At 71.0% G+C, this 57,671-nt stretch carries 44 protein-coding genes (1 of these 44 running past the window's edge); 18 read left to right on the top strand and 26 right to left on the bottom strand.

What is annotated here, in order from left to right:
* The 4 genes from SLW56_RS19850 to SLW56_RS19835 all read left to right on the top strand — a co-directional run.
* On the top strand, nucleotides 1-994 hold the 3' portion of the coding sequence (locus SLW56_RS19850; RefSeq protein WP_267121559.1) for an isovaleryl-CoA dehydrogenase. 170 nt of this gene lie to the left of the window's left edge; 994 of the gene's 1,164 nt are visible here — the last part of the coding sequence; its start codon lies off the left edge, out of view; its stop codon occupies nucleotides 992-994.
* Between the two features lie 110 nt (nucleotides 995-1,104).
* Nucleotides 1,105-2,715: a carboxyl transferase domain-containing protein gene (locus SLW56_RS19845; RefSeq protein WP_295966226.1), complete on the top strand. Its 1,611-nt coding sequence runs from the start codon at nucleotides 1,105-1,107 to the stop codon at nucleotides 2,713-2,715.
* Nucleotides 2,716-3,705: 990 nt separating this feature from the next.
* Nucleotides 3,706-5,715, top strand: a complete 2,010-nt coding sequence (locus tag SLW56_RS19840; protein ID WP_295963827.1) for an acetyl/propionyl/methylcrotonyl-CoA carboxylase subunit alpha — start codon at nucleotides 3,706-3,708, stop codon at nucleotides 5,713-5,715.
* 82 nt (nucleotides 5,716-5,797) lie between these two features.
* On the top strand, nucleotides 5,798-6,538 hold the full coding sequence (locus SLW56_RS19835) for a DUF6065 family protein (protein WP_267098825.1): 741 nt from the start codon (nucleotides 5,798-5,800) through the stop codon (nucleotides 6,536-6,538).
* Nucleotides 6,539-6,545: 7 nt separating this feature from the next.
* Here SLW56_RS19835 and SLW56_RS19830 read toward each other — a convergent pair whose 3' ends face one another.
* The gene (locus SLW56_RS19830; RefSeq protein WP_320695357.1) at nucleotides 6,546-6,926 is read right to left on the bottom strand and encodes a hypothetical protein; all 381 of its coding nucleotides are present in this window, start codon (nucleotides 6,924-6,926) and stop codon (nucleotides 6,546-6,548) included.
* Between the two features lie 87 nt (nucleotides 6,927-7,013).
* Entirely contained in the window at nucleotides 7,014-7,562 is a 549-nt protein-coding gene (locus tag SLW56_RS19825; protein ID WP_267098826.1) for an excalibur calcium-binding domain-containing protein, read from the bottom strand.
* A gap of 728 nt (nucleotides 7,563-8,290) precedes the next feature.
* On the opposite strand from SLW56_RS19825, the gene SLW56_RS19820 reads away from it, so the two are divergent.
* The gene (locus SLW56_RS19820; RefSeq protein ID WP_267123927.1) at nucleotides 8,291-9,634 is read left to right on the top strand and encodes a hypothetical protein; all 1,344 of its coding nucleotides are present in this window, start codon (nucleotides 8,291-8,293) and stop codon (nucleotides 9,632-9,634) included.
* A gap of 119 nt (nucleotides 9,635-9,753) precedes the next feature.
* On the opposite strand, the gene SLW56_RS19815 is transcribed toward SLW56_RS19820, so the two are convergent.
* The 3 genes from SLW56_RS19815 to SLW56_RS19805 all read right to left on the bottom strand — a co-directional run bounded on the left by SLW56_RS19815 (nucleotide 9,754) and on the right by SLW56_RS19805 (nucleotide 13,369).
* Nucleotides 9,754-10,134, bottom strand: a complete 381-nt coding sequence (locus SLW56_RS19815) for a VOC family protein (protein WP_017915215.1) — start codon at nucleotides 10,132-10,134, stop codon at nucleotides 9,754-9,756.
* A 114-nt stretch (nucleotides 10,135-10,248) separates the two neighbouring features.
* Nucleotides 10,249-10,659 (bottom strand): hypothetical protein, encoded by a 411-nt coding sequence (locus SLW56_RS19810; protein WP_267123926.1) that lies wholly within the window; start codon nucleotides 10,657-10,659, stop codon nucleotides 10,249-10,251.
* Between the two features lie 13 nt (nucleotides 10,660-10,672).
* A complete protein-coding gene (locus tag SLW56_RS19805; protein ID WP_295963833.1) occupies nucleotides 10,673-13,369 on the bottom strand; it encodes a bifunctional acetate--CoA ligase family protein/GNAT family N-acetyltransferase in 2,697 nt (898 codons plus the stop codon).
* Between the two features lie 478 nt (nucleotides 13,370-13,847).
* Between SLW56_RS19805 and SLW56_RS19800 the strand changes: the two genes are divergently transcribed.
* Entirely contained in the window at nucleotides 13,848-15,683 is a 1,836-nt protein-coding gene (locus tag SLW56_RS19800; RefSeq protein WP_295963835.1) for a monovalent cation:proton antiporter-2 (CPA2) family protein, read from the top strand.
* A gap of 484 nt (nucleotides 15,684-16,167) precedes the next feature.
* Here SLW56_RS19800 and zwf read toward each other — a convergent pair whose 3' ends face one another.
* Complete coding sequence (gene zwf, locus SLW56_RS19795) at nucleotides 16,168-17,952, bottom strand: glucose-6-phosphate dehydrogenase (RefSeq protein WP_193312557.1); 1,785 nt, start codon at nucleotides 17,950-17,952, stop codon at nucleotides 16,168-16,170.
* Nucleotides 17,949-19,739 carry a glycoside hydrolase family 15 protein gene (locus SLW56_RS19790; RefSeq protein WP_295963844.1) on the bottom strand — a complete coding sequence of 597 codons (1,791 nt, stop codon included), beginning with the start codon at nucleotides 19,737-19,739 and terminating at the stop codon, nucleotides 17,949-17,951. Before SLW56_RS19790 ends, zwf begins: the two co-directional genes overlap by 4 nt.
* Nucleotides 19,740-19,860: 121 nt before the next feature.
* Here SLW56_RS19790 and SLW56_RS19785 point away from each other — a divergent pair, with 121 nt between their 5' ends.
* The gene (locus SLW56_RS19785; RefSeq protein ID WP_017908633.1) at nucleotides 19,861-20,571 is read left to right on the top strand and encodes a response regulator transcription factor; all 711 of its coding nucleotides are present in this window, start codon (nucleotides 19,861-19,863) and stop codon (nucleotides 20,569-20,571) included.
* A gap of 49 nt (nucleotides 20,572-20,620) precedes the next feature.
* On the opposite strand, the gene SLW56_RS19780 is transcribed toward SLW56_RS19785, so the two are convergent.
* A complete protein-coding gene (locus SLW56_RS19780; RefSeq protein WP_267083975.1) occupies nucleotides 20,621-21,979 on the bottom strand; it encodes a HAMP domain-containing sensor histidine kinase in 1,359 nt (452 codons plus the stop codon).
* A 213-nt stretch (nucleotides 21,980-22,192) separates the two neighbouring features.
* Here SLW56_RS19780 and SLW56_RS19775 point away from each other — a divergent pair, with 213 nt between their 5' ends.
* Both SLW56_RS19775 and SLW56_RS19770 read left to right on the top strand, forming a co-directional pair.
* A complete protein-coding gene (locus SLW56_RS19775; RefSeq protein WP_267107115.1) occupies nucleotides 22,193-24,544 on the top strand; it encodes a YadA-like family protein in 2,352 nt (783 codons plus the stop codon).
* Between the two features lie 63 nt (nucleotides 24,545-24,607).
* The gene (locus tag SLW56_RS19770) at nucleotides 24,608-26,494 is read left to right on the top strand and encodes a S8 family serine peptidase (RefSeq protein WP_295963847.1); all 1,887 of its coding nucleotides are present in this window, start codon (nucleotides 24,608-24,610) and stop codon (nucleotides 26,492-26,494) included.
* A gap of 301 nt (nucleotides 26,495-26,795) precedes the next feature.
* Here SLW56_RS19770 and SLW56_RS19765 read toward each other — a convergent pair whose 3' ends face one another.
* Together SLW56_RS19765 and SLW56_RS19760 are read right to left on the bottom strand one after the other, a co-directional pair.
* Nucleotides 26,796-30,113 (bottom strand): ankyrin repeat domain-containing protein, encoded by a 3,318-nt coding sequence (locus SLW56_RS19765; RefSeq protein WP_320695356.1) that lies wholly within the window; start codon nucleotides 30,111-30,113, stop codon nucleotides 26,796-26,798.
* Nucleotides 30,106-30,366 carry a YcgL domain-containing protein gene (locus SLW56_RS19760; protein WP_017909431.1) on the bottom strand — a complete coding sequence of 87 codons (261 nt, stop codon included), beginning with the start codon at nucleotides 30,364-30,366 and terminating at the stop codon, nucleotides 30,106-30,108. Before SLW56_RS19760 ends, SLW56_RS19765 begins: the two co-directional genes overlap by 8 nt.
* Nucleotides 30,367-30,583: 217 nt before the next feature.
* Between SLW56_RS19760 and SLW56_RS19755 the strand changes: the two genes are divergently transcribed.
* The 5 genes from SLW56_RS19755 to SLW56_RS19735 all read left to right on the top strand — a co-directional run bounded on the left by SLW56_RS19755 (nucleotide 30,584) and on the right by SLW56_RS19735 (nucleotide 36,894).
* Nucleotides 30,584-31,783 carry a beta-ketoacyl-[acyl-carrier-protein] synthase family protein gene (locus SLW56_RS19755; RefSeq protein WP_295932173.1) on the top strand — a complete coding sequence of 400 codons (1,200 nt, stop codon included), beginning with the start codon at nucleotides 30,584-30,586 and terminating at the stop codon, nucleotides 31,781-31,783.
* An 8-nt stretch (nucleotides 31,784-31,791) separates the two neighbouring features.
* On the top strand, nucleotides 31,792-32,568 hold the full coding sequence (locus SLW56_RS19750) for a beta-ketoacyl synthase chain length factor (protein ID WP_267084045.1): 777 nt from the start codon (nucleotides 31,792-31,794) through the stop codon (nucleotides 32,566-32,568).
* Nucleotides 32,565-33,386 (top strand): glycosyltransferase family 2 protein, encoded by an 822-nt coding sequence (locus SLW56_RS19745; protein WP_295963849.1) that lies wholly within the window; start codon nucleotides 32,565-32,567, stop codon nucleotides 33,384-33,386. Before SLW56_RS19750 ends, SLW56_RS19745 begins: the two co-directional genes overlap by 4 nt.
* Entirely contained in the window at nucleotides 33,383-35,008 is a 1,626-nt protein-coding gene (locus tag SLW56_RS19740; protein WP_295963852.1) for a tryptophan 7-halogenase, read from the top strand. Before SLW56_RS19745 ends, SLW56_RS19740 begins: the two co-directional genes overlap by 4 nt.
* 209 nt (nucleotides 35,009-35,217) lie before the next feature.
* On the top strand, nucleotides 35,218-36,894 hold the full coding sequence (locus tag SLW56_RS19735) for a tannase/feruloyl esterase family alpha/beta hydrolase (protein WP_295963855.1): 1,677 nt from the start codon (nucleotides 35,218-35,220) through the stop codon (nucleotides 36,892-36,894).
* A gap of 61 nt (nucleotides 36,895-36,955) precedes the next feature.
* Here the strand turns inward: SLW56_RS19735 and fabG are convergent, their stop codons facing one another.
* From fabG to xanC, 10 genes are all read right to left on the bottom strand, one after another.
* Nucleotides 36,956-37,693: a 3-oxoacyl-ACP reductase FabG gene (gene fabG, locus SLW56_RS19730; RefSeq protein WP_043093709.1), complete on the bottom strand. Its 738-nt coding sequence runs from the start codon at nucleotides 37,691-37,693 to the stop codon at nucleotides 36,956-36,958.
* Nucleotides 37,694-37,957: 264 nt separating this feature from the next.
* Entirely contained in the window at nucleotides 37,958-38,389 is a 432-nt protein-coding gene (locus SLW56_RS19725) for a phosphotransferase (RefSeq protein WP_320695359.1), read from the bottom strand.
* Nucleotides 38,390-38,393: 4 nt separating this feature from the next.
* Nucleotides 38,394-40,751 (bottom strand): MMPL family transporter, encoded by a 2,358-nt coding sequence (locus tag SLW56_RS19720; protein WP_320695355.1) that lies wholly within the window; start codon nucleotides 40,749-40,751, stop codon nucleotides 38,394-38,396.
* Complete coding sequence (locus SLW56_RS19715; protein WP_267083982.1) at nucleotides 40,748-40,969, bottom strand: hypothetical protein; 222 nt, start codon at nucleotides 40,967-40,969, stop codon at nucleotides 40,748-40,750. The genes SLW56_RS19720 and SLW56_RS19715 overlap by 4 nt, the downstream gene beginning before the upstream one ends.
* A 97-nt stretch (nucleotides 40,970-41,066) precedes the next feature.
* On the bottom strand, nucleotides 41,067-41,714 hold the full coding sequence (locus SLW56_RS19710) for a LolA-related protein (RefSeq protein WP_320695354.1): 648 nt from the start codon (nucleotides 41,712-41,714) through the stop codon (nucleotides 41,067-41,069).
* Nucleotides 41,638-42,612 carry an acyltransferase gene (locus SLW56_RS19705; protein WP_017908318.1) on the bottom strand — a complete coding sequence of 325 codons (975 nt, stop codon included), beginning with the start codon at nucleotides 42,610-42,612 and terminating at the stop codon, nucleotides 41,638-41,640. The genes SLW56_RS19710 and SLW56_RS19705 overlap by 77 nt, the downstream gene beginning before the upstream one ends.
* Nucleotides 42,609-42,896, bottom strand: a complete 288-nt coding sequence (locus SLW56_RS19700; RefSeq protein ID WP_320695353.1) for a hypothetical protein — start codon at nucleotides 42,894-42,896, stop codon at nucleotides 42,609-42,611. The genes SLW56_RS19705 and SLW56_RS19700 overlap by 4 nt, the downstream gene beginning before the upstream one ends.
* A gap of 9 nt (nucleotides 42,897-42,905) precedes the next feature.
* The gene (locus tag SLW56_RS19695; protein ID WP_267084047.1) at nucleotides 42,906-43,655 is read right to left on the bottom strand and encodes a lysophospholipid acyltransferase family protein; all 750 of its coding nucleotides are present in this window, start codon (nucleotides 43,653-43,655) and stop codon (nucleotides 42,906-42,908) included.
* A gap of 55 nt (nucleotides 43,656-43,710) precedes the next feature.
* Nucleotides 43,711-44,442 carry a hypothetical protein gene (locus SLW56_RS19690; RefSeq protein ID WP_039726353.1) on the bottom strand — a complete coding sequence of 244 codons (732 nt, stop codon included), beginning with the start codon at nucleotides 44,440-44,442 and terminating at the stop codon, nucleotides 43,711-43,713.
* Nucleotides 44,417-44,686, bottom strand: coding sequence for a xanthomonadin biosynthesis acyl carrier protein XanC (gene xanC / locus SLW56_RS19685; protein WP_003470209.1), 270 nt, complete (start codon nucleotides 44,684-44,686; stop codon nucleotides 44,417-44,419). Before xanC ends, SLW56_RS19690 begins: the two co-directional genes overlap by 26 nt.
* Nucleotides 44,687-44,817: 131 nt before the next feature.
* On the opposite strand from xanC, the gene SLW56_RS19680 reads away from it, so the two are divergent.
* The 3 genes from SLW56_RS19680 to SLW56_RS19670 are packed head-to-tail and all read left to right on the top strand — an operon-like array spanning nucleotide 44,818 to nucleotide 47,715.
* On the top strand, nucleotides 44,818-46,176 hold the full coding sequence (locus SLW56_RS19680) for an NAD(P)/FAD-dependent oxidoreductase (protein WP_267083985.1): 1,359 nt from the start codon (nucleotides 44,818-44,820) through the stop codon (nucleotides 46,174-46,176).
* Nucleotides 46,173-47,189: a pteridine-dependent deoxygenase gene (locus SLW56_RS19675; RefSeq protein ID WP_152247232.1), complete on the top strand. Its 1,017-nt coding sequence runs from the start codon at nucleotides 46,173-46,175 to the stop codon at nucleotides 47,187-47,189. The genes SLW56_RS19680 and SLW56_RS19675 overlap by 4 nt, the downstream gene beginning before the upstream one ends.
* A gap of 22 nt (nucleotides 47,190-47,211) precedes the next feature.
* A complete protein-coding gene (locus SLW56_RS19670) occupies nucleotides 47,212-47,715 on the top strand; it encodes an AAA family ATPase (RefSeq protein ID WP_320695352.1) in 504 nt (167 codons plus the stop codon).
* Between the two features lie 246 nt (nucleotides 47,716-47,961).
* On the opposite strand, the gene SLW56_RS19665 is transcribed toward SLW56_RS19670, so the two are convergent.
* The 6 genes from SLW56_RS19665 to SLW56_RS19640 form a co-directional block, all read right to left on the bottom strand.
* Nucleotides 47,962-49,458, bottom strand: a complete 1,497-nt coding sequence (locus SLW56_RS19665) for an XVIPCD domain-containing protein (RefSeq protein ID WP_320695351.1) — start codon at nucleotides 49,456-49,458, stop codon at nucleotides 47,962-47,964.
* Nucleotides 49,459-49,473: 15 nt separating this feature from the next.
* The gene (locus SLW56_RS19660) at nucleotides 49,474-50,043 is read right to left on the bottom strand and encodes a hypothetical protein (protein WP_157835182.1); all 570 of its coding nucleotides are present in this window, start codon (nucleotides 50,041-50,043) and stop codon (nucleotides 49,474-49,476) included.
* 289 nt (nucleotides 50,044-50,332) lie between these two features.
* Nucleotides 50,333-51,694 (bottom strand): AMP-binding protein, encoded by a 1,362-nt coding sequence (locus SLW56_RS19655; RefSeq protein WP_267093118.1) that lies wholly within the window; start codon nucleotides 51,692-51,694, stop codon nucleotides 50,333-50,335.
* 103 nt (nucleotides 51,695-51,797) lie between these two features.
* Entirely contained in the window at nucleotides 51,798-52,814 is a 1,017-nt protein-coding gene (gene cydB, locus SLW56_RS19650) for a cytochrome d ubiquinol oxidase subunit II (protein WP_152181435.1), read from the bottom strand.
* Entirely contained in the window at nucleotides 52,814-54,217 is a 1,404-nt protein-coding gene (locus tag SLW56_RS19645) for a cytochrome ubiquinol oxidase subunit I (RefSeq protein WP_320695350.1), read from the bottom strand. The genes cydB and SLW56_RS19645 overlap by 1 nt, the downstream gene beginning before the upstream one ends.
* Nucleotides 54,218-54,394: 177 nt before the next feature.
* Nucleotides 54,395-54,754: a hypothetical protein gene (locus SLW56_RS19640; RefSeq protein ID WP_043090522.1), complete on the bottom strand. Its 360-nt coding sequence runs from the start codon at nucleotides 54,752-54,754 to the stop codon at nucleotides 54,395-54,397.
* 267 nt (nucleotides 54,755-55,021) lie between these two features.
* On the opposite strand from SLW56_RS19640, the gene SLW56_RS19635 reads away from it, so the two are divergent.
* Nucleotides 55,022-57,406 (top strand): S9 family peptidase, encoded by a 2,385-nt coding sequence (locus tag SLW56_RS19635; protein WP_320695349.1) that lies wholly within the window; start codon nucleotides 55,022-55,024, stop codon nucleotides 57,404-57,406.
* Nucleotides 57,407-57,671: the final 265 nt, after the last annotated feature.

Raw genomic sequence — 57,671 nt, 5'->3', positions numbered from 1 at the left:
CCTCACCGTCGAGGAAGAGTACGGCGGCAGCGCGATGGGCTACCTGGCGCACGTGGTGGCGATGGAGGAGATCTCCCGCGCCTGCGGCGCGATCGGCCTGTCCTACGGCGCGCACTCGAACCTGTGCGTGAACCAGTTGCGCAAGAACGCCAGCCCGGCGCAGAAGGCGCGCTACCTGCCGAAGCTGTGCAGCGGCGAGCACGTCGGCGCGCTGGCGATGAGCGAGCCCGGCGCCGGCTCGGACGTGGTGTCGATGAAGCTGCGCGCCGAGGCGCGCGGCGACCGCTACGTGCTCAACGGCAACAAGATGTGGATCACCAACGGCCCGGACGCCGACGTGCTGGTGGTCTATGCCAAGACCGACCCGAGCGGCGGCGCGCGCGGCATCACCGCATTCGTGGTCGAGAAGGGCATGCCCGGCTTCAGCACCGCGCAGAAGCTGGACAAGCTCGGCATGCGCGGCTCCAACACCTGCGAACTGGTGTTCCAGGATTGCGAGGTGCCGGCCGAGAACGTGCTGGGCGAGGTCGGCGGCGGCGTGCGCGTGCTGATGTCCGGCCTGGATTACGAGCGCGTGGTGCTGTCCGGCGGCCCGCTGGGGCTGATGGCCTCGGCGCTGGACGTGGTGCTGCCCTACGTGCACGAGCGCCGCCAGTTCGGCGAGCCGATCGGCAGCTTCCAGCTGATGCAGGGCAAGCTGGCCGACATGTACGTGGGCCTCAACGCCTGCCGTGCCTACGTGTATGCGGTGGCGCGCGCCTGCGACGCCGGCCGCACCACCCGCCAGGACGCCGCCGGCGCGATCCTCTACGCCGCCGAGAAGGCCACCTGGCTGACCGGCCAGGCGATCCAGGTGCTGGGCGGCAACGGCTACATCAACGACTATCCGACCGGGCGCCTGTGGCGCGACGCCAAGCTCTACGAGATCGGCGCGGGCACCTCGGAGATCCGCCGCATGCTGATCGGCCGCGAGTTGTTCGAGCGGACCAAGTGATGCGCTGCGAAAGAGAAATCGGCCGAAAGGCCGTTTCGACGCCATCGCGTCGGGGCTGAAGCCCCTCCCACATCGGCCGCCTGCCCTTTCCTTCTTTCCACGGTTCTGCCATGAGCGCGATCCAGACCCAGTTGCAACCCGGCAGCGACGCCTTCGCCGCCAATGCCGCCGCGCTGCGCGCGGTGGTCGACGACCTGCAGGCCACCCAGGCGCGCATCGCCCTGGGCGGCAGCGAAGCCGCCCGCACCAAGCACCAGGCCCGCGGCAAGCTGCTGGTACGCGAACGCATCGACGCCCTGCTCGACCCGGGCAGCGCGTTCCTGGAGATCGCGCCGCTGGCCGCGCTGGGCCTGTACGACGACGAGGTGCCGTGCGCCGGCGTGGTTGCCGGCATCGGCCGCGTCTCCGGCGTGGAATGCGTGATCGTCGCCAACGACGCCACGGTCAAGGGCGGCACCTACTACCCGATCACGGTGAAGAAACACCTGCGCGCGCAGGAGATCGCCCAGCAGAACCGGTTGCCGTGCATCTACCTGGTCGATTCCGGCGGCGCGTTCCTGCCGCTGCAGGACGAGGTGTTTCCCGACCGCGACCACTTCGGCCGGATCTTCTACAACCAGGCCAACCTGTCGGCGCAGGGCATCGCCCAGATCGCCTGCGTGATGGGCTCGTGCACCGCCGGCGGCGCCTACGTGCCGGCGATGAGCGACGAGACGGTGATCGTGCGCGAACAGGGCACCATCTTCCTCGGCGGCCCGCCGCTGGTGAAGGCCGCCACCGGCGAGGACGTCAGCGCCGAGGACCTGGGCGGTGCCGACGTGCACACGCGCATCTCCGGCGTGGCCGACCACTTCGCCGACAACGACCTGCAGGCGCTGGCGCGGGTGCGCGCGATCGTCGCCCAGCTCAACTGGCGCAAGCCGCCCCCAGCGTTGGCGCTGCGCACGCCGGAGCCGCCGCTGTATCCGGCCGAGGAGCTGTACGGGGTGATCCCGGCCGACCCACGCAAGCCGTTCGACGTGCGCGAGGTGATCGCGCGGGTGGTGGACGGCTCGCGCCTGGACGAATTCAAGGCGCGCTACGGCACCACGTTGGTCACCGGCTTCGCGCACATCCACGGCTATCCGGTGGGCATCGTCGCCAACAACGGTATCCTGTTCTCCGAGTCGGCGCTGAAGGGCGCGCACTTCATCGAGCTGTGCGCGCAGCGCGGCATCCCGCTGGCGTTCCTGCAGAACATCACCGGCTTCATGGTCGGCCGCAAGTACGAGCACGGCGGCATCGCCAAGGACGGCGCCAAGCTGGTGATGGCGGTGGCCTGCGCCAAGGTGCCCAAGTTCACGGTGGTGATCGGCGGTTCGTTCGGCGCCGGCAACTACGGCATGTGCGGCCGCGCGTACTCGCCGAACTTCCTGTGGATGTGGCCGAACGCGCGCATCGGGGTGATGGGCGGCGAGCAAGCGGCGAGCGTGCTGGCGACGGTGCGCCGCGACGGCATCGCGGCCAAGGGCGGGCAGTGGTCGGACGCCGAGGAGACGGCGTTCAAGGCGCCGATCCGCGAGCAGTTCGAGCGCCAGGGCCATCCGTACTACGCCAGTGCGCGGTTGTGGGACGACGGGGTGATCGATCCGGCGCAGACGCGGCGGGTATTGGGGCTGGGCTTGTCGGCGGCGCTGAACGCGCCGGCGGAGTCGAGCCGGTTCGGGGTGTTCCGGATGTGAGTGGGCGCATGCGCTCCCGGTGGCAGGCGCGTTCGCGCGGGGATCGGCGGTGGTCACGCAGGTGGTCGCTGGCGATGCCGGCAGCAGTGTGTCCGGCGGTGGACGCCACGACCGGCTCCGCGGACGCGCTCGCTGCGACGGCCTCTGCTTTTGCTGCTGCTTTTGCTCCCGCTTTTGCTTTTGCTCCTGCATTTGCTCTTGCTCTGCCTTTGACTTACCGGGTCCCCTCGGCGCGGCAGCCGCGGCGGGGAAAAACCCGAAGGGCGGCGCACATGGATGTGCGCCGTTCGTGGCAGGGGCAGGATGCCCCTTCCGCGAATCCCCGTCGTGGCTGCGGACCCGGAGCGCGCAGCGCGGAGGGCGCGCTGCGGGGTGTGCTTTCTTTTGGTTACTTTTCTTTGCACAAGCAAAGAAAAGTGACTCGCCGCCAGGCGAAAGCTTTGCTCTTGCGTTTGCTGCCAGGGTGGCGGCCGCTGAATCGTAGGAGCGGCTTTAGCCGCGACAGACAGAACGGACTCTCGCTGTCGCGGCTGAAGCCGCTCCTACAGATCTTCTCGTCCGACGAAAAAGCTTCAATCAACAGCAGTAGCGACAGCAAAAGCTTTAAAGGCTTTCGCCCTTGCGGGCGAGTTACTTTTCTTTGCTCGCGCAAAGAAAAGGTAACCAAAAGAAAGCGCGCCCTGCCTTCGCGCCCTCCGCGCTGCGCGCTCCGGGTCCGCGTCCATCACGGGGATCCGCGGAAGGGGCATCCTGCCCCTGCCGCGGACGGCGTACATCCATGTACGCCGCCCTTCGGGTGTTTCCCCGCGATGGCCGCCGCTTCGGAAGGGAACCCGGTAAATCAAAAGCCAAAGCGACAGCCAAGGCCAGAGCCAAGCAACGGCAACGGCAACGGCAACGGCCGGAGCATCCCGCACAACTGCGTGCGTTTCGCGCAACTGCTCGCTCAGCGACCGCAGCATCCCTGACCTCATTTCCAGGCACACGATCATGGCCACCCCCGACCTGCCGACCTTCGACAAGATCCTCATCGCCAATCGCGGCGAGATCGCCTGCCGGGTGATCGCCACCTGCCGCAAGCTCGGCATCGCCACCGTGGCCGTGTATTCCGATGCCGATCGCGACGCGCGCCACGTGCGCCTGGCCGACGAGGCCGTGTACATCGGCGCCGCGCCGGCGCGCGAGAGCTACCTGCGCGGCGAGCGCATCCTCGAGGCCGCGCAACGCAGCGGCGCGCAGGCCATCCATCCCGGGTACGGCTTCCTGTCCGAGAACGCCGAGTTCGCCGAAGCCTGCGCCGCGCGCGGGCTGGTGTTCATCGGACCGCCGCCAGCGGCGATCCGCGCGATGGGCGACAAGAGCGCGGCCAAGGCGCTGATGCAGGCGGCAGGGGTGCCGCTGACGCCAGGCTACCACGGCGAGCAGCAAGAGCCGGACTTCCTGCGCGCGCAGGCCGCGGCCATCGGCTACCCGGTGCTGATCAAGGCCAGCGCCGGTGGTGGCGGCAAGGGCATGCGTCGGGTCGATCGCGATGAGGACTTTGCCGCCGCGCTCGCCGCCTGCCAGCGCGAGGCGCAGGCCGCGTTCGGCAATGCGCACGTGCTGGTGGAGAAGTACGTGCTGCGGCCGCGGCACATCGAGATCCAGGTGTTCGGCGACACGCACGGCGAACTGGTCTACCTGTTCGAACGCGACTGCTCGGTGCAACGCCGCCACCAGAAGGTGCTGGAAGAGGCGCCCGCACCGGGCATGGACGCGGAACGGCGTGCGGCGATGGGCCAGACCGCGGTGGAGGCCGCGCGCGCGGTCAGTTACGTCGGCGCCGGCACCGTCGAGTTCATCGTGGCGCCCGATGGCGCGTTCTACTTCATGGAAATGAATACCCGCCTGCAGGTGGAGCATCCGGTCACCGAGTGCATCACCGGCACCGACCTGGTGGAGTGGCAGTTGCGCGTGGCCGCCGGGCAGCCGCTGCCGCAGCGCCAGCACGAACTGGCGATCCACGGCCACGCGCTGGAAGCGCGGCTGTACGCCGAAGACCCGGCGCGCGGTTTCCTGCCGTCGATCGGCACGCTGCAGCATCTGCGCCTGCCCGCCGCCGACGCGCATACGCGGGTCGATGCCGGCGTCGAGCAGGGCGATGTGATCGGTCCGCACTACGATCCGATGATCTCCAAGCTGATCGTCTGGGACGTGACCCGCGAGCGCGCGCTGCGGCGCATGCAGGCGGCGCTGGCGGCGTGCCAGGTGGTCGGCGTGTCGACCAATGCCGCGTTCCTGCAGCGCCTGGTCGGCACCAGCGCGTTCGCGCAGGCGGACCTGGACACCGCGCTGATCGAGCGCGAGCACGCCGCCTTGTTCGACACCCCCGTCCCGACCACCGACGCGCTGTGGAGCCTGGCCGCGCTGGCCTGGCAACTGCACGAGCACGCGTCGGCGGCGCAGACTGCCGATCCGCACTCGCCGTGGGATCTGCGCGACGGCTGGCGGCTGGGCGCGCCGGCGCCGCGTGCGCTGACCCTGCAGCACGGCGAAACGCAACGCACGTTGCAGCTGACCGCGCATGCCGGCGGCTGGCGGATCCACGCCGCGCCGGCGCAGGAGCCGCTCGAGGCGAGCGGCCAGTTGCGCGACGGGCGCCTGTCCGCGTTTCTCGGCACACAGCGGGTGCAGGCCGATGCGGTGTTCGCCGGCACGCAACTGCACCTGTTCGTCGACGGCCACGGCTACCTGTTCGAACGCCACGACCCGGTCGCCGAGGCCGACCAGCCGGCGGTGGAAGGCGGCGGCCTGACCGCGCCGATGCCGGGGCGCATCGTCGCCCTGCTGGTCGCGCCCGGCACCCAGGTGCGCCGCGGCACGCCGCTGCTGGTGCTGGAGGCGATGAAGATGGAGCACACCCTGCAGGCGCCGGCCGACGGCACCGTGCAGGGCTTTCGCGTACGCGAGGGCGAGCTGGTCGGCGACGGCGTGGCGCTGCTGGACTTCGAAGCGGCCTGAGCGTCGCCGCCCGCCAAGCCGCGGTCGCCAAGGCCGCGGCTTGGCGTCACACTCGGCGCTGGTCCATCGTCCTGTAAGCGCCATGAAACTCACCGCCCACGTTCTCGACGGCCACACCCTCGACGTGCGCCCGGCGCCGCGCGAGCGGCCGTGGATGGACCAGACCGCCGAGCGCTACGCCTACCGCTGCCTGCCGCTGGACATCGCCAACGCGCATGGCTGGGAACTGCTGTGCCAGAGCGCGTTCGAGGCCGAGTGGAATGGCGGCAACGCGCTCGACGACCTGCGCGTGCAGCCGGCACCTGGGACGCACGCGCCGGCGGTCAGCCACTTCGGCTACGGCGTGCTCACCTTCCACGTGCCGTGCCTGTTCCGCACCGAGGCCGGCGTGGACCTGTACGTCACCGCGCCGGTAAATCGGCCCAAGGACGGCATCGCCGGGCTCACCGGGCTGATCGAGACCGACTGGAGTCCGTACACCTTCACCATGAACTGGCAGTTCACCCGGCCCGGCCGGGTCCGGTTCGAGGCCGGCGAGCCGTTCTCCCACTTCTTCCCGGTGCAGCGACGGGTGCTGGCCGAGACCCAGCCGCGCTGGCAGCCGCTGTCGCAAACGCCGGAGCTGGAGCGCGAGCACCAGGCGTGGATGCGCAGCCGTGGCCAGTTCCTGCACGACCTGGAGCAGCCCGATTCCAGCGCCAGCCGCGAAGGCTGGCAGCGCAGCTATTTCCGCGGACCGGCGCCGGGGCAGTGCCCGGCCGGCGTGGAGCACCGGGTGAAACTGCGGCTGGCACCGTTCGCCCGCAGCGACGACGCGGAGTGAGGACCGCTCAGCGCACGTGGCGCTGGCGCACACGGGTGGACAGGCGGAACACGCCGTAGGCCAGCAGCATGCCCAGGATCCCGGCCACGGCATGCGCCCAGTCGAACACGCGCGGACCGATCCCACCGACCTGGTCGCCCCACAGGTTGAACAGCACCAGGACGATCACGGTCAGCCCCAGCCCGGCGAGGAACGCGGCGCGGTTGGCGCCCAGCGCGTAGAACAGAAACGGCAGGCCCAGCCCGACCAGGAAATGCACCGGGAAGAAGTACACCGAACCGTACGGGCGCAGCAGCGACCAGACGATGGCGGCGAAGACCGCGACGAAGGCAAACAGACCCAGCGACAGGGCGCGGGTCTTGGCGGAGGAAAGACATGGCTCGGTCATGCGTCACCTGCAGGCAATCGGCGACCGTAACCGAGTGCGGATCACGGCCCGGTCAAGACCCCGCGTTGCCCACGCGGCTGCAGACGCTCAACGCGAAGATCGGCACCACTGCCGTTCGCACGGCACGCCGTCGTGGTTGCCGTCCATCTCCACACCCGGGCAGTGCTGCAGGAAGTACACCGCTTCGTCGCACGAGGTCATCTGCGCGCAGTGCGTGCGGCCGTCGCAGTGGAAGGCAGGCGCCATCGTGGGCGCGGTGGGCGCTGACGACACCGGCGCCGAGGGTGCCGCAGGGCTTGCCTGCGGTGCCGCCACGAAGCGCAGCGCCGCGTAGGCCGCGATCGCGAGCACCGCCAGCAGCATCAGCACGCCGAGCCAGAGACCGCGACGCGGACGCGGTGCCGCACGCGCGGGCGATGCCGGTGCCCGACCGGGACGCATCACCCGCGTGGCCCGCGGCCGTCCCTGCGCGTCGTGCTCCAGGTCGAAGGAGATCAGTTCGCCCACCCGCGGGGGAACGCCGTCGGCAGGAAACGCCGCGCGTTGCACCTCGGCTTCGGTCTCACGATGGGCAAGGCGTACCCGGCCGCAGCCGCGCTCCTCGCTCCACTGAATCAAGGTCCCGTGCGTGCGCATGGCGTCACCGCAAGAAAGTGCATCGCCGCGGTGGACGCCGCCGTGCCCGGTGCGTCCACCGTCCCCACCGCGCCTGCTCCCGCCAGGCGCGGCCCCGCGTGCAGCATGCCATGGCTGTGGCCTGCGTGCCGATCGGCCACCTGCTGCAGGCGCGGTCGCGCGACGGCCGGTCAGCCACGCGCCGCGGCGACGCCGGCGGTCGCAACTGTCTACCACCGGCGGCGCGGCGCTCGCTAGAGTCCGAAGCGTCGAGCAACGCCGACGCCCGCTCCCACGCGCGGTTGGCGATCGACGCGCAACCCGGCATCGCGGCCGCCGCAGGGCGCCGCCCCCGCAGCATTCGTCCCCCGATGCTGCCCTGCCGGGCCCGCGCGTTTCCCCCACGCTCGACGCGACAACCGTCTTCAACGCAGTTGCCTTCCACACGGGGTCAGGAGAGCGACATGGACATGTCTTCGGTCCGCTAGGCCGTTTCACGCATCCACAGCAGCGCCGCCGCGTCTCCACGGTGGCGGTGGATGCTGCACTTCCCATCGCGTCTCTCGCTTCGTCTGCGCGCGCAGGCGGATGCGTACGCCCGTGCCTGCGCGCGGCCCTGGCGCGACGGGACTCCTTTCACCGCGGCCGCGCAGCAGCGCGGGCGTGCGGCCGGTCCGGGGCCAGGGGATGTCCGGACACAGGACGCGGCATCGCCCGCACGCACCGACGCACACGACCGGAGGTCCATCATGCAACTGCCTCATCCGCGCATTCTCGCCATCGCCACCGTGCTGACCCTTGCCAGCGGCGCCGCCTCCGCCGGGCGCTTTCCGGATTTCGGCTACGGGCCGCCCTCCACCTACAAGGGGCCGCTGTTCCAGCTCAGCCAGGACTATCCGCAGCAACCGCCCAGCGGCCCGTTGCCGGCGTTCTTCCAAAAGCTGCCCAAGCCGCTGAGCAACAACTTCGAAGCCTGGCGCGGCTACGCCGATGCCGTGAAGGCCTACTGCCTGGAAGGCAACGTCGAAAGCGACTGGTACGTGCAGAACAACAAGGTGCGGCGCTGGTACCACGCGCCCTGGCAGCACTACGGCCCGCTCGGACGCGAAGGCGTGCATGGGCTGACCAAGGAAGCGCAGATCCAGGTCAAGCAACTGGCGCCGACCCAGCTCACCACCGGCCAGACCTTCGCGGTCGGCATCTACAACGATGTCGGCGCCTACACTTTCGGCCAGGTGTGGAAGGATCCGCAGAACCCGGATCCGAGCTTCACCACCAAGCCCAACACCTTCCGCGACGGCACCGTGGTGTGCAAGGCGCTGTTCGCCGACGTGGACCTGAGCCAGGTGCCGTTCCTGCAGAACCCGGTGCTGTGGAACGCCTGGGTCACCAACAGCTTCAAGTCCGCCGACCGCGCGTTCAAGCAGGTGGCGCTGATCCAGATGGATTTCGCCGTGCGCGACAGCCGCGTCCCCGGCACCGGCTGGATCTTCGGCACCTTCCAGTACAACGGCGCGGTCAGCGGCAAGCCCGGCTGGCAGAACCTGGTGCCGGTGGGCGTGATGTTCGGCAACGATCCGCAGAACACCGGCGACGACTACACCAACAAGCAGCCGACCCAGACCCGGATCAATCCGCGCATCCTGCAGTCGGCGATCAACACCAAGCCGGAACTGCCGCCGACCCACCTGGGCTGGAACGGCCGCCTCAACGGTCCGGTGGACAATCCGATCAGCTCCTGCATGAGTTGCCACATGACCGCCGAATCGCCGCAGCTCTCGCCGATGAACCCGACCTTCCAGGCGCCGGACAAGGTGCCGCCGGTCGGTTCCAAGGAATGGATGCGCTGGTTCCAGAACATCCCGGCCGGACAGCCGTTCGACGCCGCGGCCAAGAGCACCGACTACAGCCTGCAGTTGGCCGGCGGCATCGCCAACTTCTACGACTGGAAGTGCACCCAGGACGGCGTGTTCGTCAGCGGCGGCAACCTGTGCGAGCAGAGCAAGACCTCGCTGAAACTGATGCGCTCCACCACGCCGCCGCCGACCGTGTACCCGGTCGAGCGTGGGGTGAGCAACCAGGAGCTGGAGTAAGCACCGCAACACCGTGCCTGCCGCGTGCCGTCCTATGGCGCCTGCAGGCACGGCCTGTGCCGAGTGCGGCGCAAGGCGCAGGGATGAGCTGCGTCAGACGTGCTGCCGCCTACGCTCGCTCAACCGATCTGCTGGCCGACCCACCAGGTCGTGCCGCCGGCGTCGCGAAAGCCGCCACGCCGGTCCGGATCGTCCTTCTGCACCGGCGCCTGCACCGCCGTGGCACCGGCAGCCAGCGCACGCTGGTAGGTCGCATCCACATCGCGCACGTAGACGTGCACATGCGCCGGCACCGCCGGCCAGCCCTCGACCGCATCGCAGAACATCACCACGGTGTCGTCGATGCGTACCTCGCCGTGGGCGAGCAGGCCACCCTCGCCGGGAATCTGCCGCAAGGGTTCGGCGTCGAACACCGCGACCAGGAACGCGATGGTCCGCTGCGCGCCATCGACAATGAGATAAGGCGAGACCGAGGTGTAGCGCTCTGGCTTGAACGACATGAAGAACTCCCGAGGGTCGAGTGTCGCAGGCAGGTCGACGTGTGCGGTGGTGAAGCGCCTCATGCAACGTGCGGCGATGCCAAAAGGCCACTGCGCCGCGGCGTGCAGCCGCGCTCACAGCGCGCACGTGCTGAGCCGCGCGGCCAGGGTAAAGGGGACCGTGCCCAGGTCGTCCAGGCCTTCGACATCGAACGCATACACGCCCCTGGCCACGAGCGTCAGTTGCCCGTCGCGCGAAAGATGGAAGGTCAGCGTGTCGACGTCGACCGGATGGTGCGCGCCGAACAGGTAAAGTGCGCCGTCGATATAGCCGTCCTGCGGGTTGCGTGGAAAGTCGACGCGCTGGCCGGCGAGCTCGCCGAGCCTGAGCGACGGCAGCGCTATGCCGTCCAGGCGGATCGCGGTGTCAACGATCTCGCCAGCATGCAGGAACGGACGCAGCAGGATTTCCAGCGAGGCGTCCTCCGGCTGACCGGAGAGGATCGCGTGACGCGGTTGCAACAGGCTCGGCGAGAACGTCGACATCGCGGCCCCGTCCTCAGTGCTGCGCCACCGGCAACACCACGTCCATCAGCGTGGCGTCGTCCGGATCCGGCGTGGCCTTGAAGCCGAGCTGCCGGCACATCGCCAGCATGGTGCGGTTCTCGCGCAGCACCTGGCCTTCGACCACCTTGAGGCCGAGCCAGCCGGCGTACTCGATCATGATCCGCATCAACTGCCAGCCGATGCCGTGGCCCTTGAGGTCGGAGCGGATCAGGATGCCGTACTCGCCGCGGTCGTAGTCGGCGTCGGCATGCAGGCGCACCGCGCCGAGCATGTCGCCGCTGCGCGGCTCGATCGCCACCAGCGCGATCGAACGCGCGTAGTCGAGCTGGGTCAGGCGCGCGATGAATTCGTGACTGAAATGCTTGACCGCCTGGAAGAAGCGCAGGCGCAGGTCTTCGTCGGTGACGCGGGCGAAGAAGCTGCGGAACAGCGCGTCGTCCTCCGGCCGCACCGGGCGCACGAACGCGGCGCTGCCGTCGTTGAGCACGATGCGCCGCTCCCACTCCTTGGGATACGGGAAGATCGCGAAACGCGGATGGCCGCGGCCCTTGTGCAGGCGCCGCGACGGCGCCACCGCCACCCGTGCGTCGACCGCGATCACCCCGTCGCGGTCGGCCAGCAGCGGATTGATGTCCAGTTCGCGGATCTCCGGCAGATCGGCCGCCAGTTGCGCCAGCTTGACCAGCACCATCGCCACCGCACGCTCGTCGGCGGCCGGCACGTCGCGGTAGGCCTTGAGGATGCGGCTGACGCGGGTGCGGCCGATCAGTTCGTGGGCCAGGCGCAGGTCCAGCGGCGGCAGCGCCAGCGCCTTATCGTCGATCACTTCCACCGCGGTGCCGCCGCGGCCGAACACGATCACCGGGCCGAAGGTGGGATCGTCGGCGATGCCGGCGATCAGCTCGCGCGCCTTCGGCCGCAGCAGCGAGGGCTGCACCAGCACGCCGTCGATGCGCGCATCCGGCCGCGCCGCGCGTGCGCGGGCGAGGATGCCCTCGGCCGCATCGCGCACCGCCTCCACGCTGACCAGGTTGAGGCGCACGCCGTCCACGTCGGACTTGTGCGGGATGTCGGCCGAATGGATCTTCACCGCCACCGCCGAGCCCTGCGCCAGCATCGGCGCGGCCACCTGCGCCGCGGCCTCGGCATCGGCGGCGTGCGCCACCGGCGCGGTGGGGATGCCGTAGGCGGCCAGCAGCCGGGTGGTCGCCAGCGGGTCCAGCCAGGTCTGCCCGGCGGCCAGCGCCGCGTCGACGATGCCGCGCGCGGCGGCGGCGTCGAAGGCGAAATCGTCCGGCAGGCTCGGCGGCGTTTCCATCAGTGCCGCCTGCGCTTCGCGGTAGCGCACCAGGTGCATGAAGCCGCGCACCGCGTCGGCCTCGGTGGCGTAGGTGGGGATGCGCGCGGCGTTGAGCGTGGCGGTGGCGCTCTCGTCGTTGCCCAGCCACACCGCGAACACCGGCTTGTCGCGGTGGTGGCGCGGGCGCTGGCCGAGGATGCGGGTCAGCGCCTGCGCTGCCTCGGCGGAAGAGGTGAACGCGGTGGGCACGTTGACCACCAGCACCGCGTCGTTCTCCGGATCCTCAAGCAGCGCACCGGCGGCAGCGGCGTAGCGTTCGCCGTCGGCGTCCACCACGATGTCCACCGGATTGCGATGCGACCATTCCTGCGGCAGCGCCGCGTCCAGTTGCTGCTGGGTGGGCGCCGAGAGCGCCGCCAGGGTGCCGCAGAGATCGGCCAGCGTATCCACCGCCAGGCGGCCGACGCCGCCACCGTTGCTGAGGATGGCCAGGCGCCGGCCGGGGAAGGTGCTGAGCCGGCCCAGCGTCTCCGCCGCGGCGAACAGTTCGTCCAGCGCGCGCACCCGCAGCAGGCCGGCGCGGGCGAACGCGGCACCATACACCGCATCGGAACTGGCCAGCGCCTGCACGTGGGTGTCGGCGTTGGGATCGATGCGCAATTGCCGGCCCGACTTCACCACCACCACCGGTTTGGCGCGGGCGGCGGCGCGGGCGGCGGACATGAACTTGCGCGCATCGCGGATGTGCTCGACGTAGAGCAGGATCGCGCGGGTGCGGTAGTCGGTGGCGAAGTAGTCGAGCAGGTCGGCGAAATCCACGTCCAGCGCGTCGCCCAGCGAGACCACCGCCGAGAAGCCGACCGCGCGCGCCACGCCCCATTCCACCAGCGCCGCGGCGATGGCGCTGGATTCGGAGATCAGCGCCAGGTCGCCCGGCTGCGGGCAGTGCGCGGCGATGCTGGCGTTGAGCCGCGCATGCGGCGCGATCACGCCCAGGCAGTGCGGGCCGAGGATGCGCAGGCCCTTCGCCCGTGCGGCGCTCTCCACCCGCGCCGCGGCCGAGCCCGGCCCGCTGCCGAGCCCGGCGGTGAGGATGATCGCCGCGGCCACGCCGCGCCGCGCGGCGATCGACACGATGCGCGGCACCATCCGCGCCGGCGCGGTGATCACCACCAGGTCCGGCACCCAGGGCAGGTCGGTGAGGCGGCGCACCGTGGGCATGCCGTCGATCTCGCGGTAGCGCGGGCTGACCCAGCCGATCTGCCCGGGAAACCCGGCCGCGCGCAGGCTGCGCACCACCGCCCGCCCGGCCGAGCGCTCGCGCGGGCTGCCGCCGACGATGGCGACCGAAGCGGGGCGGAACACGGACTGCAGGTGATAGGTGCTCATGGCGGCGGCGGAGGCGAGCGAATGCGCTAACGGTACACGGCTGGCCGCGGCGCGGGGATGATCCGGGTCGCGCGCTGCGGCGTTGACGGCGATGCCGCGCATCCGGCGACAGCTGCGCTGGCGAGATTCCGACATCCGCGCGTCGGGGCTGAAGCCCCTCCCACAGGGGCTTGGGTCGGCGGCCCGTTACGCACGCACGCGCGCTTGAGCGGAATCCGGAACGACGCGGAACATTGCTGGACTTCCCGGTGTGGGAGGGGCTTCAGCCCCGACCCGACCAGGCCACAGAGACCAGGCGGCGGCGCACACCCGGTGCGCAGGGCAGGCGGCGCCGCCTTCCCCGCAGAAAGACCGCGCCAGACGGCCGCCCACCGCCGATCCTTCGCGGATCCGCCATGTCCATCGGAGCCCGCAGGCACAGCCCGGGTCAGCACCCGGTCGCATTGGCGGCCGCATAATGCGGCGATGGAGACGACTCGTGCATAGCGGCGGCCTGGAACTGGCGCTGGTGCTGCTGCTGGCTGCGGTGATCGCGGTGCCGGTGTTCAAGCGCCTGGGCCTGGGCGCGGTACTGGCCTACCTGGCCGCGGGCGTGGTGCTGGGGCCGGACGGGCTGGGCTTCGTGCAGGACACCGAGCGGATCCTCAACGCCGCCGAGATCGGCGTGGTGATGCTGCTGTTCCTGATCGGCCTGGAACTGTCGCCGGCGCGCTTGAAGGTGATGCGGCATGCGGTGTTCGGCGCCGGGTCGGCCCAGGTCGCGCTGACCGCGCTGCCGCTGGGCGCGCTGGCGCTGTGCATGGGCCTGAACTGGAAGAGCGCGCTGGTGATCGGCCTGGCGCTGGCCCTGTCCTCCACCGCGGTGGGCCTGCAGCTGCTGGCCGAGCGCAAGGCGCTCAACAGCGACTACGGCCGGCTCGGCTTCGCCATCCTGCTGTTCCAGGACCTGATCGCGATCCCGCTGCTGGCCGCGGTGCCGCTGCTCGGCGGCGCCAAGAACGACACCCTGACCTGGACGGAAGTGGGCCAGGCGCTGGGCGCGCTGGCGCTGGTGGTGCTGTGCGGGCGCTTCGTGCTGCGCCACCTGTTCCGCACGGTGGCGCGCACGCGCATGCCCGAGGTGTTCACCGCCAGCGCGCTGCTGGTGGTGCTGGGCAACGCCTGGTTCCTGCAGAAGGCCGGGCTCAGCCCCAGCCTGGGAGCGTTCCTGGCCGGCGTGCTGCTGGCCGATTCGGAGTTCCGCCACGAACTGGAGGCGCAGATCGAGCCGTTCCAGGGCCTGCTGCTGGGCGTGTTCTTCATCGCCGTGGGCATGGGCATCGACCTGGACCGCATCGTCGCCGAGCCGTGGCTGATCGCCGGCGCCGTGGCCACGCTGTTGCTGGTCAAGTTCGCGCTGCTGGCCGGCATCGGCCGCGTGCTGCGCCTGCCCTGGCGCAGTGCGCTGCTGCTGGGCAGCCTGCTGTGGCTGGGCGGCGAGTTCGCCTTCGTGGTGTTCACCGAGGCGCAGCGCGTGCGCCTGCTCGACGACGCCACCCACGACCGGCTGGTCGCGGTGGTCGGCGTGTCGATGGCGCTGACGCCGCTGCTTCTGATCGGCATGCAGCGCCTGCTGGGCGGCAGCGAGGCCGGCAAGGGCAAACAGCCACCACCGGCGGCGCAGTACGACACGGTGGACACGCAGCGCGCGCAGGTGCTGATCGCCGGCATGGGCCGCTTCGGCCAGATCGTCGCGCGCCTGCTGACTGCGCAGCGCATCCCGTTCGTGGCGCTGGAACACAACCCGGACACGGTGGAGGACCTGCGCCGCTTCGGCAACCAGCTCTACTACGGCGACCCCAGCCGCCCGGACCTGCTGCGCGCGGCCGGCAGCGACGGCATCCGCATCTTCGTGGTGGCGATGGACGACCCGGAAACCAACATCAAGACCACGCGGCTGATCCGCCGGCTCTACCCCACCGCCAAGGTGCTGGCGCGCGCACGCAACCGCCAGCACGCCTGGCGACTGATGGACCTGGGTGCGGAGCCGTTCCGCGAAGTGTTCGCCTCCAGCCTGGAACTGAGCGAGCAGGTGCTGCTCGGCCTGGGCCTGGATGCGGCGACCGCGCGCGACCGCATCGCCCGTTTCCGCGAGCACGACACGCAACTGCTGCGGGCCCAGCACCTGGTCTACGACGACGATGCGGCGGTGGTGCAGACCGCGCGTGCGGCGCGCGCCGACCTGACCAAGCTGTTCGAGGCCGACGTCAACGATCCGACGGCGGGGCCGGCGGATGCGACGGGCGCAACAGGCGCGGGACAGCATCGCAGTTGATGCGGGTGGCTTGAATGCTGCGGCGAAAGCCGCACGGCCAGCGGTGTCGCAGGCGTGCGCTGCGTGATATGCGCTCGTCGCTGCCGACAACGGCGGTCACGGTCGGTAAGCCGTTGCTGCGCGACGGATCGCGATGGGGATGCCGACGAGTCGCCGAGGCACGCGCCCACTGCAGCGTGGTGCGCGCGCAGTCGGGCGTGGTCGCGTCGGGGCTGAAGCCCCTCCCACAACTGCGGTCGAAAGCTTCAGGCGCGGTGACGCTTGCTGGCTTCGACAACAGGGGACGATGGAACTCCCATGACATGCCGGTTAGCCAAAGCCAATGCTCGGCAAGCGCGCTGTGTCCGCACGCCGCCAGTCCTTCCATTGTGGGAGGGGCTTCAGCCCCGACTGCAGGATCCAGCCGCCGTCGCTGCGCCGCTCCTGCTGGCATGGAGGCATCTCCCCGAGCACCGGCGCTCACGCCGGCGCCCGGGGCATGGCTTCAGTCCTTGCGTGACGAACGCTTCGCTGCGGTGCCGCTGGTCGCGCGCTTGACGGTTTTCTTCGCGACTTTCTTCGCGACCTTCTTGGCCGCCTGCGTCTTCACCGCCGCCGGGGCAGGCTTGCGCTTGGTCGACTTGCCTGGCTTCGCCGAAGCCGAGGCATTGCCCGCCTTGGCCCCACCACGCTTCGGCGCCGGCGTCACCGGCCGGGTTTCGCTGGTGGTGGTGGACTCCGGCGGACGACGCGGCGGCGGGCGACGCCCGGCGGTCAGGGTGCGCCAGGTGTGGCCGCCGTTGAGCGCCAGCAGCGCATCGGCCGCGGCCGGGCCGGCGCTGCCGGCCGGGTACTGCGGGGTCTCGTCGGCCGAGGTTTGCCACGCGTCGAGGATCGGCTGCACGATGCGCCAGGCCGCCTCGACCATGGTCGCGTCCTGGAACAGCCCGGCCTCGCCGTGCATGCAGTCCTGCAGCAGGCGCTCGTAGCCCACCGTGTATTCCTTGGGGAACCAGTCGCGGTAGCGGAAGTCCATGCGCACCGGCGCCAGGCTGACACGCGCGCCCGGGCGCTTGACGTCGAACTGCAGCGAGATGCCTTCGTCTGGCTGGATGTGCAGCACCAGCCAGTCCGGGCCGTAGCCGCCGATCTCGGCGCTGCGCAGCGGCGCCAGCGGCGCCGGCTTGAAGCGGATCGCGATCTCGGTGGTGCGCTCGCGCAGGCGCTTGCCGGTGCGCAGGTAGAACGGCACGCCGGCCCAGCGCCAGGTGTCGACCTGCAGCTTCATCGCCACATAGGTCTCGGTGTTGGAATCCGGCGGCACCGTGTCTTCCTCGCGGTAGCCCGGCACGGCGTTGCGACCGATCGCGCCGGCCGCGTACTGGCCGCGGACCACGTCGGCCGGACTCAGCGGCCGCACCGCCTCGATCACCTCGGCACGCCGGCGCAGCATCGCCGCCGGGGTGAAGGCCGCCGGCGGTTCCATCGCGATCATCGCCAGCAACTGGAACAGGTGGTTGGGCACCATGTCGCGCAGGCAGCCGGTGGGGTCGTAGAAGCCGCCGCGGCCCTCCACGCCGATGGTCTCGGCCGCGGTGATCTGCACGTGGTCGATACGGTCGCGGTTCCACACCGGCTCGAACAGGCCGTTGGCGAAGCGGAAGGCGAGGATGTTCTGCACCGTTTCCTTGCCGAGGAAATGGTCGATGCGGAACACCTGGTCCTCGTCCAGCACGCGGCCGACGATGGCGTTGAGCTCGCGCGCGCTCTGCAGGTCGTGGCCGAACGGCTTCTCCACGATCACCCGGCGCCAGCCGCTGCTGGCGCCCTGCTTGACCAGCCCGGCCGACCCCAGCTGTTCGATCACCGGCGCGAAGAAGCGCGCCGCGGTGGCCAGGTAGAACAGCACGTTGCCGCCGGTGCGGTACTGCGCGCCGATCTTCTCCAGCAGCGTGCCCAGGCTGCGATAGGTGCCGGCATCGTTGAAGTCGCCGCGCAGGTAGTGCAGGCGCGAACGCAGCCAGCCCCACACCTCCTCGTCCAGGCCATCGGCCTTGAACTCTGCGTCGCGGTCGGCCATCAGCCCGCGCATCGCATCGCCGAGCATGCGCCGCCACGCCACTTCGCTGACCGCGCCGTGGTCCACGCCGATCACCGCGAATTCCTCGGGCAGCGCACCGCTGTGGCGCAGGTTGTACAGCGCCGGCAGCACCAGGCGCCGGGTCAGGTCGCCGCGGGCGCCGAACACCACGATCAGGCAGGGAGGAGTGGTCTGGGAGGCATCGCTCATGGATGGGTGTCCTGTTCGCCGATCAAGCCATGCAGGCGCAGCGCCGCGTGGACCAGGGCCACGTGCGAATAGCCCTGCGGGAAATTGCCGAGCATGCGGCCGCTGCGCGGGTCGTACTCCTCGGCCAGCAGGCCGACGTCGTTGCACAGCGCGAGCAGGCGCTCGAACAGCGCGCGCGCCTGCTCGCCGCGGCCGAGCAGCGTGTAGTTCTCCACCAGCCAGAAACTGCAGGCGATGAAGGTGCCCTCGCCGGCCGGCAGGCCGTCGCCGCTGGCGTCGTCGGCGCGGTAGCGCTCGACCAGGCCGTCGATGCTCAGGTGTTCGGCGATGGCGTCGGCGGTGGCGGCCACGCGCGGGTCGTCCGGCGGCAGGAAGCCGACCAGCGGGATCAGCAGGGTCGCCGCGTCCAGCCGTTCGCTGCCGTAGCTCTGCACGAAGTAGCCATCGCGGTGCACGCCCTGCGCCAGCACCTGCGCATGGATCTCGTCGGCCAGCGCGCGCCAGTGCGCGCGTTGCGCCGCGTCGGCATCGGTGACGCCGTCGCGCGCGCCGCAGTCGAACGCCAGCCACGCCATCACCTTGGAATGCACGAAGTGCTGGCGCTTGTCACGGATCTCCCAGATGCCCTCGTCCGGCTCGCGCCAGCGCTGCTCCAGCACCTCCAGCAACTGCCGCGCCAGCGAGCGGCCATGCACCGCCGAGGCCATGCCCTCGTGGTGGCCGCGATGGAACGCGGCGATCACCTCGCCATAGACGTCGAGCTGGAACTGGCCGACCGCGGCATTGCCCACGCGCACCGGCGAGGCGCCCTCGTAGCCGGGCAGCCAGTCCACCGTCCATTCGGACATGCGCCGCTCGCCGCCGATGCCGTACAGCGCCTGCAACTGGTCCGGCGAGCCGGCCACGGTGCGCTGCAGCCAGCCATGGAACGCGGCAGCCTCGTCGAAATAGCCGGCCGCGCGCAATGCGGTCAGGGTGAACACCGCATCGCGCAGCCAGCAGAAGCGGTAGTCCCAGTTGCGCTCGCCGCCCAGACGTTCGGGCAGCGAGGTGGTCGGTGCGGCGACGATGGCGCCGGTGGGCAGGTAACTCAGGCCCTTCAGCACCACCAGCGAGCGCCGCACCGCCTCGGTCCACGGGCCGACATGCAGGCAGCGGTGCGACCAGCCGTGCCAGAACGCCTCGGTCTGCGCCAGCGCCTGCTCCGGCGCTAGCAACGGCGGCAGCTCCAGGTGCGAGGCGCCGTGGCTGAGCACGAACCAGGTGCTTTCGCCGGCCTCCAGCACGAACTCGGCTTCGGTGGCGAAGCCGTGGCCGTGCATGGCCTGCGGGCTGCGCAGCGCGATCTGGTCCGGCCCGGCCACCGCCTGCAGGCCGCCCTCGATCTGCGACACCCAGGGAATGGTACGGCCGTAGTTGAAGCGCAGCTGCAGCTGCATGCGCAGCGGCACCCGGCCGTGCAGGCCGCGCACGATCCGCACCACGTGGTTGTGCATCACCTCGTCGTGGCTGGCGACCATGAAATCGAGCAGCGCCACCGCGCCGGTGTCGGTCTCGAACCGCGTCTCCAGCACCAGACTGCCGTCGCGGTAGGCACGGGTGCTGGTGAAGTCGCCCTGCGGCGCGATCGCCCAGCGGCCGTGGTCGGGTTCGCCGAGCAGGGCGGCGAACAAGGCATCGGAATCGAAGCGCGGCAGACACAGCCAGTCGATCGAGCCGCGACGGTCCACCAGAGCCGCGCTGCGGCAGTTGCCGAGCATGGCGTAGTCTTCGATTCGCGAGGCCATCGTGGGCGCCGGTGCGGAGGAGCGGCGAGTCTGCCAGCGCCGGTGTTTGCGTCGCGTAATCGCCGCGCGGCGCCGTTCAGGCGCGCGCAAGCGGCCGGCTGCGGCTACACTGCGGCTGCGCATGACTTCCGATCCCGCTGCCGCCGCCCTGCGCACTCTGGTCCTGGAGGACGATCCGATACTGCGCGATCGCATCCTGGTGCCGGGCCTGCGCCGTTTCGGCTTCGCCGCCGACGGCTGCGGCACCGGCGCGGAACTGCAGCAGCGGGTGCAGCGCGAGGGCGCCGAGATCGTGGTGCTGGATGTCGGCCTGCCCGACACCGACGGCTTCACCCTGGCCGGCGCGCTGCGCCTGCAATACCCGGATCTTGGCATCGTGATGCTGACCAGCCTGGGCCAGACCGAGGACCGCATCCGCGGCCTGACCGGCGGCGCCGACGCCTATCTGTCCAAGCCGGTGGAAATCGATCTACTGGCCGCGACCCTGCACAGCCTGGCGCGGCGCGTGAGCGGGCGCCCGCCTGCGGCGCCGGCGCGCGGGCGCTGGCAGGTGAGCGAAGACGGCTGGTGCCTGCTGTCGCCGTCCGGCGCCGCCGCCGCGCTGACCGGCAGCGAACGCCGGCTGTGCCTGCGCCTGCTCGAGCAACCGGGCCTGCTGGTGGCGCGCGAGGCCTTGATCGCCGCGCTCACCGACCGCGTGTACGACTTCGACGCGCACCGCCTGGATTCGATGGTGCACCGCCTGCGCAGCAAGGTGCAGCGCCGCTGCGGCGAGCCGCTGCCGCTGGCCGCGGTGCACGGCAAGGGCTACATCTTCGATCCCGCCGGCTGACGCGCACCGCGCGCGCGGCGCCGCGGCGCACAGGCCTTCCGGGCAGGCGCTACATCGCCACCGCATCGGCGTGCGGCAGCACGATGCGGAAGCGCGTGCCCACGCCCACCGTGCTGTGCACCTGGATCCGGCCGCCGGCCCGCACCACCAGGTCGCGCACCACCGCCAGGCCCAGGCCGGTGCCGCTGTCGGCGGGCTTGGTGCTGTAGAACGGCTCGAACACCTGCGCGGCCACCTCCGCCGGCATGCCGTGGCCGTCGTCGGCGACCTCGATGACGGTGCCCTCGTCCTCGCTGGACACGGCGATGTCGAAATGGCCGCGGTCGGCGATCGCGTCGCGGCTGTTGGAGGCCAGGTTCAGCAGCATCAGGTCGAACTGGCTGCGCTCGAAACGGATCGGCGCCGGCGCCGCCGGCAGCGCGCAGCGCAGCACGATCCGCGCTTCCAGCAACTGCCGCAGCATCGGCTGCAAGGCCTCCACCGCGGCCGCGGCGTCGAAGCGTTCGACATGCTCGGCGTCGCGGCGGCTGAAGCGCAGCAGCCGGCGCACGACGGTCATGCCGCGCTCGGCCGATGCCTCCACCGCCGCCAGGCTGTCCTCCAGCTGCGCGATGCGCTGCGCGTCGCTGGTCAGGTCGTCGTCGTGGCGCGCGGCGGCGAAGCCGGACATCACCGCCAGGATGTTGTTGAAGTCGTGGGCCAGGCCGCTGGCCATGCGCTCGGTGATCTCGCGTTTCTGCGCGTGGATCAGCTGGGTCTGTGCGCGTTCGCGTTCCTGCATCTCCTGCTGCAGGCGCTGGCCGCGCGCATTGGATTCGCGCAGGCTCTCGCGCAGCGCCTCGGTGGTGCGGTCCAGCAGCAGCGTCACCAGCAGGTAACTGAACAGCACCGGCAGCACGTTGAACAGCGCCTGCGCCGGCGCGCCGGCCAGTTCGGCCAGGGCGTCGCGCCCCACGCCGACGCCGAGCATCAGCAGCAAGGCGACGAAGGTGACCCACAGCGCGCGGCGCCCCAGCACCAGGCCGGCCAGGATCAGCACCAGCATCTGCGCCAGTTGATCCGGCAACTGCCGCTGGAAGCCGTGGATGGCGGCGTTGACCAGCAACGAGCCGAGCATCGCCCCGAGCAGCAGCCGCACGCCGCCGCGCAGGGCGCCATGGCGCACGCGCACGAAGCCGATCGCCGCGCACACCCCGATCAGCAGACTCATGGTCAACGAAATCAGCATGCCCGGCGGCAGCGGCTGCCCGCGCAGCTCCGGCCAGGCCAGCACCACCGCCACCACGATCGTGGCGGGAATGGTCACCGCCAGGAACAGCAGCAGCAACTGGATCACCCGCGCATTGCGCCGATCCACCTCGTCCACCAGCGGCGCGCGGCCCAGCCAGTTCCAGAACGCCTTCGCCATGCCGCCGTGCTCCATTCCCGTTCAGTGAGAATCCGATGATGATCATGCGAGAACTTGCAGGTGACAAGCCGGTGACGGCGGGCCTAAGTTCGCATGACGGAACACGCCCGGGGACGACGGCGCTGTTTCCAGACCACTCCAGACCGATGCGGAGGCGCACACGCGCCGCCGACGTCACCTTCTGCCCTGCCGTTTTTTCAGCCCGAGATCGCCATGAACGCATGCTCTTCCCTGCGCGGCACCGCCGCCCGTCATCCGATTCCCCGCGCGTACAGCACCCTGGCCCTGGCCTGCGCGCTGTGCCTGTCGTCGACGGCGATGGCGCAGACGCCCACCCCCAGCACCGCGACGACCGCCAGCACCCAACCCGCCACCGGCACCGGCACCGACGCCACGGCCAGCGACGCCAGCGCGACACCGGCCGCGACCACCTACGACCCCAGCGTCTACTTCAAGGCCACCGGCAGCGCCGACAGCAACGCCGGCGCCGACGCCGACGGCGACGAAGCGCTGGCCGCCGGCGAGGCCGCCTCGGCGGTCGGCACCGGCACCATCGCGCTCGGCGGCGGTGCGGTCGGCTACGCCAACCACGCGGTGGCGGTGGGCCACAACAGCCTGGCGACCGAGGTCTCCACCACCGCCGTCGGCGGCATGCTCGACCTGGATTTCTCCTACCAGCCCAACGGCGTGGTGATCCTGCAGCAGACGTCGGCCACCGGCGTGGCCGCCACCGCGCTGGGCGCCGGCGCCCAGGCCAGCGGCAAGTACAACGTGGCGGCCGGCGCCGGCGCGATCGCCAGCGACCGCTCCAGCGTCGCCGTCGGCGGCATCGTCGACGTGGGCGAGGAGATGAGTCCGGGCTTCGGCGCCGAAGGCACCCAAATGCAGGCCACGCAGGCCACCGGCCCGCTGTCCACCGCGCTGGGCGGCGGCGCGCTGGCCACGGCCTACAGTTCCACCGCGGTCGGCGCCCTGGCCGAAGCCAGCGCCAACCGCACCGTCGCCGTCGGCACCACCGCGGTGGCCAACCAGTACGCCGCCGTGGCGGTGGGCGCGCAGAGCCAGGCCACCGCCGAGTGGGCCACCGCCTTCGGCAACGGCGCACGCGCCTGGGGCACCCACAGCGTGGCCATGGGCCCCAGCGCGTTCGCCCAGAACGACGACGGCACCGCGGTCGGCCCGGCCGCGTTCGCCGGCGGCGTCGGCTCCACCGCGCTCGGCAACCGCTCCTGGGCCGGCGGCACCCGCAGCCTGGCCCTGGGCGGGGGCATGGTGTGGAACGGCAACTTCTTCCTCGATACGCCGGTGCTGTTCTACGACAGCATCGCCATCGGCACCAAGTCCGATGTGTTCGGCGACCAGTCGATCGCGATCGGCCCGGGCGCGCGGGTCGGCAACTCGCAGTTCGTCAACGACAAGCAGACCATCACCAACAACAGCGTGGCGCTGGGCGCCGGTTCGGTCGCCGAACGCGACAACACCGTGTCCATCGGCGCGGCGGGCGCCGAGCGCCAGCTCACCAACCTGGCCGCCGGCACCATGGACACCGACGCGGTCAACCTGGCGCAGCTGCGCAACGTCGCCGCCGCGTTCGGCGCCGGCAGCGTGGTCGACGCCAACGGCAACCTGATCGGCGGCAATTACCTGGTGCAGGGCACGCACTACACCGACCTGGGCTCGGCGATGGGCGCGCTCGACACCGCCCTCACCGGCTTCGGCAACCGCCTGAACACCATCGGCGGTTCCGGCGGCATCAGCGTCGGCGGCGGCGACGGTGCGGCGAGCGCGCCGAGTACCGGCGCCGGCACCAATGCCGTGGCCGTGGGTTCCGGGGCCACCGCCAACGGCAACAACGGCCTGGCGATGGGCGCGCAGGCGCTGGCCTATGGCCCCAACGACACCGCCATCGGCGGCAACGCCACGGTCAATGCCGACGGCAGCACCGCGGTCGGCGCCAACGCCCGTGTCGCCGCGGTGGCGACCAACGCGGTCGCGCTCGGCGAGAGCGCCAATGCCTCGGCCGCCTCGGCCACCGCGCTCGGCCAGGGCGCCTCGGCCAGCGCCGCCAATTCGGTGGCGCTGGGCCAGGGCTCGGTCGCCAACCGCGCCAACACGGTCTCGGTGGGCAGCGCCGGCAACGAACGCCAGGTCGCCAACGTCGCCGCCGGCAGCGCCGACACCGACGCGGTCAATGTGGCGCAGATGCGTGCCGGCAACAGCGCCACCCTGAGCAGCGCCAACGCCTACACCAACACCCGCATCACCGCGCTGGACGACAGCTTCAACCAGTTGCGCACCGACACCGAACATCGCCTCGACGGCATGGACCGGCGCATGGACCGGCTCGGCGCGATGAGCGCGGCGATGCTCAACATGGCGGTCAACGCCGCCGGTACGCAGAGCCCGCGCGGGCGCGTGTCGGTCGGCGCCGGCTTTCAGGGCGGGCAGCAGGCGCTGTCGGTCGGCTATGCCCGCAAGATCGGCGCGCGCGCCTCGTTCAGCCTGGGCGGCGCCTTCAGCAGCGGCGAGTCCTCGGCCGGCATCGGCGTGGGCATCGATCTGTGACGTCACGCGGCGCCGCGCGCGCCGCCGTTTTCTTCTTCTCACCTCTCTTTCCAGGATCCGCAGATGATGTCTTCCAATACGCTCGCCGCTGCCCTCGCCGCCGTCCTGTTCGCCGGTGGCGCGCAGGCGGCCTCCCCCACCATCGGCCTGGGCGGTGTGCAAGGTCCGGTGCCGCAATCGGCCAGCGCCAACGACCTGGGCCAGCGCTTCATCGTCAAGACCCGTGACGGCGGCAGCCAGGCGCGCAGCCTGCTGGCCACCACCCTCAGCAGCGCAGTGGCGCGCAGCGGCATGCAGCGCGCGCAGATCGGCAGCAACGGCCTGACGCTGCGCAGCGCCGTCAGCGCCAAGGTGCTGCGCGACATGGCGGTGCCGGGCTGGCATGTGGTGCAGACCTCGCGCCACCTCAGCGACAGCGAGCGCACCGCCTTCATCAACGAGCTGAAGGCCGATCCGTCGGTGGTGTCGGTGCAGGTCGATCGGCTGTACCGGCGCCTGGACGAGGCCAGCGTGCGCCTGCCGGCCGCCATCGCGGCCGCCGCCTCCACCACCCCCAACGATCCGGCCTACGCCAAGCTGCAGTGGAACTTCCACGACCCGGTCGGCGGGGTCAACACCGAGCAGGGCTGGACCCGCTCCACCGGCAAGGGCGTGGTGGTGGCGGTGGTCGATACCGGCGTGGTCAAGGACAACCCGGATCTGGCCGCCAACGTGCTGCCCGGCTACGACATGATCACCGACCACCGCGTCTCGCGCCGCGACACGGACGGTCGCGTGGCCGGCGGCTACGACCTGGGCGACTGGGTGGAAGCCGACTACTGCACCGCGCTGGGCGCGTCCGGCAATGCGCCGGCGCCGAGTTCGTGGCATGGCAGCCATGTCTCCGGCACCATCGCCCAGGTCACCAACAACAACCTGGCCACGGCCGGCCTGGCCTACGACGCCAAGATCGTGCCGGTGCGCGTGCTCGGCTCCTGCGGCGGCTTCGGCAGCGACATCGCCGACGGCATGCTGTGGGCCGCGGGCCTGCCGGTGGCCGGCCTGCCGACCAACCCGAACCCGGCCGAGGTGATCAACATGAGCCTGGGCAGCGGCGCGCCGGACACCTGCCCGCAGATCTACCAGGACGCGATCGACCAGATCAACGCCAAGGGCACGATCATCGTGGTCGCCGCCGGCAACTCCAACGCCAATGCCGCCACCTACACCATGTCCTCCTGCAACGGCGTGATCAGCGTCGGCGCCTCGCGGGTGAACGGCGGCCGCGCCAGCTACTCCAACTACGGCACGCGCGTGGACATCGCCGCGCCGGGCGGCGGCGGCGACGTCGACGGCAACCCGAACGGCTACATCTTCCAGGTGATCAACGGCGGCACCCAGAGCCCGACCGGCGACTGGCAGATCGGCGGCATGGCCGGCACCTCGATGGCCTCCCCGCACGTGGCCGCGGCGGTGGCGATGGTGCAGAGCGTGGCCAAGACGCCCTTCAGCTGGACCGGCATGCGCGACCTGCTGCGCGCCAGCGCGCGGCCGTTCCCGGTGGCGATCCCCACCAGCACGCCGATCGGCGCCGGCATCCTGGACGTGGACATGCTGCTGCAGATGGCCACCACCCCGCCGTGCGATCCGTCCGACAGCAGCTGCGTGCCGCCGACCAAGACCCTGGTCAACAAGGTGGAGATGCGCGGCATCGGCAGCCAGGGCGGCGACGCGCTGTACAGCTTCCAGGCCGCGGCCGGCACGGTGGTCAGCTTCATGACCTTCGGCGGCACCGGCAACGTGGCGATGTACGTGTCGGCGGGCAAGACGCCGACTAGCAGCAGCTACGACGCGCGTTCCACCCGTGCCGGCACCACCCAGGCGGTGCGCCTCACCCCGTCCAGCGCCACGACCTACTACGTGCGCCTGAGCGGCAGCTACAGCGGCCTGACCCTGGTCGGGCGGCAGTAACGCCCGATCGCGCGGCGGCGCCGTTCGCCGCCGCGCCACGTGCGCGGGAGGAGAACCTCCCGCAGCGGTTCCGAAAGCAGCGACGTGCCTACCATGACGCAGTTCGCCCGCCTTCCGGCGGGCATTTTTTTGCTGGATGGTGCACGGCGGTGCGGCGCGAGACCGCAAGCCCCTCTCCCACCGGGAGAGGGGTTGGGGTGAGGGTGCGGCACGAGGCGCGGTGCAATGGGCCAGGCGAGGCGGCGCCCGACCCTCATCCGGCCCTCCGGGCCACCTTCTCCCGGTGGGAGAAGGAAGAGCGCTAGCGGCTTTCGCGCAGGAACCGCGCCATCGACGACACCCCCGGCAGCGCCGGTTGGAACTGCCCGGCGACGTCGACGAAGCCGCGCATCACCGCGATCTCGCGCGGGGTGCGGTTCAAGGTATCGCGCAGTTCCGGATCGGCGCCGGCGCGCAGCAGGCGCTGCACCAGCAGCGGCAGGCCGTGCAGCGCGGCCAGGTGCAGCGGGCCGAAACCGCGCGGATCCTGCACCTCCAGGCTGACCTCCTCGTCGAGCAGGCGCTCGACGCCGGCCAGCACCACCGGCTCCTCGCAGGCCGTGCCCGGTTCGGCGCGCGCACCCAGCAGCAACAGCAGCGGCGTGACCCCGCCGGCGGAACCGCGGTCGGCCTCGGCGCCGGCCAGCAGCAGCGTGTCCAGCAGGGCCAGCAGGCGCGACTTGTCGCGCGCGGTGAAGCCGTACAGCGCCGCGCAATGCAGCGGCGCCAGTTGCTGCGCGTCGCCGGCATGCACGTCGGCACCGGCGGCCAGCAGCCGCGCGGCGATGTCCGGCAGACCCAGCGCGCAGGCCAGCATCAGCACGGTGACCCCGCCCGGCAGGCGGTGTTCGATCTGCGCGCCGGCCTGCAGCAATGCCGCGACGATCTCGGTCTGGCGCATGCTCACCGCCGCCGACAGCGGCGTGGCGCCGCTGGCCGCGGCGTGCTGCAGATCGGCGCCGCGCGACAGCAACAGTTTCACCGCCTCGGCATGGCCGCCGCCGGCGGCGCGCAGCAACGCGGTGCAGCCCTGCGCGTCCACCGCATCCACCGGCAGGCCGAGGTCGATCAGGCGGCGGATCGCCTCGGCGTCGCCGACCATCGCCGCGGCCGGCACGTCGGCCTCGCGCAGCGGACGCCGCGGCAGCGGCCAGGTGCGCCAGTCCAGCCAGTCGGCCAGGTCGCGGCGGCCGCTGGCCAGGGCCACGCCGAGCGGGGTCTGGCCGTCGGCGGCGCGCGCGTCCGGCGAGGCGCCCTGCTGGATCAGCAGTTTCAGCGAGGCCTCGCGGCCCAGCGCGGCGGCCAGGTGCAGCGCGGTCATGCCGTGGCTGTCGCGCGCCTCGCGGTCGGCGCCGCGCTCGAGCAACTGCAGCTGCAGCCGCAGCCAGCCCAGCCGCACCGCCAGCGACAGCGGCGGATCGCCGGCCGGCGACGGCGCGAACGGATCGGCGCCGCGCTCCAGCAGTTCCAGGGCGAACTGTTCCAGCGCGCGCGACGCGTGATCGTGCTGCGCGCAGGCGGCGAGCAGGCGGGTCAGGCCGCCGCGGCCGGCCGGCGACACGCCGTGGCGCAGCATCGCCTGCAGGCTGGGCACCGCCTCCACGCCGCGCGAGAGCAGCGCGAACATCGGGGTGTCGCCGCAGGCATCGAGCACCTCCGGCTCGGCGCCATGCGCCAGCAGCCAGTCCACCGCCTGCGCGTTCAACGCCAGCGGCGGCTCGTGCAGCAGCGCGCCCAGTTCCTCCGCCGCGCACAGCCGCGCCAGCGCGGCCAGGCCGTCGCGCGGCTGGCCCAGTTGCAGGCCTTCGCGCAGCAGTTCCAGCGGCGGCCGGTCGGGCAGCCCGGCCGGGCCGGTCTCGCCCTGACCGTCGCTGACCGCGGCCGGCAGCGGATAGTCCGGGTCCAGCGCGGACACGATCGCCCAGCGCCCGGCCTCGGCGGCCAGGTCGACGGCACGGCGGCCGCTCTGGTCCGGCTGCGCCGGCGCCACGCCCAGCTCCAGCAGGCGCCGGATCAGCCCAGGGGCGACGTGGTCGGCAGTGCAGGCCAGCAGGATCGCGTTGCGGCCATCGCCATCGACCGCAACCAGGTCCGGCTTGTGCGGCAGCAGCCGTTCCAGCACCGCCACGCGGCCGTGGCGGGCGGCTTCCAGCCACGGCGTGCGGCCCAGCGCATCGCGCGCTTCCAGGTTGGCGCCGGCGCCGAGCAGAGCCTGCACGATCTCCACGTGGCCGGCCTGCGCCGCCTCGTGCAGCGCGCTGCGGCGCTGGCGATCGCGCGCGTCGACCCGCGCCTTGTGCTTGAGCAGCAACTGCACGCCGGCCGGATCGTCTTCCTCGGTGCCGGCCGCGGCCAGCAGCACCGGGCTGGCCTCGGCCGGCTCCGGCTTGGCGCCGCGTTCGAGCAGGAACTTGGCCATGCGCCAGTTACCGACCTGGCAGGCCACCGCCAGCGGGGTCAGGCCGTCGCGGTTGGCCGCGTCCAGTTCGGCAGCGGCGTCGCGCAGCAGCGCAGCCACGCCCGGGTCGGAACTGCGTGCGGCGTGATGCAGCGGGGTGTTGCCGTCGCCGTCGCTGGCGCGCGGATCGGCGCCGTTGGCGAGCAGGGTCATCACCGCCTCCGGGCGGCCATGCCAGCTGTCGCGGGTGGCGGCCAGCAGCGGGGTCATGCCCAGGTGCGGACGATTGACGTCGACCCCGCGCACGATCAGTTCGCGCAACAGGCGCAGGTCCGGCAGCACCGCGGCCAGCACCGGCAGGCTGCGCTGGTCGCGCCACTCGGCGGCGGGCAGCGCATGCGGATCGGCGCCGGCCTGCAGCAATTGCAAGGCGCGATCGACGCGGCCACCGCGGGCGGCGTCGTACAGCGCCGCATGCAGTTCGTCCTGCGCCGGCGGCGGCTCGTCCGCGCGCGGCGCGGCGGTGGCGCTGAGTTCGGCGAACAGGTCGGCGGAGGACACCGGCGGGGTCAGCGTCTGCGGCGGCGCCACCCGTTGCAGGCCGGCGTGCAGCAGCGGCGACAGCAGCGCATAGGCCAGCGCCAGCGGCCAGCGTGCGGCCTCGGCGAGCAGCCCCGGCCAGGCCAGCACCACGCCGAGTCCGGCCAGCACCAATACCAGCGCGGCCACCGCCAGCCCGCGCCAGGCCTGCACGTCCTGCTGCGCCAGCGCATGCCAGCGCGCGCCCAGCGGGCCGCCCTCGGCATCGCTGCCATGCCACAGCGGCCAGGTCCGCCACAACCCGAGCAGCGCGGCACTGGCGGCCACGCTCAGCGCCAACGCGGCGGCCAGGCTGCCGCTGTCGTGCAGCGCCGCCAGCGGCCAGGCCACCAGCACCGCGACCAGCGCCATGCCGCCGGCCCACAGCACCAGCAGCGACGCCGCCGTGCCGACCAGGTCGCGCGCGGCGCGTGGGCGCGGCCGGCTGCCACGGTGCCAGGACAACGCCAGCGCGAACGCCGGTTGCGCCAGCCATGCGCCCAGGGCGGCGGCCAGCGGGCCGATTCCGGCGGCCAGCGCCAGCACCGCGCCCAGGGCGGCGGCGAGCATCGGCGCACGCGCGCGGAGGAAAGAGTCAGTCATCGTGTCGATCGGTGGTGCCGGGCAGGGACGGCGGCAATTGCAGATGGAAGCCGCAGCCGGCGAGGTTGGCGCGCACCGCGGCCGGATCGGCGCGGGCCAGCGTGCGTTCGGCGGTCAACGCCACCTCGAGCACGAACGCCAGCGGCTGCAGCGACGCCAGCAGCGCCGGCGGCAGACGGCCGAAGTCGTCGCGGGCGGCGAGATACAGATAGGTGTCCGGCTTGCGTTGGCTTTTGTAGACGTAGGCTTGCATGCCCGTGGCGTGCGCCTGGCGTGGAAAGGCAAGCGATTGTGGAGGAAATGCGCCAGCGGCGAAAGCGCACGCCGGCCCTGCGCTGAACGGATCCGGGCGCGGGCGCTATTCACGTTCGCGTCGTGGGTGTTTCACGGCATGACCGAATGCGTCGATATACTGCGGCGATTGTCCTTGTATGGAATACCGCGTGACCGAAGCGTCCTCGTCGCCCCGCATGGCCCCGGTGGCCATTCGCGCCTACACCGCGACCAACGCGCTCGGCAGCGGACTGCAGGCCCAGGCCGCGGCGCTGCGCGAGGGCCGCAGCGGCCTGCGCCGCAACGACTTCGGTCCGCAACCGCTGGAATGCTGGATCGGCCGGGTGGACGCGCTGGAAACCGCCGCGCTGCCGGAGGCCCTGGCCGCGTGGGAATGCCGCAATAACCGCCTGGCCTGGCTCGCCCTGCAACAGGACGGCATGGCCGCGGCCGTGGCCGCCGCGGCGCAACGCCACGGCGCCGAACGGGTGGCGGTGGTGATGGGCACCTCCACCTCCAGCATCGGCGCCAGCGAGGAGGCCTACACCCGGCTCGAGCACGATGCGGAGGGTCCGCGCATGCCCGCCGACCTGGACCGGCCGATCGTGCACACCCCGCATTCGCTCGGCGATTTCGTGCGCGCCGCCACCGGTTTGCGCGGCCCGTGCATCACCGTCGCCACCGCCTGCTCGTCCAGCGCCAAGGTGTTCGCCCAGGCCGCGCGGCTGATCGCCGCCGGCGTGGTCGATGCGGCCCTGGTCGGCGGCGTGGACACGCTGTGCGGCAGCGTGCTGTTCGGCTTCAACTCGCTGCAGGTGGTGTCGCCGGAACCATGCCGGCCGTTCGACGTGCGCCGGGTCGGGCTGTCGCTGGGCGAGGCCGGCGGCTACGCGCTGCTGGAGCGCGCCGATGCCGCCGACGCGCCGCCGGCGCAGGCGCTGCTGTGCGGCTACGGCGAATCCAGCGACGCCCACCACATGTCCGCGCCGCATCCGCAGGGGCTGGGCGCCGGCCTGGCGATGCGCGGCGCGTTGCAGCGCGCCGGCGTGGACCCGGCCGAAGTCGGGTATCTCAACCTGCACGGCACCGCGACCCCGGCCAACGACAGCGTCGAGGCCGCCGCGGTGGCGGCGCTGTTCCCGCCGACCCTGCACGCCAGTTCGACCAAGGCCTGGACCGGGCACACGCTCGGCGCCGCCGGCATCGTCGAGTCGGTGTTCGCGCTGCTGGCGCTGCGCGACGGCCTGTTGCCCGGCACCCTCAACAGCGAACTGCCCGATCCCGCCTGCGGCCCGCAGATCCGCTTCGCCACCGCCCATGCACAGGTCCGCTACGCGATGAACAACTCCTTCGGCTTCGGCGGCAACAACTGCTCGCTGCTGTTCGGCCGCGCATGAGCACGCCCATGCTGAGCGCGACGATCGAAGGCATCGGGTTCTGGGCGCCCGGCCTGCCCGGATGGACGCTGGCACAGGCGTTCGCGCGCGGCGACGGCGCGCCGCTGGAGACGCCCGGCCGGCCCTCGCCGCAACTGCTGGCGCCCAACGAGCGCCGCCGCGCGCCGGACACGGTGGCGGTGTCGCTGGATGCGGCGCTGGCCGCCTGCCAGGACGCCGGCCGCGACCCGGCCACGCTGCCGTCGGTGTTCACCTCCACCCACGGCGACCTGGCGATCACCGACTACATGTGCACCACCCTGGCCAGCGAACCGCTGTCGGTGTCGCCGACCAAGTTCCACAACTCGGTGCACAACGCCGCCGCCGGCTACTGGACCATCGGCGCCGGCGCCACCGCCGCGGCGACCGCGATCAGCGCGCACAGCGGCAGTTTCGCGCAGGGACTGCTGGAAGCGCTGTCGCAACTGGCCGCGGGCGAAGACGCGGTGCTGCTGGTCGGCTACGACAGCCGCTCGGTGGGGGCGCTGGGCCGGATCGCGCGCAGCGAGGGCCTGCTCGGCGGCGCGCTGGTGCTGAGCGCGGGCGCACGCGACGGCAAGCCGCAATTGCAGGTACAACTGCGCGACGGCACCGCGCCGGTTGGCGATGGCCCGCTGGCGCGGCATGTCGCGGGCAACGCGATGGCGCCGATGCTGCCGCTGTTCGATGCGCTGGCGCTGGGCGGCAGCGGTTGCGTGCTCGATGCCGGCGGCGGCAGCTGCCTGCAGGTGGAGCTGCGCGCATGAGCCGCACGCCGCTGAGCGCCGCCGACGCGGCGATCCTGATTCCGGCCCTCAACGAACGGCTGCGCATCCGCGAGGTGGTCAGCGACGCGCTGGCCTACTGCCCGCGGGTGATCGTGGTCGACGACGGCTCCGACGACGGCACCAGCGACTGCATCGCCGACCTGCCGGTGACCCTGCTGCGCCATCCGCAGCGCCGCGGCAAGGGCGCGGCGCTGCGCAGCGGCTTCGCCGAGGCGCAGCGCCAGGGCGCGCGCGCGGTGATGACCATGGACGGCGACGGCCAGCACAGCGCCGCCGACTTCCCGCGGTTGCTGGCCGCGGCCAACCGCCATCCCAGCTGCGTGATCGTGGGCGCGCGCCTGCGCAAGCGCGCCAGCCAGCCGCCGATCCGCCGCATCGGCAACGATTTCGGCGACTGGGGCATCGCCTGGGGCTGCGGCTTCCGCCTGGTCGACAGCCAGAGCGGCCAGCGCCTGTACCCGCAGTCGGTCTACACCCTGCCCGACGTGCCCGGCGAAGGCTTCGTGTTCGAGGCGCAGCTGCTGATCTCGGCCGCGCGCCAGGCCGGCGCGCGGGTGGTGGCGGTGCCGATCGAGACCCGCTACGCCAACCAGACCCCCGGCACGTTCCGCAAGAGCCACTTCCGGCTGGTGCGCGATCTGTGGAAGATCACCTCGCACGTGATCGTGCAGGTGTGGACCTATGGGCACGTGGTGCGCGAGTACCGGCGCACCCGCGCCAATCCGGTGCTGATCGACGACATCGACGGCACCCTCGACACGGCCCCCCTGGCCGTCGCCAAGGAAAAGACGACATGAAGGCAGCGCAGGCGGATGTGGCGATTCTGGGCGGCGGACTGGCCGGACTGACCCTGGCGCTGCAATTGCGCCAGCGCGACCCGCAGCTGCGCATCCGCGTGCTGGAACGGCGCGCGCACCCGGTACGCGAGGCCGCGTTCAAGGTCGGCGAGTCCTCGGTGGAGATCGGCGCGCACTACTTCGCCGAGGTGCTGGGCCTGCGCGAGCACCTGGATGCCGAACAGATCCGCAAGTTCGGCTTCCGCTTCTTCTTCTCCGACGGGCGCACCGACATCGACCAGTGCACCGAGCTCGGGGTGAGCCAGTTGCTGCCCACCCCCTCGTGGCAGATCGATCGCGGCCGCTTCGAGAACTTTCTCGGGCAGCGCGCGCGCGAGATGGGCGTGGAATTCCTCGACGGCAGCACAGTGCGCGGCGTCGATTTGGCCGAGGACGACGGCGACCACTGCGTGCGCTACAGCCGCGACGGCGCCGAGGCCAGCCTGCAGGCGCGCTGGGTGATCGACGCCAGCGGCCGCGCCGGCCTGCTCAAGCGCAAGCTCGGCCTGGCCCAGGACAACGCGCACCAGGCCAACGCGGTGTGGTGGCGGGTGGACGGGCTGGTCGATCCCAACGGCTGGTCGCAGGACAGCGCCTGGCTGCAGCGCTGCACGCCGCCGGACCGCTGGCGCTCGACCAACCACATGTGCGGCCCCGGCTACTGGTTCTGGCTGATCCCGCTGTCCTCCGGCGCGCATTCGCTGGGCATCGTCTGCGATGCCACCCTGCATCCGCTGGAGACCATGAACACCCACGCCAAGGCGATGGACTGGCTGCGCACGCACCAGCCGCAGGTGGCCAACACGCTGGAGCGCAGCGAGCACACGGTGCAGGATTTCCTGTTCCTGCGCGACTTCTCCTACGGCTGCAAGCAGGTGTTCTCGGCACAGCGCTGGGCGCTGACCGGCGAGGCCGGCGTGTTCCTGGACCCGTTCTATTCCCCGGGCAGCGACTTCATCGCCATCAGCAACACCTACATCTGCGAACTGATCGGACGCGAGCGCGCCGGCCGCGACATCGCGCCCTATGCCGAGCTGTACCAGCAGCTGTATTTCTCGTTCTACGAGAACACCCTGACCCTCTACCAGGATCAGTACCCGCTGTTCGGCGACGCCCAGGTGATGCCGGTCAAGGTGATCTGGGACTACACCTACTACTGGTCGCTGCTGGCGCCGCTGTACTGCACCGACCGCATCGCCGACCTGGCGGTGCTGGGCCGGCTGCGCCCGGCGCTGCAGCAAGCCAGCGCGCTCAACCTGGGCATGCAGGCGCTGCTGCGCGACTGGGGCGCGGCCAACCGCGCTCAGGCGGCGGCGGTGGCCGACGGACGCCTGCTGGACCAGTACCTGATCGGCTGGTTCCACGAACTCAACCGCGCCCTGAGCGACCGGCTGGACGATGCCGCCTTCGTCGCCCGCCTGCACGGCAACGTCGCGCGCATGGCGGAACTGGCCGGGGAGATCCTGGCGCGCGCCCGCCAGCAGCATCCGACGCTGGCCGACCACGGCCTGCTGGATGCCTGCCGCGATGCGGCGACGCCGCTGCCGGTCCTGTCGCCGGCCTGGTACGCCGACGCCGCCTGATCCACGCGCAGGGCCATGCCGCCCTGCAACAACGCGCGCTTCGCTTCCCCGCCGCGAGGCGCCAGGCGGGCGCGCAATTGCGCGGCACGCGTCACACAGTGCGAATATCGCCCGCACATTCGGGTTTTCGCACGCACGGCGGTTGACGCCCTGGCGCCACCGGCGCGACACAGGCCCGCCGCGCCCGGCGCGTCCTCCAGGAGAACTCCATGCGCTCCACGCTGCTCGCCTTGGCCCTGCCGCTGGCCGCTCTCGCCGCCTCCTCCACCGCACAAGCGCAGACGACCGCGCGCGCACCGGCCTCGCCGGCACCACTGCAGCAGTCGTGCGACGCGCTGGCGAGCCGGCTCGCCTATCCCGGCACCCGCTTCACCGCGGTACGCAGCGTGGCGGCCGGCGCCCTGCAGGTGGCCGGCCAGCCGATCGGCGCACACTGCCAGGTCACCGGGCTGATGCACGAACGCGTCGGCAGCGACGGCCAGTCCTATGCGATCGGCTTCGAGATGCGCTTGCCGGCGGCATGGAACGGGCGCTTCTTCTACCAGGCCAACGGCGGCCTGGACGGCAACGTGGTCCCGGCGCTTGGCGACATCGGCGGCGGCGGCCAGCGCGACAACCCGCTGCGCATGGGCTTTGCGGTCATCAGTTCCGATGCCGGGCACAGCAATGCGCAGAACCCGCTGTTCGGCCGCGATCCGCAGGCGCGCCTGGACTACGGCTACCAGGCGGTGCAGGCGCTGACGCCGATGGCCAAGCGCGTGGTGCAGATCGCCTACGGCAAGGCGCCGGACTACAGCTACTTCGGCGGCTGCTCCAACGGCGGCCGCCATGGCATGGTCGCCGCCGCGCGCGACGCGCAGGACTACGACGGCATCCTGGTCGGCGACCCCGGGTTCCATCTGCCCAAGGCGGCGATCGCGGATCTGGCCGCGGCCCAGCAACTGGCGGCGCTGGCCGGCGGCAGCGACACGCGCAGCGGCCTGACCGCCGCAGAGCGCAGCCTGGTGGCCGAGCGCATCGTCGCCACCTGCGATGCGCTGGACGGCGTGCGCGACGGCATGGTGCAGGACGTGCTCGCCTGCCAGCGCCGCTTCGACCTGAACCGCGACGTCGCCACCTGCGGCAGCGCCGGGCGCACCGGCCAATGCCTGACCCCGGCGCAGAAGCGCGCGCTCGGCGCCATCCACGCCGGCGTGCGCAACAGCGCCGGCACGCCGCTGTACGCGCCCTTCCCCTACGACCCGGGTATCGCCAGCGGCGACTGGGCCGGCTGGCGGCAGGACGCCTCGCTGACCCTGGTGCCCGGCTCGGTGGCCTTCGGCTTCGTCACCCCGCCCGAGGATCCGGCGGTGCTGCAGGATCTGAAGCGCTACGCGCTGCAGTTCGACATGGACCGCGACGCGCCGAAGATCTTCGCCACGGCCGGCGCCTTTGGCGAATCCGCGTGGTCGTACATGACCCCGCCGAACGAGACCCGGCTGACCACGCTGAAGAAGCGCGGCGGCAAGCTGCTGATCTACCACGGCACCGGCGACGGCATTTTCTCCTTCGCCGATACCGCGGCCTGGTACGACCGCCTGCGCACCGCCGATGCCGACGCCGCCAGCTACGCACGTCTGTTCGCGGTGCCGGCGATGGCGCATTGCGCCGGCGGACCGGCCACCGACCAGTTCGATGCGCTGACCCCACTGGTGGCCTGGGTCGAGCAGGGCCAGGCGCCGGCCGCGATCGTCGCCAGCGCACGCGGCAGCGGCAGCGCCGCGCCCAACAACGAGGTGCCGGCCAGCTGGAGCAGCCAGCGCAGCCGTCCGCTGTGCCCGTATCCGCAGGTGGCGCGCTACGTCGGCGGCGACGTGGAGGCGGCGTCCAGCTTCGTCTGCCGCTGAGCGCCCGCCGCCGTTGCGCCGCCAGCATGGCGGCGCAACGGCCGCGTCGTTTTCGAGGCGGTCAGCCCATGCCGCCGTTGATGCCGATGATCTGGCCGTTGATGTAGGCGGCCGCGTCCGAACACAGAAACGCGATCAGTGCGGCCACTTCCTCCGGCTTGCCCGGGCGCCCGGCGGGGACCATCTGCTTGATCGCCTCCGGCGGGAAGGCACTGTCGGCCATCGCACCCTGGATCACGCCCGGTGCGACCACGTTGACGCTGATGCCGCGGCTGGCCATTTCCCGCGCCAGCGACATGCTGGCGCCGTGCAGCGCCGCCTTGGCCGCGGCGTAGTTGGTCTGCCCGCGGTTGCCCAGCACCGCCGACACCGAGGACACGCTGACGATGCGGCCCCAGCGCGTGCGCGCCATCGGCAGCAGCAGCGGCTGGGTGACGTGGAAGAAGCCATGCAGCGAAACGTCGATGACCTTGTGCCACTGCGCCGCGCTCATGCCCGCCATCGGCGCGTCGTCGTGGATGCCGGCGTTGTTGACCAGCACCTGGATCGGGCCGGCCTCCAGCAGCGTCGCCAGCGCCTGCGCGCTGGCCTGCGCATCGGCCACGTCGAACGCCACCGCCTCGGCGCTGCCACCGGCGGCGACGATCGCCTCCACCACCGCCGCGGCGCGTGCGACGTTGGCATTGGCGTGCACGATCACGTGCAGGCCCTGCGCGGCCAGGGCACGGCAGATCGCGCCACCGAGATCGCCACTGCCGCCGGTGACCAGGGCGCGGCGCGGGGAAGCAGGCTGGGACATCGTGGTTCCTTGGGCAAAGGGACAGGGCCGCCATCCTAACGACTCGTCGCGCACCGCGGGCACACCGTCCGACGCCGCAGCGGCCGCGGGCGGGCGTCATCGTGGAAGCCCGTCACGATCGATGGCCCACGACGCCGCGAAACGGCACCTGCAGGAATGTGCCCGTACATTGCCTGGGTGCACTGTGGGAGGGACGTCAGTCCCGACGCCTTCCAAGCCTGGATAGCGCTCGCCGCGTCTGCAGGGCCGTCGACGCCTACGCGGTCACGCCGCGCCCAGCATCACCGTCGCGCGCCCCTCGGCCAGCAACTGCCCGGCATGGCTGATGCGGAAGGCGTACTGCTGGCTGTCCTCGGCCTGCAGCAGCACCTCGGCCTCGCCTTCGATCGGACCCGGCAGATCCTGCAGTTCGGCGACGTGCAACTGCACCCCGCGCAGCGCCACCAGCATGCCCGGCCGCACCGGCGTGCCCGCGGCGTGACCGAGCAGGCCACCGTGCACCGCCATCGCCTGCGCACCGTACTCGCACAGGTGCAGCGCGCGCAGCCGATCGCCACTGCGCAGCGGATGCGCGGCCTGGCGATGCGCGACGCTGCGCAACACCACGCGCTGCGCGTCCCAGGCCACCACCTCTTCCCACAGGCACATCAGGCCCTGGTGCGGGACCAGGGCGGCGATGGCGTCGCGTCCGTGCAAGGGTTCAGTGTGCATGGCGGCTCTCCCGGGCCTCGCTGGCGGTCTCGCGCGAAATCAGCAGCGCCAGCACGAAATTGAACAGCACGCCCAGCGCCACGGTGCTGCCGATCGCGCGCAGCACCGGGATGCTGGAGGCGGCCAGCAGCGCGAACACCAGCAGGGTCATCAGGCTGCACACGATCAGCGCATGCAGGGTGCGCAACTGGTCGGCGCGGTCGTCGCCGGCGTGGTCGAAGAACAGCGCGTAGTCCAGGCCCAGGCCGGCGGCCAGGATCAGCGCGATCAGGTGGAACAGGTTCAGCTCGACCCCGCAGCCGCGCAGGATCGCCAGGATCAGCAGCGTGGTCAGCGCCATCGGCAGCAGCACGCGTGCGATCCGTCGCGGCGTGCGCAAGGCGATCGCCACGGTCAGCGCCAGCAGCACCGCGGCCACGCCCAGCGCGGCGAGCACGCGGCCGCGGTAGGCGGCGACCAGCGACTCGGAGGCGTCCTTCAGGTCCAGCAGTTGCGCGCCGCTGCCCTGCACCGCGCGCGCCAGCTGCGCCGGATCGCGCAGCCCGGTCAGCGACACCAGCGCGGTGGTGCGGTCCGGACGCTCCAGCAGCAGGCCGCCGACAGGCGTCGCCAGCGGCGTGCCGCGCAGGTCGCGCGCGGTCAGCAGCGGCGCCGTGCGCGCGGCCTGCAGGTCGGCCAGGAACGGCGCGAAGGCGTCGGCGCGGAACGGGGTGGTGGCGACCGCGGCGGCGGTGATCGCCTGCGCCTGCGCCGGATCGGGCAATGCGGCCTGGCGCCGGCGCTGGGTGGCGGCGCTGGGCAGGTAGCGCGCGGCCATGTCGTAACCGGCCAGTTCGCCCTGCGCCACCAGCGCGTCCAGGCGCGGGCGCAGGCGTTCGGACGCGGCCAGCGCAGCCTCGGCCGAGGCTGCCGGCAACGCCAGCACGTAGCGCACGTCGGGTGCACCCAGTTCCTGGCGCAGGTGCGCGTCGCGGGCCAGGCCGTCGGCCGGCACCGGGGTGAGCTTGGACAGGTCGTTCTGCCAGAACGGGCCCGGCGCGAACACGATGACCGCGGCCGCCAGCAGGGCCAGCGGCAGCAGCGACCAGCGCGGCCGCGGCAGCCGCGCGATGCCGCGCCACAGCCGCTCCAGCATCGGCGAATCGGCATGGTCGCGCGGCGAGGGGTCGATCAGCGCCGGCAGCAGCAGGCGCGTGGTCAGCGCCGCCACCAGCAGGCCGGCGATGGTGAACACCGCCAACTGGCGCAGGCCGTCCACGCCGGAGAACAGGAAGGTGACGTAGGCGATGCAGGTGGAGACCACGCCGGTGGCCAGCGTCGGCCACAGATGGCGCGCGTTCTCGCGTGGATCCAGGCCCGGGCGCTGATGGCTGAACAGATGGATCGGGTAGTCCTGGACCACGCCGATCAGGGTGAAGCCGAACGCCACGGTGATCCCGTGCACGCCGTCGAACAGCAGCGCCACCGCGCCGAGGCCGGCCAGGCCGGCGCTGGCCAGCGGCAGCACGCCCAGCACCGGAATCTTCCAGCTGCGGTAGGCGACCAGCAGCAGCACGATCAGCCCCACCGTATCCAGGGTGCCGATCCACTGCGCCTCGTTCTGGGTGCGCCCGCCGATCTCCACCGAGAACGCGCCGGGGCCGGTCAGGGTCAGCGTGCTGCCGGTGCCGGCGCTGACCTTGGCGAAGGCGGTGTGGATCGCATCCACCGCGCGTTGCTGGCCGGTGGGATCGAAGCCGGCGGCGCGGGTCTGCGCGACCAGCAGCGCGTCCTTGCCGGCGCGGTCGAACCACACCCCGTCGCGCTGCTGCGGGCCGCCGGCCGGCTGCAGGCTCTCGGCCAGGTGCAGCACTTCCAGGGTTGGATCGCGCGGCAGCAGCGGCTCCACCATCGCCGCCGCCGGCGAACCCAGGTCCTGCAGCCGCGCCTGCAGCGCATCGCGCAGGGTCGGCGCATCCAGCGGTTTGGCGTCGAAGCTGTCGCTGAGCAGATAGCGGTACGGCAGCAGGCGCGGCGGGATCGCGTCCAGGCCGGCGTCGGCGCCGTTGGCGACCAATTCGAACACGTCGTGCTGCGCGGCCAGTTCGGCATGCAGCGCCTGCGATTGCTTGGCCAGCGTGGCCGGATCGGCCCCGGACAGCGACATCAGCAGCAGCCGCGAGCCAGGGCCTTCGCCGAGTTCGTCGAGCAGGAGTTTTTGCGCGGGAGTGCGGGCTTCCGGCATGAACTTGCGCAAGTCGCCGGATACCTGCAGCGCATTGCCCAGCCAGATCCCGGCCACGGTGAGCAGCGCCAGCCACAGCAAGGCCAGCGAGATGCGCATCTTCGAACTGAGTTGGCGTGTCACGACAGCCGCTCCCCAAACGCCCACTCGTTCAGACCCGGGGCCGCGGGCGCGGCATCGGGCATGACTGACCGCCGCCTGCTACCGCGGGCCGGCATGAACTTGCGCAAGTCGCCGGATACCTGCAGCGCATTGCCCAGCCAGATCCCGGCCACGGTGAGCAGCGCCAGCCACAGCAGCGCCAGCGAGATGCGCATCTTCGAACTGAGGGCACGCTTCATCGCTGCATCCCCACGCCGCCCTGCGCCGCGCGATCAGCCGCCGCACGCGCAGCCGTCGGGCCGGCAGCACGCTGCCGGCGGGCGCCTCGTGCGGGGATCACGCCGCGTCGCCGTGGCACAGCGCGGTCAGCGCGGCGCCGTCGGCAACGGCGCCGGCGGCCTGCGCGGCACCGGCCAGCAGGGTGCGCTGGACGTCGCCCTTGGCCGGGGTGGTCTCGATGCAGCGCAGTTCGGCGCCACGGCCGTACAGGCGCAGGCTGCGCACGTGCGCGGCCATGGCCGGATCCTTCGGCTGCAACTGCAGCTGCCAGCGCTCGCGGGTGCCGCTGCTGCTGATGTTGAACTGCTGCTGCAGCAGCGCGCGGTCGCCGGACAGCAACGCGCCGAAACCGCTCTGCAGGCCGGCCAGTTCCGGCACGCGCGCCAGCGAGAAGCGCCGCGGCGGCTTGCCGTCGCGCTCCAGCGTGGCTTCGCCGCCGCGCAGGGTGGTGGTCTCGTGGTACGGCGCGATGACCTCGCGCACCAGCGTCTGCGCGTCCGGGCGGCGGTACTCGCCCTGCACCCGCAACGGCGTCTTCAGCAGCGCCGAGCCGCGCAGTTCGACGAAGGCGGTGCTGACCGGCGCCGGCCGCGCCAGCTTCTGCAGGATCCAGTCGGCGTCCGGCGCCTCAGGCGATGCGGCGCTCAGCGGTGCGGCGCTGCACAGCAGTATCAGCATCCACGGCAAGGTGCGGCGCATCGGCATGGCGGTTGTTCCAGAAGTCGTAGAAGTTGAACCAGTTGTAGGGCGCGGAGCGGGTGTAATGCTCCAGCCTGGCGGCGTAATCGCGGATGAGCGCGGCCAGCACCGGCGCACGCTGCCGGCGCGGCAGGTCCAGGCCTTCGCTGAAGGTCTCGAACACCAGCTCGTAGCGGTTGCCGCCGCGGTACAGCCCGAACGCCAGCACCACCGGCACCTTGAGCGCGGCGGCGATCAGCCACGGCGACGTCGGGAACATGGCGCCCTGGCCGATGAACGCGGCCGGCAGCGCCGGATCCTCCGGGCGCGGCCGGTCCACCAGCAGCGCGACCAGCGCGCCCTCGTCGGTGGCCTGCTTGATCGCCATGACGATGGAGGTGCTGTCCATGCCGGCGTCGATGATGTTGGCGGCCAGCTGCGGGTTCAGCGCGCCGAGCAGTTCGGTCATCGCCGGGTTGTGCGCCTTGTCCAGCACCACCTTGACCTGCACGTCTGGGCGCTCGGTGGCCAATACCCGCAGCGCGTCGAAGCTGCCCAGGTGCGAGCCGAAGATCAGCACGCCGCGGCCGCGGTCCATCTGCGTGTGCAACTGGTCCAGGCCGCGGATCTGCACCCGGAACCGGTGCATCTGCCCGCACAGCATGAACACCCGGTCGAGGATGGTGGAGGCGAAGGTGTGGATATGCCGGGCCACCTCCAGCAGCGTGGCCGGGCGATCGAACACGCGGCTGAGGTAGTGCCGCGAATCGCGCCGCTCCGGGCCGCGCACCAGCAGGAAATACAGGGTGATCGGATACAGCAGCAGGCGGCCGACGGCGCGGCCGCCGTAACGGGCGATGCTGCGGATCAGCCACAGGGCGAAATGGCCGCCGCCTTCCGGGCGGTGCTTCCAGCCGGCGCTCACGGCGCCGCCTCGGCGTTCAGCTCGCCGCTGACCAGCAGGTCCTCGCCGCGCAGCACGCGGAAGCGCCAGCGCGGCGCGGTACCGTCCAGTTCCACCCGCGCCGGCTGGCCGGGAAACAGCGGTTGCACGAACTTCACCTGCGGCAGGCGCAGCGGCGCGCGCGCGCCATGCGCCGCCTCGACGGCCTGCAGCACATGGTCCAGCACCACGACGCCGGGCACCACCGGGCGGGCCGGGAAGTGGCCGGGCAGGCTGGGATGATCATGCGGTACGACGAATTGCATACGGGCGACTCATATCCTGGGTTCGAGCATGGCACGGACGGCCTGGTGCGCGCGCTGGGTCACTTCCTGGCGGTTCAGCGGGCCGTCCTCGCCGTTCACCCGGATCGGCGTGCCGATCCGCACCCGGATGACGCCGGGCCGGACCCGGAACAGGCTGGTCGGCGGCAGTACCTTGCCCGCCCCGTCCAGCGCCACCGGCACCACGTCCACCCCGGCGTCGATCGCGGCCTGCAGCAACCCGGCCTTGAACTCGGCCAGCGCGCCGCTGCGGCTGCGGGTGCCTTCCGGGAACAGGCACAGGTCCTGGCCACGGCGCAGCAGCGCCGCCGCCTCGCGCCGCATCATCGCCCCGGCGCGGCGGCTGTCGCGGTCCAGGAACAGCATGCCGGTCGCGCGCGCATACCAGTTCACGAACGGCACCTTCAGCATCTCGTCCTTGAGCAGGAAGCGCAGCGGCACCGGCAGCGCCATGAACAGCGCGCAGATGTCGATGATCGACTGGTGGTTGCTGACGAACAGGTGGTTGCGCGACCAGTCCACCCGCTCGCGGCCCTCCACCTGCAGCCGCGCCCCGGCGCCGAACAGCAGCACCGGCGCCCAGAACCGCGCGCCCATGCGCAGCGGCAGGCGCGGCCCGGTCAGCCGCAACAGCACCAGTGCGACGACGATGCCCAGCGCGGTGTGCGCCAGGGTGAATGCCAGTTGCAGGGCGTTCCACACGGCCCAGGCCATGCGCGAAGGCATCCCAGCCTGCGGCAACTTGCTGTTTTCCTTGATGATCTGCACGACCCTTGCGTCCCCTGCACTTCGCGCGTCAGCGCAACAGATCGCGCCAAAAAACCGGCCCCAGCCGCGCCAGCCGGTGCAGGAAGTCGGGCAGATTACGGTAGGGACGCTGCGGAAACCAGCGCCCGCGCAGCAGGTACTCGCCGACGAAGAAGCCGCCGATGACCCCGTAGCCCAGCAGATTGGCGAACAGCGAGGCGCGCGCATCGCTGATCGGCAGCGGCGAGGCCAGGCCCAGCTGCGCCAGCACCCCGCTGGGCTGGGCGCACAGCGCCAGCAGCAGGTTGAGCAGCGTCAGCCCGACCAGCAGCAGGGTCCAGGCCAGGGTCAGGCGGCGGGTGTAGCGCAGTTGGTCCGGGGTGATCGGCATGCCGGCCTGCCGGTACAGGGCCTCGACGATGCGGGTGATCAGCGGCGTGCGCCCGCGCTGCAGGCTGCGCCCGAAGAACCAGGCCACCCAGGCGGTGAACAGCACCGGCGGCGCGGCCAGCAGCAGCAGGGCGTGCGGCGAGCGCCACAGCGGCACCAGCGCCGCGGTCGCGGCGATGGCCAGCGCCCATGCCCAGGGCCGCCAGCGCGCCATCGGCTCCACCAGCACCATCAGCACCAGCGCCGCGCCAGCCAGCACCGCCAGGTCCGGGCGGTGCGCGGCATTGGCCCAGTGCGCCAGTGGCGAGTAGGCCAGCGCCAGCAGCACGCCCAGGGCCAGCGCCCAGGGCGCGGCGTCGGCCGGCTCAGCTGGTCTTGTTGGCTTCGACATGCGCCGACAGCGCGCGCAGCGAGGCGAAGATACGGCGGTTCTCGTCGTTGTCCGAGCGCAGCTGGAAGCCGTAGCGCTTGCTGATCGCCAGCGCCAGTTCCAGTGCGTCGATCGAGTCCAGCCCCAGGCCGGTATTGAACAGCGGCGCCTCCGGATCGATGTCGCCGGGCTGGACGTCTTCCAGGTTCAGGCTCTCGACCAGCAGCTCGGCCAGTTCACGTTCGGCGGCGGTTTGCGAAGACATCCAGGGGCTTCCAGGCGAAAGGACGGGTGCGACAAGATGGTGCATCGGGCGCTGCGGCGCAACCATCGGCCCGCGAACGGCACGCTATCATGCCGTTTCGCCCCGCCGTTGCGCCCGCAGGTTCCCTCAGGATGACGTCCGCCGCTGTTGCTTCCCCTCCCTCCACCGCACGCGACGCCGCGGCAGACACGCCCGACGTGCTGGTGATCGGCGGGGGGCCGGCCGGCTGCGCGGCGGCGATCGTGCTGGCGCAACGCGGCTGGCGGGTGACGGTGCTGGAAAAGGACTACCACCCGCGCTTCCACATCGGCGAATCGCTGCTGCCGATGAATATGCCGATCCTGCAGCGGCTGGGCGTGCTCGACCAGGTGCGGGCGATCGGCGTGCTCAAGCTCGGCGCCGATTTCCCCAACGATGCCGGCGGCTACAACACCTTCCGTTTCGCGCACGCGCTGGGCGCGCAGTCCGACTTCGCGCTGCAGGTGCCGCGCGCCGACTTCGACCGGGTGCTGTTCGCGCAGGCGCGTGCGGTCGGCGCCGACGTGCACGAGGGCGTCCGCGTCGAGGCGGTGCAGCTGGACGGCGAGACGCCGACGGTGCAGGCGCGCGGCGCCGACGGCGTGCGCCACTACCGGCCGCGCTACCTGATCGACGCCAGCGGCCGCGACACCTTTCTCGGCAACACGCTCAAGCTCAAGCGCGCCAATCCGCGGCACCAGTCGGCTGCGCTGTTCAGCCATTTCCGCGGCGTGGCGCGGCGCCCCGGCGAGGACGCCGGCAACATCAGCATCTATCGCCACGCGCACGGCTGGATGTGGCTGATCCCGCTGCCCGACGACGTGATGAGCGTGGGCGCGGTGTGCGACCCGGAGTACATGAAGACCCGCAAGGGCTGCGACAGCGAGACGTTCCTGCTGCGCACGCTGGCGCTGAATCCGGACGTGGTGGCGCGCATGGCCGGCGCGCAGCGCGTGGCGCCGGTGCACGCCACCGGCAACTACGCCTACGAATGCACGCGCATGAGCGGGCCGCGCTGGCTGATGCTCGGCGACGCCTACGCCTTCGTCGACCCGATGTTCTCCTCCGGCGTGTACCTGGCCATGCACAGCGCCGAGCGCGGCGCGTCCGTGGTCGACGCGGCGCTGCGCGACCCGGCCAGCGAGGCGCGGCTGCAGCGGCGCCTGGAGCGGCACCTGCGCGGCGGCCTGGACGAGTTCAAGTGGTTCATCTACCGCTTCACCTCGCCGACCATGCGCGAGCTGTTCGCGCAGCCGCGCAACGTGCTGCAGGTGGAACAGGCGGTGGTGGCGATGCTCGCCGGCGACGTCTTCGACAACCTTGCGGTGCTGCGCCGCCTGCGCGTGTTCCGCGCCATCTATGCGCTGTCCGCAGTGGCGATGCTGCCGCGGGCGTGGCGCGCCTGGCGCCACCGCCGCCGCCAGGCCCGCGAACAGTTCCACGGCGACACCTTGCACGGAGATACACCATGAGCCGCCCGCACCTGCAGTTTCCGCACCACACGCAGGGCCATCCGCAGTTGCAGGTGGACTACGTCGCCGAAACCGACCCCAGCCAGTGGCTGGCCGAGGATCGCGTCCTGGCGGTATTCGGCTTCGGCGAGACCGCGCCCTACCACGACGACCCGCGCTACCTGCGCGTGCCGCTGCAGCCGCACGGCCCGCGCATGCTCGAGGTGTGGCGCACCGACGCCCCGGTGCACAGCGGCCGCGACGGCGCCATCGCCTGGGCCAGCGACGGCCGCCTGCAGTTCGGCGTCATCGAGATCGACGAGCGCCAGGTCGACCTGGACATCGAGGAAGCCGCCGCGCTCGCCTACGCGCAGATCAGCGCCTTCGTCGCCGGCAGCGCCACCCCGCGCCTGCTGCGCATCTGGAACTACCTCGACGCGATCACCCTGGGCAGCGGCGACCGCGAGCGCTACCGGCGCTTCTGCGTCGGCCGCGCGCGCGGGCTGGGCGATTTCGACGCCACCCAGCTGCCGGCGGCGACCGCAGTGGGCCGCTGCGACGATGCGCGGGTGATGCAGATCTACTGGCTGGCCGCCGCGCAGGCCGGCACCCCGCTTGAGAACCCGCGCCAGGTCAGCGCCTACCGCTACCCGCGCCAGTACGGCCCGCAGCCGCCCAGCTTCGCCCGCGCCATGCTGCCGCCGGCCGGCAGCGACATGCCGCTGCTGCTGTCGGGCACCGCCAGCGTGGTCGGCCACGCCTCCATGCATCAGGGCCAGTTGCTGGCGCAGCTGGAGGAAACCTTCGCCAACTTCGACGCCCTGCTGGCGGCCGCGCGCGAACACGCCCCGGACCTCCCGTCGCAGTTTGGGGACGGCACCCGCCTCAAGGTCTACGTGCGCGAGCCCGGCGACCTGCCGCTGGTCGCCGCCGCCCTCGATACCCGCTTCGGCGACCGCGTCCCGCGCCTGCTGCTGCACGCGGTGATCTGCCGCGACGAACTGGCGGTTGAGATCGACGGCGTGCATGGTTGAACGGCGACGCAAGATCGTCCTGGTGTCCGGCGCCCCCGGCGCCGGCAAGACCACGCTGGCGGTCCCGCTGGCGGCGCACCTGGGCTTTCCGCTGTTCTGCAAGGATTTCATCAAGGAGACGCTGACCGACGCCCTGGGCGATGGCGGCGGCGATCTCGCCGCATCGCGCCGTCTCGGCGGCGCAGCGATGGAGGTCCTCTGGTCGCTGGCACAGCGCAGTCCGCACGCGGTGCTGGAAGCCAACTTCCGACCGCGCAGCGACTACGAGCGCGGCAGGATCGCCGCACTGGAGGCGAGGCTGGTGGAAGTCCATTGCCACTGCGGCCATGACGAGACCCTGCGCCGCTTCCGCGCGCGCGCCGCGACGGGCACGCAGCACGCGGCACACCCCCTGCGGGAACTGCCGCCCGACCTGCTTGCCGACTATCCCGGCCCAATCGGCCTGGGGACGGTGATCGACGTGGACACCCGCATGCCGGTGGATCTGCCGCGCCTGTTCGCGCAGGTCGCCGCCGCGCTTTCCTGAGCGGGTACCGGCACCGGCGCTGCCGCGCCGGTTCCGCCCGCGCGACGCACTGCCCCTGGGCTTGCGCCCAAGTGCGGTCCGTGTGGGACGGAAGCCGTGTCGCTGCTTGCCCAGCGCAAATCACCTTGGAGGTTGGACCTAACAGAGCGCACCGCAGCAAGCGCGTATGCGTCGATGTTTCGCGCCGCTGCCTTCCATCCCACGCATGGCCATTCCAACCCGCCGGCCACGCAGTGGCGACATGCACTAGCGCGTCGGCGCGGCCAGGTGACGGTCCAATTCCGGCTGTGTGGTGCGCTGCTGCTCCTGCCCCAGCGCCTGATTGGCCAGCGCCAGTTTCTGGTCCGACTGCTCCACGGGCGTGGCCAACGCCCGCTCCACCGGAACGACAGCGCGCTTCATCGCCGGGTCGTCCAGCGCGCCCTGCACGGCGATCAGGTTGCCGGTCTTCCCCAGCACCACGTGGTCGACCCGCTCCAGCGCATTGCCCGGCAACGAATAGCCGGCCGCGCCCGGATACATGTCGCGGTTGTCCTTGCAGGCCGCCAGCAGGCTGCGGCTGAGCCGTTCGCTGTCGTGGTCGTAGGTCTTGCCCAGGTCGGAATCGATCTTGCGCATGCCGGCGCGGATCTGTTCCAGCATGGCGTGATCGGGATGCCCCGGATGCGAGGGATCGTCGTTGCGGCCCACGTCGACCTCGCGTGCCGGAGGCGTCGTCAGTTCCGGCAAACCGTTGGCCAGGGGCGATACATGCCGATGGGTGTCGGCGGTGTGCTGCAGCAGTCCCGCGACGGGCGGCTGCATGCTGCTGTCGAAGTACGGCAGCGGCCGCCGATCCCTGCCCAGATCCAGCCCGTTCTCTTCCAGCAGCGACTCGCGCAGATGCAGCCGCGACAGGTTCAGCGCGATCTGTGGGGTGTCGTTGCCTGGTTGTGGCGGATGGCTTGCTCGCTCCGTCTGTGCGATGAACGAGATCGCATTGGTTGCGTAGTAGTTGGGATAGTCAGAGTTTCCGAGCGCGCCCAGGCCACCGGGGCTTCTAGGCAGCTTATCGAAGTAGTTCTGCCCCATTGCCTCCAGATTGCCCGGGGTTGAACTCAGCGTCAGATCGCTATTGATGCTCAAGTTCTGCTTCAGCTCATAGGACAAACCACGCGGCCCACTCTTGACCTCAATAAAGTCAGCCATTCGACCTGGCTGCTCGCGATAGATGTCTTGAAGCGATGGATGGGGATTGACTGCTTTCACCTTGCTTACGACAGCGTTCCATCCCGCAATTTCTGCTCCAGCCTCATCGCGCCGATGCTGAGCCAACAAGGTATTGAGAGGCTCGGTATAGTCGCGAGGCTCTGACTGGTGCCGCGCAATGTGCTTCACCGCGTCATGGAAAGCTTCGCGCGCTCGCGCAGTGTCAGCTGCATTGAAACCGTGTTGCAGCTCGTGGCCCAACACGAATGTCAGCTCGCCGGCAGCGGGCAACCTGCCTCCAGGCAGCGCAGTGAGTCGCGCCAAGGGGATCCGCATGGACTGCGTCTGAGGCTCGTACTCACCGCCAGCATTCGGATTGGTCAATGGCACGATCTGCTTGAGGTACTGTCGCTCAACTGCCGTGTTGAACTGATCTACCAATGCAGGAGAAGCGTTGACGATCGCCCGCAAATTATCCGCTTGCTCTCGAGTGACGCCAGGTTGGGTAGAAAATGCCGAAATGACAGTTTCAGCTTGTGGACTGAGCCCCGCCATGATGCTCTCCTGCGATCAAGTGACAACGATCGTCCTGACGCAGGAACGACCGCTGCCTGTGTCCGATGTCCACACATGCTCACCTTCGGGATAGACCTCCACATGCATTCCCGGACGATCAAAAGAGTCGTACAGAAGCCGACCATTCAGCAGGTTCGGCTGTCCTGGTGCCGGCTGCGGAGGCGAATCGAAATTACGCTGCCGGGCAAATCCCATTTCTTCCAACTGACGAGTGAATTGATCGAAGTCGAGTTGGCAGATATCCCCCATTTGCGGCGAAGCGCCTGAGACAACCGGATTGAATCCGAAGTCCAAACGGGGAGGAACGGCACGCATATCGACCTCAAAGCCATGAGCCCACTCCGGGCTTACCTGCTCGCCAAATCCATAACGTTCCACGCCGTTCTCCCCACGCTCCACCGCCACCCCCATCACCTCATGCAAGCGCTCCGGCGTGAAGTCGGCCACGCTTCTGCTGGTCCGGAGCAAGGTCAGCAATCGGCTGAGCATCTGCTCGGCGCTCAGCTTGGGCGACACGGGCGCGGCGGCCTGATCGGCGGCGCCGGACGAGGGGGACGAGGTCATGGCGGAAGATTCCTTGGCAGGAGGCGCAACGGCAGGCGTCCGCGCGGGCGCATGGGTGCAGGCCCCGCACAGCAGCGAGGCGATCAGGACGAGAGAAGCCCGCTGGGGCATGCGGCACATCCTTGCGGCGCGAAGCGATGAGCGCAGTATACGAACACCGGCAGGCCCCACAGCAAGCCGCCCACTGAACCATCTGCAGCGATGCAGGCTCGGCGTTTCACCAGCAGCGGTCGATTGACCGCTTGCCAAGCCGGCCTGATCCAGATCCCGGTGCGATTCGACCGCCCCGTCAGTCCTCGCGTGCCGCCAGCAACGCCAGCAACCGATCGCGCGGCAGCTTGCCGGTCTCGTTGCGCGGCAGGGCGTCGAGCAGGCGCAGGCGGCGCGGCAGGAACACCGGATCCAGTTCGCGGCGCAGCGCGGCGAGGATCGCGGCCTCGTCGAGGGTCGGCGCCACCACCACCGCGGCGATGCGGCCCACCGCCTGGCCCGGTTCCGGATCCAGTTGCAGCATCGCGCCGTCGACCACGCCCGGCAGGGCCAGCAGGCGCCGGGTGAGGTCGGCCAGCGAGGCGCGCTTGCCGGCGATCTCCAGCAGGTCGGCCTGGCGCCCGCGCACCTGGAAACGGCCGTCGGCGTCCACTTCCATCAGGTCGGCCAGCAGCACCGGCTGCGGCAGGTGCGGCGCGTGCACCAGGGTGCCGTCCGGCTGCGGCGCCACGCGCACGCCGGGCAGCGGCGTCCACGGCACTTCGCAGGCGGTGCGGCGGCTGGCGAACACGCAGGTCTCGGTCGAGCCGAACATCTCGCGCACCTGCCCGCCGAAGCGCGCCTCGGCGGCGGCGGCCAGTTCCTGCGCCAGCGGCGCGGTGGCCGAGACGATGCCGGCCAGCGGCGGCAGGGCGACGCCGGATTCGACCAGCGCACGCAGATGCACCGGCGTGGTCACCAGCAGCCGGGGCGCCGGCAGCTGCGCCAACGCGCGGGCCACGTCCTCGGGAAAGAACGGCCGCCCGGCGTGCACCGCCAGCGGCGTCACCAGCGGCAGCAGGATCGACAGCTCCATGCCGTACATGTGCTGCGGCGGCACCGTCGCCACCACCTGCGGCACCGCCGTGTCCGGCCACAGCCCGACCAGCGCCAGCAGGTCCTGGCGGGTGCTGGTGAGGAAGCTGCCCCAGGTCTTGGGATTGGGCTTGGGCGCGCCGGTGCTGCCGGAGGTGAAGCCGATCGCCACCAGCGCGTCGTCGGCCAGCTGCGGCATCGGCCCGTCCAGCGACGGCAGCGCGTCCGGCAACTGCCAGTAGCGCGGCGGCGGCTCGGCCAGCGCCAGATCGCCCAGGCAGTAGCAGTCGGCATGGGTGCGCTGCACCTCGGCCACCACCGCCGGCGCGCGCGAGGACGGCAGCAGCGAGGTCTGCCCGCGCAGCGCCACCGCGCAGAACGCGACCATGAAGCGGTAGCGGTCCTCGCACAGGTTCAGCGCGTGCCGGCCGGCCGGCAGCACCGCGGCCAGGCCGCGCACGTGGCCAAGGAAGGTGGCCAGGTCGATGTGTTCGCCGTTGGCGAAGGCCAGCGGTCGCCGCGCGTCGCCGACGGCGAGCGGATGCAACAGGGGCGCGGCGGGAATCTCGGAGGAAACGGCGGACATGCGGGGCGGCGGCTCGGGCGGGCGATGACCCGCACGGCGCGGGAGCCGGTAGCTTGGCCGCCGCCGCCGCCGCTGGCAAGCCGGCCTGCCGCGGCGGCCGCCGTCAGTGGTGGTAGCCGGTATCGGCGGTGATCTTGCCGCGGAACACCCGGTACGACCACGCGGTGTAGCCCAGGATCACCGGCAGCAGCACCGCCAGCCCGGCCAGCACGAACCCCTGCGAGGACGGCGGCGAGGCCGCTTCCCAGATGGTCAGCCCGGGCGGCACGATGTTCGGCCAGATGCCCAGCACCAGGCCGAAGAAGCCGAGCACGAAGAAGCACAGGGTCAGCACGAACGGACGCGCATCGCGGCCCTGCGCCATCGCCGCCCGCCACAGCGCCAGTGCGTTGACCAGCACCAGCAGCGGCACCGGCGACAGCCACCAGAAATTCCCGTCGTGGAACCAGCGCGCCATGATCCGCGAATCCAGGAACGGCAGCCAGGCGCTGACCAGGCCCATGAACACCACCACCACCAGTACCAGCGGCCGGGTCAGGGTGCGGGCGATGCGCTGCATCGCGCCCTCGGTCTTGAGGATCAGCCAGCTGCCGCCGAGCAGCGCGTAACCGAACACCACCGCCGCACCGGTGAGCATCGAGAACGGGCTGAACCAGCCCAGCACGCCGCCCAGGTACTTGCCGTCCTGCAGCGGCATGCCTTCCACCAGCGCGCCCAGGATCACCCCCTGCCAGAACGCGGCGCACAGCGAGCCCAGCGCGAACGCCCAGCCCCACAGGTACTTGGAACTGCGCGCCTTGAAGCGGAACTCGAAGGCCACGCCGCGGAACACCAGCGCGATCAGCATCAGCAGCACCGGCAGGTACAGTGCCGACAGCACGATCGCGTAGGCCTTGGGGAAGGCCGCCAGCAGACCGGCGCCGCCGAGCACCAGCCAGGTCTCGTTGCCGTCCCAGATCGGCGCGGCGGTATTCATCATCAGGTCGAGCTGATCCTCGTCCTCGGCGAACGGCGCCAGAATGCCGAGGCCGAGCACGAAGCCGTCCAGCAGCACGTACATCAGCACGCCGAAGCCGATCACGCCGAACCAGATCACCGGCAATACGGTCGCCATGTCCATCAGCGGGTCTCCTCGATGTCGTCGTCGGCCGCCGACAGCGGTCGTGCGGGGGTCTTATCGCCTTCCTGCATGCGCGGCGCCGGCTCGTGCGGCAGCGGCCCGTGGCGCAGCATGCGCAGGATGTACCAACTGCCGAAGCCGAACACCAGCGCGTAGGCGAGCACGTACACGCTCAGCGAGATCCACACCATCGCCGGGCTGAGCGTCGGGCTGACCGCATCGCGGGTGTGCAGCAGGCCATAGATCACGTAGGGCTGGCGCCCGATCTCGGTGACGAACCAGCCGGCGACCAGGGCCACGAACCCGGCTGGCAGCATCGCGTTCCATGCCAGGTGCAGCGCGCGCCGGCGCAGCAAGGTGCCGCGCCACCAGAAGAACAGCGAGACCAGCGCCAGCAGCAACATCGCCATGCCCAGCCCGACCATCACCCGGAACGCATAGAACACCGGCTTCACCGGCGGCCGCTCGTCCCGCGGCACCGCGGTCAGCGGAGTGATCTCGCCATCCAGCGTGTGGGTGAGGATCACGCTGCCCAGGCGCGGGATGGTCACCTCGTAGTCATTGCGCTCGGCGGCCTCGTTGGGCACCGCAAACACCACCAACGGCACGCCCTGCCCCTTCGCCTCGCCGTGCCAGTGCCCCTCCATCGCCGCCACCTTGATCGGCTGGTGCTCGAGCGTATTCAGGCCATGCGCATCGCCGGCGGCGATCTGCAACGGCAGCGCGATCGCGGCGAACGCCACCGCCAGCTTGAGCATGCGCCCGGCTGCATCCAGGTGCTCGCCGCGGCGCAGGTACCAGCCGCTGACCCCGGCGATCACGAAACAGGTGGTGATGAATGCGGCCAGCACCATGTGCGTGAGCCGGTACGGGAACGAGGGATTGAAGATCACCTCGCGCCAGTTGGCCGGGTGGAACACGCCTTCGACCACCGCATAGCCGGCCGGCGTCTGCAGCCAACTATTGGCCGACAGGATCCAGAACGTGGAGATCAGCGTGCCGATGGCGACCAGGCAGGTGGCCAGGAAGTGCAGCTTCTCCGGCACCTTGTGCCAGCCGAACAGCATCACCCCGAGGAACGAGGCTTCCAGGAAGAACGCGGTCAGCACCTCGTAGCTGAGCAACGGACCGAGGATGTTGCCAGCACGTTCGCTGAGCACCGCCCAGTTGGTGCCGAACTGGAAGCTCATCACGATGCCGCTGACCACACCCATGCCGAAGGACACGGCGAAGATCTTCAGCCAGAAGAAGTACAGATCGCGCCACACCGTGTCGCGGGTGCGCAGCCAGCGCCACTCCAGGAACGCCAGCCAGCTCGACAGGCCGATGGTGAAGGCTGGGAACAGCACGTGGAAACTGATGACGAATCCGAACTGGATGCGCGACAGCAGCAGGGCGTCCATGGGTAGCGCCTGAGGCAGCGGAAACGATGCCTATTGTTGGTGCGGCGCGGCGAAATGGGATGTGACGGTTTGTCGCAGCGCCGCCATTGCCGCAGGGTTGGCGCAACCGCGATAGCGGAAAGAGGGCTCTGTTCGAGGCTCGGTTCATCGGGCCCCGTCTCAAGCCCGGCGCCTCCATCAATGAGACAACGCCAACTCTACCTTGACTTCCTTTTTGCATCGCATGCTCACCTCGGGAAACTTCCACTGTCCGACAGCATCAAGCACCGCTTCAGCGTATCCTGAATCGGGGAATCTCCTTCTCTCCAACTGCTTGATATCGACCCTCGATATTTCGGCAACCGATACGTCGCCGTTCCTTTCGATCACGATCGCGACGTAGATCGAGCCGATGAACTGGCTTCCCGTGCGCCCTGGCAGCGCTGGCTGAATGGTTTCGAGCGGGCGCAAGCTGGAGGCGCAGTCGGTCTTCGGCAAGTCGTGCGTTTGCGGTCCGCCAACTGTTGCAAGCGCCGCCCACACAAGCACACTTTTCATGGTTCCCCCAGCGTTTGCATGCTTGCTCAGTGGCGTGTCGACCCTGGCCTGCGTCATTCCAGGCCGTCGTGACCTGAAGCGACGCGCGGTGTGACAAGCAATCATGGCGCAGCCACCGCGTGCGCCGACTTACCCGATGCGGGTCCGCCAACACCCTCGCCAAGATTACAAGGCCTCCGCTCCCGGTGGCGCCCATGACCAACGGCGCAATCGCCGCCACCCTGGCGACTGCTACGCTTGCGGTTTGCCGTTCGCCCGGAATTCCAGATGCGTCGTCTCGCCCTGAGCGCTGTTGTGTTGCTGTCCCTGTCCTGCCTGCCGCCGCTGGCCGCGGCCCAGGAAGCTGCCGCCCCGCTGACCATCGAGCAGGCCATGGCCGATCCGGACTGGATCGGGCCGCCGGTCGAGGACGCCTGGTGGGCCTGGGACGGGCGCCAGGTGCAGTACCAGCTCAAGCGCACCGGCAGCCCGGTGCGCGACACCTACCGCCAGGGCGTCGACGGCGGCGCCGCGCAGCGGGTCGAGGACGCCCAGCGCAGCACCCTGGACGCGGCCAACCCGGTCTACGACGCACGCCGCCAGCGCATGCTGTTCGTGCGCAACGGCGACGTATTCCTGCGCGACCTGCGCAGCGGCGCGCTGACCCAGCTGACCCGCAGCAACCAGGCTGCCGCGCGGCCGCAGTTCACCACCGATGGCGGCGCGCTGTGGCGGGTCGGCAACGACTGGTACCGCTGGAGCCCCGGCGGCGGCGTGCAGCAGGCCGCGGTGCTCAAGGCCGAGCGCGATCCCGATGCCGCGCCCAAGCCCGACGTGCTGCGCGAGCAGCAACTGCGCACGCTGGAGACCCTTGCCCGCGACCGCGCGCAGCGCGAGCTGCTGCGCCAACAGGAGCAGGCCTGGCGCCGCGCCGACAGCAGCCGCGCGCCGGCACCGGTGTACCTGGGCGACGACGTGGTGGTCGACGACAGCGCGCTGTCGCCGGACGGCCGCCACCTGCTGGTGGTCACCCACGCCAAGGGCGCCGAGGAAGGCCGCGACAGCAAGATGCCCAAGTACGTCACCGAATCCGGCTACGCCGAGTTCCAGGAGGCGCGCACCCTGGTCGGGCGCAATTCGCCGGTGGCGCAGACCCTGTGGCTGGTCGACGCGGTGGCCGGCAGCGCACGCAAGCTCGACCTGTCGGTGCTGCCCGGCATCGGCACCGATCCGCTGGCGGCGCTGCGCAAGGCCGCCAAGCAGGAGCCGCTGCAGGGTCCGCGCGCGGTGCGCGTGGAAACCGACGGCGACGGCAGCGGCGCCTCGATGCACTGGAGCGAGGACGGCCGCAATGTCGCCGTGCTGCTGCGCGCGGTGGACAACAAGGATCGCTGGATCGCCAGCGTCGACCTGGACAAGGCGGTGCTGCAGCCGCGCCACCGCCTAACCGATCCGGCCTGGATCAACTGGAGCTTCAACGACTTCGGCTGGATGCCGGACAACCAGACCCTGTGGCTGCTGTCCGAGCAGTCCGGCTATTCGCACCTGTACACCCAGCGCGGCAACGAGAAGCCGCGCCAGCGTACCTCCGGCAAGTGGGAAGTGTCCGCGCCGGTGGTCAGCGCCGACGGCCAGGGCTTCCTGTTCCTGTGCAACCGCAAGTGGCCGGGCGACTACGAGGTGTGCAAGCTCGACCTGCGCAACGACAGCGTCGCCGAGCTGACCTCGCTGGACGGCGTGGAGGACTTCGCGCTTTCGCCGGACGGCCAGCAACTGCTGGTGCACTACTCCGGCCCCTACCTGCCGCCGCAACTGGCGGTGCTGCCGGCCGCCGGCGGCAACGCGCGCGTGCTCACCGATACCCGCAGTGCCGCGTTCAAGGCGCGCCCGTGGGTGCAGCCGCAGTTCGTGCAGGTGCCGTCCAAGCACGGCGCCGGCACCGTCTGGGGCAAGTACTACGGTCCGGCGCAGCCGGAGCCGGGCAAGCTCTACCCGGTGGTGATGTTCGTGCACGGCGCCGGCTACCTGCAGAACGTGTCGGCGCGCTACACCCCGTACTTCCGCGAGCAGATGTTCCACAACCTGCTGGTGCAGAAGGGCTACATCGTGCTGGACCTGGACTACCGCGCCAGCGCCGGCTACGGCCGCGACTGGCGCACCGCGATCTATCGCGACATGGGCCATCCGGAGCTGGAGGACTACCTCGACGGCCTGGACTGGCTGGTCGACAGCAAGCAGGGCGACCGCAGCCGCGCCGGCATCTACGGCGGCTCCTACGGCGGCTTCATGACCTACATGGCGCTGTTCCGCAGCCCCGGCACGTTCAAGGCCGGCGCCGCGCTGCGCCCGGTGGCCGACTGGAGCCAGTACAACCACGAATACACCTCCAACATCCTCAACACCCCGGACCTGGACCCGGAGGCCTACCGCACCTCCTCGCCGATCGAATACGCCAGCGGCCTGCGCGACCACCTGCTGATCGCCCACGGCATGGTCGACGACAACGTGTTCTTCAAGGACTCGGTCGACATGACCCAGAAGCTGATCGAGCTGCACAAGGACAACTGGGAGATCGCGCCGTATCCGCTGGAGAAGCACGGCTTCACCCGCGCCGATTCCTGGCTGGACGAGTACAAGCGCATCCTCAAGCTGTTCGAACGCGAGCTGCGCTGAGCCGGCCGCATACCGAGGCGCCTGCCGTCGACGTGCGGCAGGCGCAGCGCCCGCGGGGCGCCTTCGGCACAGCGCCAACCACCGGTGTCCGTCACGCATCGCGCCGTTCCGCAGCAGTCAGCGGTCATGCATCCGCGACGCGCGAGGTGGTGAGCCTTCCGATGGCGCAATGCGTCGGGACTGAAGTCCCTCCCACAGTGCACCCGGCGGGCTCGCCGCAAGCCCCTGTGGGAGCGACTTCAGGGCACCTCGAACAACCTGCCAG

The organism is Xanthomonas sp. LF07-6, from assembly GCF_034105445.1.
GTDB lineage: Bacteria > Pseudomonadota > Gammaproteobacteria > Xanthomonadales > Xanthomonadaceae > Xanthomonas_A > Xanthomonas_A sontii.
This window is presented reverse-complemented; position numbering and strand designations above follow the sequence as displayed.

Bases quoted from the DNA above. Each gene is read 5' to 3' on its own strand.
- SLW56_RS19700 (WP_320695353.1), bottom strand. From the start codon at position 42,896: ATGCAATTCGTCGTACCGCATGATCATCCCAGCCTGCCCGGCCACTTC.
- SLW56_RS19750 (WP_267084045.1), top strand. From the start codon at position 31,792: ATGCTGAGCGCGACGATCGAAGGCATCGGGTTCTGGGCGCCCGGCCTG.
- SLW56_RS19665 (WP_320695351.1), bottom strand. From the start codon at position 49,458: ATGGCGGGGCTCAGTCCACAAGCTGAAACTGTCATTTCGGCATTTTCT.
- SLW56_RS19790 (WP_295963844.1), bottom strand. From the start codon at position 19,739: ATGGCCTCGCGAATCGAAGACTACGCCATGCTCGGCAACTGCCGCAGC.
- SLW56_RS19735 (WP_295963855.1), top strand. From the start codon at position 35,218: ATGCGCTCCACGCTGCTCGCCTTGGCCCTGCCGCTGGCCGCTCTCGCC.
- SLW56_RS19780 (WP_267083975.1), bottom strand. From the start codon at position 21,979: ATGGCGAAGGCGTTCTGGAACTGGCTGGGCCGCGCGCCGCTGGTGGAC.
- SLW56_RS19645 (WP_320695350.1), bottom strand. From the start codon at position 54,217: ATGGACGCCCTGCTGCTGTCGCGCATCCAGTTCGGATTCGTCATCAGT.
- SLW56_RS19740 (WP_295963852.1), top strand. From the start codon at position 33,383: ATGAAGGCAGCGCAGGCGGATGTGGCGATTCTGGGCGGCGGACTGGCC.
- SLW56_RS19745 (WP_295963849.1), top strand. From the start codon at position 32,565: ATGAGCCGCACGCCGCTGAGCGCCGCCGACGCGGCGATCCTGATTCCG.
- SLW56_RS19825 (WP_267098826.1), bottom strand. From the start codon at position 7,562: ATGCGCACGCACGGGACCTTGATTCAGTGGAGCGAGGAGCGCGGCTGC.
- SLW56_RS19785 (WP_017908633.1), top strand. From the start codon at position 19,861: ATGACTTCCGATCCCGCTGCCGCCGCCCTGCGCACTCTGGTCCTGGAG.
- SLW56_RS19760 (WP_017909431.1), bottom strand. From the start codon at position 30,366: ATGCAAGCCTACGTCTACAAAAGCCAACGCAAGCCGGACACCTATCTG.
- SLW56_RS19840 (WP_295963827.1), top strand. From the start codon at position 3,706: ATGGCCACCCCCGACCTGCCGACCTTCGACAAGATCCTCATCGCCAAT.
- SLW56_RS19775 (WP_267107115.1), top strand. From the start codon at position 22,193: ATGAACGCATGCTCTTCCCTGCGCGGCACCGCCGCCCGTCATCCGATT.
- SLW56_RS19690 (WP_039726353.1), bottom strand. From the start codon at position 44,442: ATGTCGAAGCCAACAAGACCAGCTGAGCCGGCCGACGCCGCGCCCTGG.
- SLW56_RS19660 (WP_157835182.1), bottom strand. From the start codon at position 50,043: ATGACCTCGTCCCCCTCGTCCGGCGCCGCCGATCAGGCCGCCGCGCCC.
- SLW56_RS19805 (WP_295963833.1), bottom strand. From the start codon at position 13,369: ATGAGCACCTATCACCTGCAGTCCGTGTTCCGCCCCGCTTCGGTCGCC.
- SLW56_RS19845 (WP_295966226.1), top strand. From the start codon at position 1,105: ATGAGCGCGATCCAGACCCAGTTGCAACCCGGCAGCGACGCCTTCGCC.
- SLW56_RS19810 (WP_267123926.1), bottom strand. From the start codon at position 10,659: ATGTCGACGTTCTCGCCGAGCCTGTTGCAACCGCGTCACGCGATCCTC.
- SLW56_RS19770 (WP_295963847.1), top strand. From the start codon at position 24,608: ATGATGTCTTCCAATACGCTCGCCGCTGCCCTCGCCGCCGTCCTGTTC.
- zwf (WP_193312557.1), bottom strand. From the start codon at position 17,952: ATGAGCGATGCCTCCCAGACCACTCCTCCCTGCCTGATCGTGGTGTTC.
- SLW56_RS19640 (WP_043090522.1), bottom strand. From the start codon at position 54,754: ATGAAAAGTGTGCTTGTGTGGGCGGCGCTTGCAACAGTTGGCGGACCG.
- SLW56_RS19715 (WP_267083982.1), bottom strand. From the start codon at position 40,969: ATGAAGCGTGCCCTCAGTTCGAAGATGCGCATCTCGCTGGCGCTGCTG.
- SLW56_RS19635 (WP_320695349.1), top strand. From the start codon at position 55,022: ATGCGTCGTCTCGCCCTGAGCGCTGTTGTGTTGCTGTCCCTGTCCTGC.
- SLW56_RS19655 (WP_267093118.1), bottom strand. From the start codon at position 51,694: ATGTCCGCCGTTTCCTCCGAGATTCCCGCCGCGCCCCTGTTGCATCCG.
- fabG (WP_043093709.1), bottom strand. From the start codon at position 37,693: ATGTCCCAGCCTGCTTCCCCGCGCCGCGCCCTGGTCACCGGCGGCAGT.
- SLW56_RS19820 (WP_267123927.1), top strand. From the start codon at position 8,291: ATGCAACTGCCTCATCCGCGCATTCTCGCCATCGCCACCGTGCTGACC.
- SLW56_RS19675 (WP_152247232.1), top strand. From the start codon at position 46,173: ATGAGCCGCCCGCACCTGCAGTTTCCGCACCACACGCAGGGCCATCCG.
- SLW56_RS19835 (WP_267098825.1), top strand. From the start codon at position 5,798: ATGAAACTCACCGCCCACGTTCTCGACGGCCACACCCTCGACGTGCGC.
- SLW56_RS19755 (WP_295932173.1), top strand. From the start codon at position 30,584: ATGGCCCCGGTGGCCATTCGCGCCTACACCGCGACCAACGCGCTCGGC.
- SLW56_RS19815 (WP_017915215.1), bottom strand. From the start codon at position 10,134: ATGTCGTTCAAGCCAGAGCGCTACACCTCGGTCTCGCCTTATCTCATT.
- SLW56_RS19830 (WP_320695357.1), bottom strand. From the start codon at position 6,926: ATGACCGAGCCATGTCTTTCCTCCGCCAAGACCCGCGCCCTGTCGCTG.
- SLW56_RS19710 (WP_320695354.1), bottom strand. From the start codon at position 41,714: ATGCCGATGCGCCGCACCTTGCCGTGGATGCTGATACTGCTGTGCAGC.
- cydB (WP_152181435.1), bottom strand. From the start codon at position 52,814: ATGGACATGGCGACCGTATTGCCGGTGATCTGGTTCGGCGTGATCGGC.
- SLW56_RS19680 (WP_267083985.1), top strand. From the start codon at position 44,818: ATGACGTCCGCCGCTGTTGCTTCCCCTCCCTCCACCGCACGCGACGCC.
- xanC (WP_003470209.1), bottom strand. From the start codon at position 44,686: ATGTCTTCGCAAACCGCCGCCGAACGTGAACTGGCCGAGCTGCTGGTC.
- SLW56_RS19765 (WP_320695356.1), bottom strand. From the start codon at position 30,113: ATGACTGACTCTTTCCTCCGCGCGCGTGCGCCGATGCTCGCCGCCGCC.